This window comes from Streptomyces sp. NPDC048270, assembly GCF_040652335.1.
Taxonomy (GTDB): domain Bacteria; phylum Actinomycetota; class Actinomycetes; order Streptomycetales; family Streptomycetaceae; genus Streptomyces.
Window position 1 is genome coordinate 1 of record NZ_JBEZLV010000033.1, and the last position, 44,675, is coordinate 44,675.

Here is a 44,675-nt window from a genome sequence, read left to right on the forward strand (position 1 = left end):
GGCGCGGTGGGTTTGGTGCCTTTTTTGTAACTCGGGGGGCCCCCCCTCACCCGGTTTTTTTTTTTTTCGATCCCCCCCCCCGGCCCCCCCCCCCCCCCCGCCCAAAGCCGCCGCCGACCCCCACCCCGACCCCGACCCCGACGAAGTCGGCGACCCCCACCGAGAAGCCCACGGCGCCGGCCGACGGCCCGCAGAAGATCCTCAGCGCCAAGCTGACGTGGGGCGTGAAGGAGTCCTTCCGCAGGTACGTCCTCGGCGCGGGCTCGATCACCCCCGCAGGCGGCGCCGCCAAGAACGGCGACCTCTTCGACTTCGCCCTCGGCAAGGGCGAGCTCGACGCGAAGAAGCAGACGCTGAACGCCTCCTTCGAGGGCAGCCTCCGCTTCCAGTACGCGGCCCACGGCATCGACATGACCTTCGCCAACCCCCGCGTCACCGCCGCAGGCAAGAGCGGCACCCTCTACGTGGACGTCAAGAACGCCTCCGGCAGCAAGACGGCCGTCCCCTTCGCCACGCTCGACCTGTCGAAGACGGACTACAAGACCAAGGACGGGGTCCTGGCCCTGAACGCGGTCCCGGCGGCTTTCACCGCCGAGGGCGCCGCCTCCTTCGCCAACGACACCACCGGCTCCATGTACAAGGCCGGGGACGCCATCGACCCGCTCGCCCTCTCCGTGGCGGTGGACAAGGACGCCACCCTCCCGAGCGGCGCCACCGGCGCCACCGGCACCACCGGGGGCACCGGCGGCACCGGCGGTACGGGAGCCGCCGCGGCCACCGTCGGCGGCAGCCTCGCCGCCACCGGCGCCGAGATCCCCGCCGGGGCCCTGCTCGCCACCTCCGGCGCCGTGATCGCGGCCGGTGCGGGCGCGGTCTTCCTCGCCCGCAGGCGGCGCGCGGCCGAGCGCTGAGCCGTGTTTGAATGCCCGCGTGAACGATCAACTCGACGTGTTGAAGGTCTTCTGCGCGGGCGACGGCCGGCACGGCAACCTGCTCGGTGTCGTACGTGACGGCCGGGCCTGCCCCGACGACGCGTCGCGGCAGGCCCTGGCCGCCGAACTCGGCTACAGCGAGACGGTGTTCGTCGACGACCCCGAGCGCGGGGTCGTCGACATCCGCACCCCCGGCACACGGATGTCCTTCGCCGGGCACCCGCTGGTCGGGCTCGCCTGGCTGCTGGACATCGAGGAGCTCCAGCCGCCGGCCGGCCCCGTATGGGCCCGTGACGACGGTGAGTTCACCTGGATCTCGGCCCGCCCCGAGTGGGTCGAGGGCAAGCGCACCGAGCAGTACGGATCGGTCGCCGAGGTCGAGGCGCTGCCCGCCCCGCCGCCGGGCGAGGGCTGGCTGTACGCGTGGGCCTGGGAGGACGAGGCCGCCGGACGGGTGCGCGCTCGGGGCTTCCCGCGGCGTGCCGACGGAGTCATCGCCGAGGACGAGGCCACCGGCTCGGCCGCGATCCTGCTGACGGCCCAGCTGAACCGCGCGCTGAACATCACTCAGGGCGAGGGCTCCCAGATCCTCACCGCCCCCCATCCCGACGGCAGCGTCGAGATCGGCGGGCGCGTCCGCTTCGCCCGCACCGCACCGTCGGCCCCGTCCCGCGGCTGACCGCGGGTCGGGGGCGTGCGAAGAGGGCCGGACCGGTGCGCTCGCACCGGTCCGGCCCTCTTCACGCCGCGCTCCCCGCGGGGACGGCTACGCGCTGAGCCGGAACTGCTCGCCCAGCTCGCGGAAGACCGCGCCGTTGAAGTCGAAGGCGCGCTTGCACTCGTCGACGATGCGCTGCTTCTCCAGGTCGTCCGCCGCTATGGCGTCCAGCAGTTCGCGGTAGGTCCGCTTGAAGGCGGCCGGGTTGGAGATGTCCGCGAAGACGTAGAAGCGGACCCCGTCGCCCTTGCGCTCGAAGCCCCAGGTGCGCTCCGCCTTGTCGCGGATGATCTGGCCGCCGGAGAGGTCGCCCAGGTAGCGGGTGTAGTGGTGGGCGACGTAGCCGCCGGGCCACTCGGCCGCGCACTGGGCCACCCGGGCGGCGTAGGCCTCGGTCGCCGGCAGCGCCACCACGCTCTCGCGCCAGTCCGGGCCCAGCAGGTGAGCGAGATCGCGCTCGATCTCGGCCACGCGCATCAGCTCGGGCTGGATGAACGGACCGGCGACCGGGTCCTCCTCGAGAGACTCGGCGGCGTCCTCCAGGGCCCGGTACACGAACCACAGCTGCTCGGTGTAGCGCGTGTACGCGTCCACGCCGAGGCGCCCGCCGAGCAGGTCGCTCATGAAGGTAGACGTCTCTGCTTCGGTGTGCTGCTCGTGCGAGGCGACGCGGATGACCGTAGAGAAGGCGTCCAAGACGGACCTCCAGGAAGAGGAAGAAGACGTGGCGGCATGCCCGCCACGTCCGATCTTCCTACTTAGGTATGCCTAAGTCAATGTGTTCCCGACGTCTTGTCGGTAAAAAAAGAACCGGCTACGGGAGCGTCAGGATCTCCGCCCCGCTGTCCGTCACGACCAGCGTGTGCTCGAACTGTGCCGTCCGCTTGCGGTCCTTGGTGACGACCGTCCAGCCGTCCGCCCACATGTCGTACTCGTGGGTGCCCAGGGTCAGCATCGGCTCGATGGTGAACGTCATCCCGGGCTCGATGACGGTGGTGGCGTGCGGGCTGTCGTAGTGGGGGATGATCAGGCCGGAGTGGAACGACGAGTTGATGCCGTGGCCGGTGAAGTCCCGGACCACGCCGTAGCCGAAGCGCTTCGCGTAGGACTCGATGACCCGGCCGATGATGTTGATCTGGCGGCCCGGCTTGACGGACTTGATCGCCCGGTTCAGGGCCTCCCGGGTGCGCTCCACCAGCAGCCGCGACTCCTCGTCCACCTCGCCGCACAGGTACGTGGCGTTGTTGTCGCCGTGGACCCCGCCGATGTACGCGGTCACGTCGAGGTTCACGATGTCGCCGTCGCGCAGCACGGTGGAGTCCGGGATCCCGTGGCAGATGACCTCGTTCACCGAGGAGCACAGCGACTTGGGGAACCCCCGGTAGCCCAGCGTCGACGGGTAGGCGCCGTGGTCGCACATGTACGCGTGCGCGACCCGGTCCAGCTCGTCGGTGGTCACCCCCGGCGCGATCAGCTTGGCGGCCTCCTCCATCGCCTGGGCGGCGATCCGGCCGGCGATGCGCATGGCCTCGATGGTCTCGGCCGACTGCACCTCCGGTCCGGTGTACGGGGTGGGTGCGGGCTTGCCCACGTACTCGGGACGGCGGATGTTTCCGGGAACGGAACGGACGGGAGAGAGCTCGCCTGGAACGAGCAGCGACTGGCCAGACATGCAAGCGAGTGTATCCAGCGGTGATGGGGCAGAGTGGCGGCAGAGAGCGCTAGCGGCGGTATCGAGAGGAGCCCGACAGCGATGGCCCTGTTCAAGAAGCGCCAGGTGGGCAAACCGGGCGAATGGTACTACTGCCTGGTCCACCACAAGGTCGAGGAAGGCCCCGAGTGCCCCGCCAAGGACCGCTTCGGTCCGTACGGGACCCCGGAGGAGGCGACCCACGCCATGGAGACGGCGCAGGAACGCAACCTCGAATGGCAGAACGACCCCAAGTGGAACGACAAGTCCCGGGAGGAGGGCGGCGGCAGCGAGGGCACGGCGACCTGAGGACGGGCCGCTACCAGCGGCTGGGCGGCGGCGCGGTCAGCTGATCGGCCAGCCGCGCCAGCCGGTCCCGGAACCGGCGCGGCCCGCGCTGCGCCGGCAGGCTGTTCTCCCCGGCCGCCGCGCTGACCAGGTGCTGCACGGTGTCCAGATCCATGCCCGGCTCCGCGGCGGGCGCCCCGGCCGCGGAGCCCCCGGGCGCCGGGGGCCTGCCGGGCGCCGAGGGCCTGCCCGGCGCCGAGAGCTCGCCGGGCGCCGAGGGCCCGCCCGGCGCCGAGAGCGCGTCGGGCATCGAGAGCCTGCCCGGCACCGAGAGCGCGTCGTGCGCCAGCGCGGCCAGCTCCGGATCCCCGCCGTCCAGGGACAGTACGGTCGCCCCCGCGCGCCGGGCGTCGTGGACGCGCTCCAGCAGCCCCTCGCCCGGCTCCCCGGGAGCCACCACCAGCAGCGTGTGCCCGCGCCGGGCCGCCGCCAGCCTGCCCAGCCCCACCGACAGGTGCGGCGGCTCCCCGGGCCGCACCCGGTGGCGCACGAGGGTGGGCGCCAGCTCCGGCAGCCCCGACCAGGCGGCCTCGTCCACCAGGTGCGCCGCCAGGTGCCAGGGCTCGTACCGCTCGGTCCCCACGAGCAGCAGGTTCCCACCGGCCGGCACGACCGAGCGCCGCAGCGAGGCCGCGAAGCGGCGCGCGGCGCCGGGCCACTGCGTACCGGCGAGGACCTCGCGCAGCAGCGCGACTCTCACGGCATCCATAGCGGCATCCTGCACCATGAACCGGACAAGCGTGACCACTTCCCCGCTCCTCCCCGCCGCCGTCCTCCCTCCCCTCCTCCTCTGGGGTACTCGGCAGTACCCTCGCCCCCATGACCTCCACAGACAGCACGCAGCAGCCCCCGGCCAAGGCGCCCGCCAAGGACCCGTGGGACCTTCCGGACGTCTCCGGCCTCGTCGTCGGCGTCCTCGGCGGCACCGGCGACCAGGGCCGCGGCCTGGCCTACCGGCTCGCCCGGGCCGGCCAGAAGGTGATCATCGGCTCCCGGGCCGCCGACCGCGCGCACACCGCCGCCGAAGAGCTGGGCCTCGGCGTGGAGGGCGCGGACAACGCCGAGTGCGCGCGCCGCAGCGACATCGTGATCATCGCCGTGCCGTGGGAGGGCCACGCCAAGACCCTCGAAGCGCTCCGCGAGGACCTCGCGGGCAAGCTCGTCGTGGACTGCGTCAACCCGCTCGGCTTCGACAAGCAGGGCGCCTACGCCCTGCGGGTCGAGGAGGGCAGCGCCGCCCAGCAGGCCGCCGCCCTGCTCCCGGACTCCCGTGTCACCGCGGCCTTCCACCACCTCTCGGCGGTCCTCCTCCAGGACGAGTCGATCGACGAGATCGACACCGACGTGATGGTGCTGGGCGAGTCCCGCGCGGACACCGACCTGGTCCAGGCCCTCGCCGGCCGCATCCCGGGCATGCGCGGCGTCTTCGCCGGCCGGCTGCGCAACGCCCACCAGGTGGAGTCCCTGGTGGCGAACCTCATCTCGACCAACCGCCGCTACAAGGCCCACGCGGGCCTGCGCATCACGGACGTCTGACGGCGCCGGGGTCTGCCCCGCGATTCGGCGGTGGTGCCGGGTCGCGGGGCAGACAAGCGGGCCTCAGCCCCGGCGGCCGGGGCGGGCTGCCTCCATGGCGCCCAGGTGGGCCACCACGCCGAGGTAGAAGCGGCCGACGGCGTCGTCGACGCTGCGGATGAAGCCGGACTCCGTGTTGCCTCGGCTGTTGCCCATCCCCTTGATCAGCGACAGTCGGAACCCCATGAGCGGGGCGCCGTCCCTGGGCAGCAGGTCGCCCGGCTCGGGCCGCAGCCGTTCCAGGGTGCCGCGCGGCCCGTTCTGGCCCTCCACGAGGCTCTGCACGTGCAGGTCGGCCGGTGCCTCGGCGAGCAGCCGCACCAGCCGCTTCGCGGTGGTCAGCGGGGACGCACCCGCCGGGGCCGGGACGTCGACGGACGTGCGCACCTTGCCCGTACGGAGATCCGCGACGACCGCGATGACGGAGCTGGTTCCGTCGATGCGCAGTTCCGCGGAGAGCCTGCCGTCCGCGCACAGCTTGTCGGCTGCGGCGATCCGCCGGGCCTGAGGGTCACTGGCGCGCCGGGCTCGTTGTACGGGCAGCGCCTTCTGCCCGAGCTCCCCGCCGAGGCGCAGGCAGACCTGGCGGATCAGCCGCTCCCAGCTCCCCACCACGTCGACGGCGCGGGCATCTCCGAGGCTGATGGTCTCGTCCTCGATGCCGTTGCGCACCGGAACCCACGCGGGTCCCATGTTCTGGAATCCGTGGCATCCCGAGTTGTCGTGCTGGAGGTACTCCAGGAGCTCTTGGAGGAGCCAGGCGTGCGCGGCGTTGTCCACACCCTCGTGATGGATCAGCATCTGCGCCTGGTGCGTCACCTCGGCCCACGAGAGGTGCCACAGGCTGACCTTGTGCTTGCGCCGGCCGTCGATCTTGACGTCGACCATGGCGGCGCCTTCGAGGGCGACGTCGTTGGAGAGCGTGATCACGGCCTCGTACCCGCGGCGGGCCGCGATGTCCATGTACTGCTGGACCTGCTCGGCTTTGAGCGGATTGCCGTTCGTCTTCGTCTCGACGAGTGCCGTCCACAGTTTGCCCGCGCGTTCCACCCGGATGACGCCGTCGGGTCGCTTCGGCGCGTCGCCGTGGGGCAGGGGCACCTCGGTGAAGGTCTGCATGCGGCCGGCCGGGGCGCCGAACGCCGCGGTGAGGCGGCGGCCCAGCTCAGGGACCTGGGCCATGACGGAGAGCAGGACCGATGTCGCCCGCACCTCGCGTTCTTTGTCGTTCTTCAGGGACGGAACCGGGAACAGCCGCGCTGTCCGCCAGGTGTCGTTCTCGGCGAGCGACTTCTTGGCCACCTTGGGCAGGGTGACCTTCTTCCGCGTCGTGCGGGGGCTGCGGCCGCGCGATTGGGCGGGCACGGCAGCGGCGGTCGGCTCCGCGGGCGCCGGTGCGGTCGGCTCGGGCTGGGGCTTGTCACCGAGGAGAGCCGGCACGGTAGGGGCTTCGGTGCCGGGCGCGGGCGGTTCTGCGGCCTCGGATGCCGGGGGTTCGTCGGCATCCTCGAGGACGTCGATGCCGAAGTCCGTGGCCAGTCCGGCCAGGCCGGTCTCGTACCCCTGTCCGACCGCTCGGAACTTCCACTCATCGCCACGCCGGTACAGCTCGCCGAAGATGAAGGCAGTCTCCATGCCCGCGTCCTCGATGGAGAATTGGACGAGCGGTTCGCCCGACCGGTCGGCGACGGTCATCCGCAGGTCGTCCAGGTCCCCGAACCGGGCGCCGCCGTATTGGCTGGCGGCCACCACGATCCGCTCGACGTCCTCGGGGACGGCGGTCAGGTCCACGCTGATGCGGTCTTCGTCACCACTGTCGGTCGGTGTCTTGCCGAGCAGCTGCACGCTTCCGTCGGCGGCTGCCGGGTTGTTGTAGAAGTAGAAGTCGTTCTCGCTGCGGATCTTGCCGTTGCCGTCCAACAGCATTACGGAGACGTCGGCATCGCCGGCTCCGGATGCGCTGGTCCAGCCCAGGCTCACGACGACCGAACCGGCGTCCTCGCTGAGAGCGGTCAGGCTGACGTTCGCGCCCTTTGGGATCTCCTGCATGTCTTCCCCCCACCTGCCCGGCGTCGTCCTTCGCGGGCCGAGCAGGCCGGGCTGTTCGTTCTCTCGCGCGCCAGACAAGGCGCGTACCCGGCGAACCGTAGCGCCGCCCGGCACAGCGGATCAGGTAGACGAAGAAACTCGGCGGGATGGGATCCCGGCCCTCCTTACGGGAACACTGCGGGGCATGGGGGACACTGGTGGGGCTCGGCCCCGTTCAGTGTTTTTCGAGGAGCTCTTTCCATGCCCCGCCTTGCCGTCTTCGCCGTTGTCGTCTGCGTCCTTGCCGTGGCCGCGGCCGTCGTCGCCTTCGTGGAGGGCAGCTTCATAGGGATCGTCTGGGTGCTGCTGGCCGGTCTCACGTCCAACATGGCCTGGTACTACATCCGCAAGGCGAAGGCCGAGAAGGCGGCGCGCGCCTCCTAGGACCGCGGCCGCTAGTCCCGCGGGACCTCGCAGAGGCCGTTGCCCTCCTGCCAGAAGCGGTAGAGGTCGCGGCCGCAGTAGGTCTCCAGGTCCGACACGCCCAGGCCGGACAGGATGCCGCGCACCACGTCGAAGAAGAACGCGTTGACCTCCGGGATCCACAGCAGCGCGAACACCGCGATCAGGCCGAACGGCGCCAGCGGCGCCACCTCGCGGCGGATCCGGTGCGAGAGCCACGGCTCGATCACCCCGTAGCCGTCGAGGCCCGGCACCGGCAGGAAGTTCAAGATCGCCGCCGAGACCTGGAGCAGGGCCAGGAAGGCCAGCGCGTAGCGGAAGGCGGGCGGGACCCCGTCCAGGGCGTCCAGCCAGAACGGGGCCGTGCACACCACGGCGAAGGCGACGTTGGCCAGCGGGCCCGCCGCCGAGATCAGGCTGTGCTTCCAGCGGCCCCGGATGCGGTCGCGCTCGATGTACACCGCTCCGCCGGGCAGGCCCAGGCCGCCCAGGATCACGAAGAGCACCGGCAGGACGATGCTGAGCAGCGCGTGCGTGTACTTGAGCGGGTTCAGCGTCAGATAGCCCTTGGCGCCCACCGAGAGGTCCCCGCCGTGCAGGGCGGTGCGGGCGTGCGCGTACTCGTGCAGGCACAGGGAGACCACCCACGCCGAGGTCACGAACAGGAACACGGCGAGCCCGGTGCTCGTCGAGTAGCCGGTCCACACGGCCCAGCCGGTGACCGCCATGACGGCCGCGATGCCGAGGAATACGGAACTGATCCGCCGCTCGCCGCGGCTGCCCTGATGACCCATGCCGCGAAACCTATCCCGGTTGCCGCACGGAAATAAGGTCGGGGCCGGGCGCCGGTCCGGGGACAATGGGCCGGTGCGTTACGCGATTCTCGGTACGACCCAGGCCATGCGCGACGACGGGACCCCCGTCGCCGTCGGCGGAGCGCGCCTGCGGGCGCTGCTGACCGCGCTCGCGCTGCGGCCCGGCCGGGCGGTGCCGGTGCACCTGCTCGTCGCCGAGGTGTGGGACGGCGACCGGCCGGCCGACGCGCCGGCCGCCCTCCAGGCGCTGGTCGCCCGGCTGCGGCGGGCGCTGGGCCACGAGGCGGTGCGCTCCGCCGAGGGCGGCTACCTGCTGGCCGCCGCCCGCGAGGACGTCGACCTGTACCGCTTCGAGCAGCTGGCCCGGTCCGGCGCCGAGGCCCTGGAGTACGGGGACCCGGCCAAGGCCGGCGCCCTGTACGAGGAGGCGCTCGCCCTGTGGCGCGGCCCCGCCCTGGCCGACCTCCCCGACCCGGCCGCGGAGTCCGCGCGCTGGGACGCCGTACGGAGGGACGCGCACCGGGGCCGGCTCGCCGCGGCCCTCGCCCTGGGCGGGGCGGAGCAGGTGCTGCCGGAGCTGACCGCGCTGTGCGCGCAGCAGCCGCTGGACGAGTCCCTGCAGGTGCTGCGGATCCGGGCGCTGCGCGACGCGCACCGCCCGGCGGAGGCCCTGGAGGCGTACGACTCCGTCCGCCGGGACCTGGCCGCCCGCCTGGGCACGGACCCGGGCCCCGCCCTGCGCGCCCTGCACGCCGAGCTCCTGAACCCCGCACCGGGCCCCGGCCCCGCCCCCCGGCCGGGTGCGCGCCCCCAGCCCCGGGCCCCGGAACAGACCGGCCGGCCCCCGGCGCAGCCCGACCGGCAGCCCGCGCAGGGCAACCTGCGGGCCCGGCTGACCACCTTCGTCGGACGCGAGGAGGACATCCGCGTCATCGGCGAGGACCTCGCCCGCGCCCGGCTCGTCACCCTGCTCGGGCCCGGCGGGGCGGGCAAGACCCGGCTCTCCCAGGAGGCCGCCGAGGCCCAGGACCCGGACGGCTGGCCCGACGGGGTGTGGCTCGTGGAGCTCGCCCCCGTGGACGACCCCGAGGATGTCGCCGAGGCCGTGCTCGCCGCGCTCGGGGCGCGGGAGACCAAGCTGCGCGGCGCCGCCGCCGAGGAGCTGCGGGCGCTGACCGACCGCAGCGGGGACGACCCCCTCGACCGGCTCGCCGAGCACTGCGCACGGCGGCGGCTCCTGCTGCTGCTCGACAATTGCGAGCACGTCGTCGAGGCGGCCGCCGAACTCGCCGAGCGGCTGCTCGTGCACTGCCCCGGCATCCGGATCCTGGCCACCAGCCGCGAACCCCTCGGCGTGCCCGGGGAGACGCTGCGCCCGGTGGAGCCGCTGCCCGACCCGGTCGCGCTGCGGCTCCTCGCCGACCGCGGCGCCGCCGCCCGGGCCGGATTCACCGTGTCCCAGGACCCGGCCGCCTGCGCCGAGATCTGCCGCCGCCTCGACGGGCTGCCGCTGGCCATCGAACTGGCCGCGGCCCGCCTGCGGCTGCTCACCCCGCGCCAGATCGCCGACCGCCTCGACGACCGGTTCCGGCTCCTGACCAGCGGCAGCCGGACCCTGCTGCCCCGGCAGCAGACCCTGCGCGCCGTCGTCGACTGGTCCTGGGACCTGCTGGAGGAGCCCGAGCGCACCGTCCTGCGCCGGCTGTCCGTCTTCGCGGGCGGCTGCGACCTCGCCGCCGCCGAGACCGTGTGCGCCGGGGGCGCCCTCGACGTCGCCGGGACGCTCGGCTCCCTCGTCGACAAGTCCCTCGTCGTGGCCGCCCCCGGCCCCGACGGCTCCGGCATGCGCTACCGCCTGCTGGAGACGGTCGGCGAGTACGCCGCCGAGCGCCTGGCCGCGGCCGGCCGCGACCGGGAGGAGACCGAGCGCCGCCACCTGGTCCACTACCGCGAGCTGGCCCGCACCAGCGAGCCGCTGCTGCGCGGCCACGGCCAGCGGGCGGCCGCCGACCGGCTCGCCACCGAGTACGAGAACGTCCGTACCGCCCTGCGCCGGGCCGTCGCGGCCCACGACGCCGACGAAGTGCTCTGCCTCATCCACGCGCTGGGCTGGTACTGGCACATGCACGACCTGCGCGCCGAGTCCCGGCACTGGTCAGACGCGGCCGCCGCCCTCGGCCCCGACCCCTTCGCCGCTCCCGTGGCAGCGGCGCAGCCCGTGTACGAACGGCTCGTCGACACGCCCCCGCCCTACTCCGGCGAGGTCCTCGACGAGGCCTGGCGCGCCCTCCACCTGGTCCGGCTGGCCTCCCGAGACCAGAGCAAGACCGGCTGGAACAGCCCGGAGGTCCGTGCCCAGGTCGACGGGATCATCGCCGCCTACCGTCCCGGACTCCCGCAGACCTGCCGGACCCCCGCCTCCCTCTGGATCTACGCCGTCATGATCGCGGGCGACGCCGGAAGGCTCCAGCTGGTCATCGACGCGACCGTCGACACCGCCCGCGAGCTCGGCTACCGCTGGGAGCTGGCCTCCGCCCTCCAGCTGCGGGCCAACATCCTCGCCAACCGGGCCGACTGGGCCGGCGACGCCTCCCGCGACGCCGACGAGAGCCTGGCCCTGTTCCGCGGGCTCGGCGACGCCTGGGGCTGCGCCGAGGCGCTCTCCGCCCGCGCCGAGTCCCTGGAGAAGCGCGGCGAGTACGCCCTGGCCGCCCGGGACTTCCGAGAGGCCATCGCGTACGCCGAACGCCTGGGCGCCAAGGCGCAGGTGACGGTGCTGCGCGTGCGGATGGCCGGGACCCTCAGCGAGACCGGCCGGATGGAGGAGGCCGAGGAGATCCTCACCGAGGTCACCGCCACGGCACGGCAGTACGGCAACGAGGCCATGCCCGCCGCCCGGATGTTCCTGGCGGGCATCATGGGCCGCACCGGCCGGATCCCGGAGGCCCGCGCCCAGCTCCAGACGCTGCGGGAGGAGTTCGCCTTCGGCGCGTTCGCCGTCTTCGACGGCTTCCTGCTCGGCACGGAGGCGTGGCTGGCGAACCGGGAGGGCGCCCACGAGGAGGCGCTCGGCCTGCTGCGCCGGGCGATGGAGAGCGTGCGGGACCCGCTCGCCCGGATGGTCGCCCCGCAGCTTCCGGCGGTCTACCTGGTGACCGCGGCGCTCTCCCTGGTCTCGCTCGGCGACCCGCGCCGGGAGTACGACGGCGCCCGGCTGCTCGGCGCCTACCGGTCGCTGCTGCCGCCCGGGCACTTCCCCGTCACCACGGAACGCGAGGATCGCGCCCGCGCGCAGGAGCTGGCGCGGGCGGCGCTCGGCGAGGCCGCGTACGAGGCGGCGTACGCCGAGGGCGGCGGCCTCACCCTGGAGGAGGCCACCGCCCTCATCTGACCCGGCCCCCGGCCGGAGCCCGCCCGGGACGCGATCCGGAACGGACCGGTCCGCGGATCAGGTCTTCTGCCGGAACTTGCGCACCGCGAGCGGCATGGTGACGGCCGTGATGGCGACCGACCACGCCAGGGTCATCCACACCGAGTCGCCGACCGGAGTCCCGTTGATCAGGGCGCGGGCCGCGTCGGCCAGGTTGGACAGCGGGTTGTAGTCCGTGAAGGACTGCAGCCAGCCCGGCATGGTGGACGGCGGGGCGAAGATCGAGCTGCCGAACTGCAGCGGCATCAGGACCAGCATCGCCATGCCCTGGACGGCCTGCGCGGTCTTCATGGTGAGACCGAGCAGGATGAAGATCCACATCAGCGAGGCGCCGAAGACGGCCGACAGCCCGATGGCGAGGAACAGGTCCAGCACCGAGGTCTTGATCGACAGACCGAGGATGAAGCCCACGCCGAGCAGGATGGTGATGGCCACCATCATCCGGCCGAGCTCGACGACGATCTTGGCGAGGAGTACGGAGGACCGGGCGATCGGCATGGACCGGAAGCGGTCCATCACACCCTTCTTGAAGTCGTCGTTCACCCCGGTGCCCACCGCCATGGCGATGTTCATGCCCATCATGGCCATCAGGCCCGGGACCACGTAGTTCACGTAGCCCGCCTGGTTGCCCTTGCCGGAGATCGCGCCGCCGAAGACGAACACGAACAGCAGCGTGAAGATGATCGGCATGAACAGGACGTCGAACATCGACTCGGGGTCCTGCTTGATCTGCAGGGCGTTGCGGCGCACCAGGGCGCCGATGTGCCGCAGGTTGGCCCGCAGGCCGATCCGGCCCTCGCCGGTGGGAGGGGCCGCGGCGGGCCGGACGGGCGTGCTCCCGGCGGGCTGCTTCGTCGTGGTTACGGTGCTCATGCCGCGACTTCCTCGGTCATCTCGGTGGTGGGCTTCTGGCCGGTGATCGACAGGAACACCTCGTCCAGGCTGGGCAGGTAGGTGCCGAGGTCGGCGATCGCGTACCCCCGGGCGGCCAGCAGGCCGACCACGGCGGTCAGCTGCTCGTCGCTGAGGATCGGCACCAGCAGGACGCCCTCGTCCGGAACGGCCTGGGAGCCGGCCACGCCGTCGAGCCCGGCCTCGGCCAGCGAGCGGGCCATGCCCGGCAGGTCGGCGGAGTCCACGGGGCGCAGCCGCAGGGTGCGGCCGCCGACCCGGGCCTTCAGCTCGTCCACCTTGCCGTTGGCGATGACCTTTCCGCGGTCGATGACCGTCAGCTCGCTGGCCAGCTGCTCGGCCTCCTCCATGTACTGGGTGGTGAGCAGGACGGTGGCGCCCTCGGCGACCAGCCGCTGCACCTCGTCCCAGACCTCGTTGCGGGTGCGGGGGTCCAGACCGGTGGTCGGCTCGTCCAGGTAGAGGACGGCCGGGTTGCCGATCAGGGACGCCGCCAGGTCCAGGCGGCGGCGCATGCCGCCCGAGTAGTTCATGGCGGCCTTCTTCGCGGCCTCGGTCAGGGAGAACCGCTCCAGCATCTCGTCCGCGCGGGACCGGGCGTCCTTGCGGGACAGGTCGAGCAGCCGCCCGATCATGTAGAGGTTCTCCCAGCCGGAGAGCTTCTCGTCGACCGAGGCGTACTGCCCGGTGAGGCCGATGGTGCGGCGCAGCTGCCGCGGCTGGCGGACCACGTCGAAGCCGGCGACGGTGGCGGTCCCGGCGTCCGGGACGATCAGGGTGGACAGGCAGCGCACCAGGGTGGTCTTGCCCGCGCCGTTGGGTCCCAGGACCCCGAGGACCGTGCCCTCGCGGACGTCCAGGTCGACCCCGTCCAGGGCCTTGGTCTCGCCGTAGTGCTTGACCAGCCCCCGTACTTCCACGGCGTTGGGGCTCTTGTCGTTTCGCGTCATGCCCACCATGGGACCAGGTGCCACTGACAAAGCACCGACAGCCGACCGACAGCCACCCGACGCGCGGCCGACGGCCCGCCGACATCGCGTCGGCGGGCCGTCGGGTGAGACGCGCTGAACGATCAGTGGAAAGCGTGCTCCGGCTGCGGGAACGCTCCGCCCACCACGTCCTCGGCGAAGGCCTTCGCCGCGTCGTTCATGGTCTGGCGCAGGTTCGCGTACTGCTTCACGAACTTCGGCATCTTCCCGCCGGTCAGACCCATCATGTCGGTCCACACCAGCACCTGCGCGTCGCACTCCGCGCCCGCGCCGATGCCGACCGTCGGGATGTGCAGGGAGCGGGTGACCTCGGCGGCCAGCTCGGCCGGAACCAGCTCCAGCACCACGGCGAAGGCGCCCGCGTCCTGCGCCGCCTTGGCGTCGCGCAGCAGCTGGTGCGCGGCCTCGTCGCTGCGGCCCTGCACCCGGTAGCCCATGGCGTTGACCGACTGCGGGGTCAGGCCCAGGTGGGACATGACCGGGATGCCGGCCTGCACGATCAGCTCGGTCTGGGGCAGCGAGCGCTCGCCGCCCTCCAGCTTCACCGCTCCCACGCCGGCCTCCTTGACCAGGCGGGTGGCGCTGCGCAGCGCCTGCACGGCGCCTTCCTGGTAGGAGCCGAACGGCATGTCGCCGATGACCAGGGCGCGGCTCGTGCCCCGCACCACGGCGGCCGACAGCATGGTCATCTGGTCCATCGTGACCGGGACGGTGGTGTCGTAGCCCAGGTGGCAGTTGCCCATGGAGTCGCCGACGAGGATCACCGGGATGCCGGCCTCGTCGAACACGGACGCGGTCATCGCGTCGTAGGCGGTGAGCATGGGCCACTTCTCGCCGCGTTCCTTGGCGAGGTTCAGGTCGCGGATGGTGATGCGGCGGGTGCCCGAGCCTCCGTACAGGGTGGGGGAGGCCGTCGATGCGGGTTCGCGGGCAGGCGAAACGGCATGCGTCATTGCAACTGCTCCTTGTGTCATCTCGAGGCGCCCTCACGGCGTCCCCGGACTCACCCCCCATGGTCGCACCCGGGTGGCCCGCGGCGGAAGTGGCCGGGGCGGCGGGCCGGTCCCGCCCCACTCCCGCTCAAGCCAATGTGAGCGTTTCGTGACAACCGGAACCCTTGGCGCACGGGCGTTCGTCCTCCGGAACGTACGGCCGCGACAGGCGGTCGTGAGGTAGCGCACGGAAGGCTCCGTACATCGCCTAGGGTCAAGGGGCGGGGACGGAGCGCGAGCACGGCAGTGAGGGCAGCGGCATGGCACAGGCGTACATGACGGAAAAGGGGAACGGCGGCTCGGAGCCCGAGCCCTCCGCATCCCGCTTCCGACGCCGGCTGGCCGACCTGCGGGGCGACCGGGGGATCTGGCGGCGCGGGCTGGTGCTGGCCGCGTTCTCCGTACTGATCTCGCTGGTCATGATCTTCCACGCGCAGCTGCCCAACGACGTGGGCAACCTCGGCAGCCTCACCGAGACCTTCCTGCCCTGGCTGGGCCTGGCCGTCCCGGTGCTGCTGGCCGCCGCCCTGTTCCGCCGGTCCGCGACCGCGCTGATCGCGATACTGCTGACGGCCGTGGTCTGGGTGAACCTGTTCGGCGGCCTGGTCACCGACAAGTCCGGCTCCGGCGGCGACCTGACCGTCGCCACGCACAACGTGGACGCCGACAACGCCGACCCGCGCGGGACCGCCGAGTCCGTGGCGAAGTCCGGAGCCGACGTACTGGCCCTGACCGAGCTCAAGGGGAGCGCCGTCCCGGTCTACGAGAAGGCCCTGGCGGACACGTACAAGTACCACTCGGTCGAGGGCACGGTCGGCGTCTGGAGCAAGTACCCGCTGACCGCCAGCAGCCCCGTGGACATCAAGATGGGCTGGACCCGGGCCATGCGCGCCACGGTGGACACCGCGCACGGGCAGGTCGCCGTGTTCGTCGCCCACCTGCCCTCGGTACGGGTCAAGCTGAACGCGGGCTTCACCGCCAACCAGCGCGACAACAGCGCCGACGCGCTGGGCGCCGCGCTCGCCGCCGAACCGCTGAAGAAGGTCGTCCTGCTCGGCGACCTCAACGGCACCATGAACGACCGCGCCCTGTCCGAGGTCACCTCGCAGATGCGCTCCACGCAGGGCGCCGCGGGCGACGGCTTCGGCTTCAGCTGGCCCGCCCAGTTCCCGATGGCCCGGATCGACCAGATCATGGTCCGCGGGATCACCCCGAAGGCCTCCTGGACCCTCCCGCGCACGGGCAGCGACCACCTGCCGATCGCCGCGCGGCTGAAGGTGTAGGGCGGCCGCATACACGGAACGGCCGCACGCACGGAGCGGCCGCACGTGTGGAGCGGCCGCACGCGTGGAAGGGGGCCCGCCGCCGATGCGGCGGGCCCCCTTGCGTGCCGGGGCCGGGCGCGGCGGCTACGCCCGTTCGCGCCAGCCGTTCGTGATGGGCAGGCGGCGGTCCTTGCCGAAGCCCTTCGCGGAGATCTTCGTGCCCGGCGGGTACTGGCGGCGCTTGTACTCCGCCGTGTCCACCATCCGCAGCGTCTTGGCTACCAGCTCCGGTTCGAAGCCGGCCGCGACGATCTCCTCCAGGCCCTTGTCGCGGTCCACGTACAGGGCCAGGATCGCGTCCAGCACCGGATAGTCCGGCAGCGAGTCCGTGTCCACCTGCCCCGGGCGCAGCTCGGCGCTCGGCGGCTTCACGATCGAGTTCTCCGGGATCGGCGGGACCTCGCCGCGCTCGGCCGCGGCCCGGTTGCGGTACCGGGCCAGCCGGAAGACGTCCGACTTGTACACGTCCTTGATCGGGCCGTACGCGCCCACCGAGTCGCCGTACAGGGTGGAGTATCCGACGGCCAGCTCCGACTTGTTGCCCGGGGCCAGCACGATGTGGCCCTCCTGGTTGGAGACCGCCATCAGCATCGTGCCGCGCAGCCGGGACTGGAGGTTCTCCTCGGCGAGGCCGGTGAGGCCCAGCGATCCCATGTACGCGTCGAACATCGGCTCGATCGGCACGGTGCGGAAGTTCAGGCCGGTCCGCTCGGCCAGGTCGGCCGCGTCGCCCCGGGAGTGCTCCGAGGAGTACTTCGAGGGCATCGAGATGCCGTGGACGTTCTGCGCGCCGACGGCGTCGCAGGCGACCGCGGCGACCAGCGCGGAGTCGATGCCGCCGGAGAGTCCGATCAGGACCGAGCGGAAGCCGTTCTTCCTGACGTACGCGCGCAGGCCCACGACCAGCGCGTCGTAGACCTCCTCGTCGTCGTCGAGGCGCTCGGCGTACCCGCCGGGCACGACCGGCTCGTACGGCTCGACCGGCTCCTCGGACAGGATCACCCGGTCGATGCGCAGCCCGTCGTCGACGACGCCCTCGGGCGCGGCGGGCTGCGCCGCGGGCAGGTCGAGGTCCACGAGCACGCAGCCCTCGGAGAACTGCGGGGCGCGGGCGATGACCTCGCCGCTGCCGTCGACGACGATCGAGTCCCCGTCGAAGACCAGGTCGTCCTGGCCGCCGATCATCGCCACGTAGGCGAGGGTGCAGCCGGCCTCCTTGGCGCGCTTGCGGACCAGCTCCAGGCGCAGGTCGTCCTTGTTGCGCTCGTAGGGGGAGGCGTTGATCGAGATCAGCAGCCCGGCCCCGGCGGACCGGGTGGCCGGGACGCGGCCGCCCTCCTGCCACAGGTCCTCGCAGATCGCCAGGGCCACGTCGACGCCGTGGACCCGGACGACCGGCTGGGTGTCTCCCGGCACGAAGTACCGGAACTCGTCGAACACGCCGTAGTTGGGGAGGTGGTGCTTGGCGAACCGGAGCACGACCTCGCCGCGGTGCAGCACCGCGGCCGCGTTCTGCGGGGAGCCGGCCGGGCGGCCGAGCCGGGGGGCCGCGGAGTCGCTGCGGTCGAGGTAGCCGACGACGACCGGCAGATCGCCGAGCCCCTCGTCCGCCAGCCGCCGTGCGAGCGCGCGCAGGCCGGTGCGGGAGGCCTCGACGAAGGACTCGCGCAGGGCGAGGTCCTCGACGGGGTACCCGGTCAGCACCATCTCAGGGAACGCCACCAGGTGGGCGCCCTGCTCGGCGGAGTGCCGGGTCCAGTGGACGACCGAGTCGGCGTTGGCCGCGATGTTGCCGACGTGCGAATCGATCTGATTCAGAGCGAGGCGTAGTTGAGGCACGGGGCCCAGTCTAATCGTCTTTCTGACGCGATGTCCTGGGCGCCGCCCGTTTCCCCGCTCCGGACCGCCGGTCAGGTGACGGGGCCGGCGTACTTCACGTCGTCCAGCAGGGTGCCCGCGGAGATGTCCGCAGCGATGCTCGCCGTGCCCTCGGGCACCTCGTACGCCACGACCCCGCTGGCGGACTCGCCGGGCAGGATCGAACCCCGGACCATCTTCGGGACGCCGCCGCCGGAGCCGCCGCTGTCGAAGACCAGCTCGGCGGTCATGCCCTTGTCGTCGCGGACGTTGGGGACGGCGTAGATCACCTCGTGCGGCTCCGTCGAGCCGTTGGTGATGGTCACCGTGATCTGGATCGCGTTCTTCACCTGCTCACGGGCGAGGATCCCCTTCGGCTCGTACTTCTTGGGCGCCGAGAGGCTCACCTTGACGCCGTTGTCGTACGTGAAGGTCTCGCCGAACGCCAGCGCGCTGGTCAGGCCGGGCACCTGGGAGGGCGAGGGCGGGGTCATGGGCTTGGGCGAGGAGTCGGGGTAGGGGATCAGCTCGCGGTCCCGCCGGTCGAGATTGCGCCCGGCCCGGTCGGCGGCCTCCTCCACGACGTAGGCGGAGAGGAAGACGCCGGCGACGGAGGCACCGAGGCCGACCACGCCGAGGACGGTTCCGGTGACGGCCATGGCCTTGCGCGGGGCGCCCTTGGAGGCGCGGACCACGGCGCCGATGCCGAGGCCGAGGGCGGTCGCGGCGAGGATGGCGCCGGCCCAGAAGAAGAAGGGGACGAGGGCGACCAGGATCCCGACGATGCCGACGACGAGGGCGGCCACGGCCAGCCCGTTCGAGGCCGGGGGGACCTGCGGGTACCCGGGGAACGAGCCCCCGCCGAAGCCGGGCCCGGGCTGGGCCCAGGGGTGGTGGGCGGGGCCGTGGGGGCCGGGGTGGCCTTGGGGACCGCCGGGGCCGAACCCGCCGGGGCCTTGGGGACCGCCGGGGGCGCCCGCGCCGAACCCGCCGGGGCCCTGGGGGCCGCCGGGGGCGGTGAACCCGCCTCCGGCCGTGGGGTCCGTGTGACCCGCGGGGGGAGTGGAGGCGCCGGGCGGGGCGAACGGGTTGGGCGCGGGCGCCGGGGGCGCGGCCTGCGCGGGCGCCGCGGGCGGGGCCTGCCCGGCCACCGGGGAGCCCGCCGAGACCGGCGCCTGCCCGGCCACCGGGGAGCCCGCCGGCACCGGCGCCTGCCCGGCCACCGGGGAGCCCGCCGGCACCGGCGCCTGCTCGGGCGGTGCGGCCTGCTCCGGCGCCGGGGGATCGGCGGCGGGACGGGGCTTTTCGAGCGACAGGGGCTCGGGGGTCGGCGGCTGCTCGGGCGTCCGGGGCTGCGGGAGCGGCTCCGGGCCGGGGGCCGCCTCGGGTATGGGGGTGCCCGCCGGTTCCGTCGGGGGACCGGTCGGAGGGCTGGGCGGGTTCGGCGGGGTGCTCATACCGGCGGAGGCGTCCTTTTTTCGCAGCTGTCCTGATCACCGCAAGGGTGCCACGCCGCGGCCCCGCCCCCGCCTGGTTTTTCCGCGGACTAGAGCTGGTAGCCCAGCACCGTCATCATCCCGGACTCCGAGTGGTAGACGTTGTGGCAGTGCGTCATCCACAGCCCCGGATTGTCGGCGTCGAAGTCGGCCGTCAGCCGCCCGCCCGGCAGCAGGACCGCGGTGTCCTTGCGGGCCCCGCCCGCCCCGCCGGCCAGCGCGAAGGTGTGCCCGTGCAGGTGCACCGGATGCCACATCGGCGTCGCGTTGCGGAACACCAGGCGGACCCGCTCGCCCGCCTTCACCGGATGCCGCTGGTCCGGCGTGTACGGCTTGCCGTCGAAGGCCCAGTTGTACCGCGACATCGACCCGGTCAGCCTGATCTGCACCGTCCGGTCCGGCTCGCGCGGTGCCAGCGCCGCGGACGGCGCCGGCCTCAGCACGTCGGCCATCAGCGGGCGCCCGTCCAGCTCGGCCGGCCGGGTCGCGGCCGTGGGAGCCGTCCCCGCACCCGTACGCAGCACCGCGAGCGCCGACCGGTCCTTGCCCTCGGCCAGCGCGGTCAGCGGGAACACCCCGTCCTTCGCGGTGACCAGTACGTCGTACCGCTCGCCCATCGCCAGCAGCAGCGACCCCGTCTTCGCGTGCTCCACCGGGAAGCCGTCCGCGTGGGTGACCGTCAGCTCGTGGCCGCCGAGCGCGACCCGGAAGGCGGTGTCCCCGCCCGCGTTGACCAGGCGCAGCCGGATCCGGTCGCCGGGCCGGGCGGTGAAGACCGACGGGTCCTCCGCGACCCTGCCGTTGACCAGGTAGTGGGGGTACGCGACATCGCCCGCCTCCTTGCCCAGGACGTCGCTGTCCGCGCCCACCAGCAGCCGTGAGGGCCCGCCGGTGGGCGCCGGCGCGCCGTGCGCGGCGTGGGCGGAGCCGCTCTGGCCCTTGCGGAGCTCGGCGAGGACGGCGTCCGGGGTCGCGCCGTCGACCCCGTCGATCCAGTCGTCCAGCACCACCACCCACTCCTTGTCGTAGGAGAGGGGCTCCTTCGGGTCCTCGACGATGAGGGGGGCGTACAGGCCCCGGTCCTGCTGGACACCGGTGTGCGGGTGGAACCAGTACGTGCCCGGCTCGGTCACGGCGAACCGGTACGCGAACGAGCCGCCCGGGGCGATGTCCCGCTGGGTCAGCCCCGGCACCCCGTCCATGTCGTTGCGCAGCGCGAGGCCGTGCCAGTGCAGGGAGGTGGGTTCGGGCAGGTTGTTGGCCAGGGTGAGGGCGAGGGTGCCGCCGGCGGTGACCCGTACCTCCTGGCCCGGCAGCCGGTCCCCGTACGCCCAGGAGCGGACGGTGTGCCCGCCGCCGAGGTCGAGCGGGGTGGCCGTCGCGGTGAGCCTGACCTCGGTGAGCGGCCCGGTGGCCTTGCGGGCGGCCTCGGCGGCCTTGACCTCCGGGCCGGCCGGGTCGACGTACCCCTCGGGCCCGTCGGCGGCGGAGCCGTGGTGCATGGACCCGTGGCGGCCCTGCCCCGACTCCGGTGCCGGCGGGCGGGCGCAGGCGGTGAGCAGCCCCGGACCGGCGCCCGCCACGGCGGCGGCTGCGCAGGCGCCGAGGACGGCGCGACGGGTGGGAAGGGAGCGCATCGAAGCACCTCGCGGGTCGGGGGCGCCGCGCCCCCGAGCGGCGCGGCGGCTCGCCGGGAACTGCACGTCAGGCCCGGACGTTACCGGGGGCGGGTATCCGATCCGGGGACCGACGCCAGGTTTGCATAGGATTAGTCACACTATGTCCACTCATGGCCTCTCTCCGCGCTCCCCTGGGACCGCGCTGCCCGTTGCCGCGCTCATAGGTCTGGGCGCCGCCGCCTACACCGCGTGGGTGCTCGAAGTCGTCCTCTCCACGGGCCTCAACCCCATCGAAACGTACGTGAGCGAACTGGCCGCCCAGGACCAGCCGCTCGGCGGCCTGTTCCGGGCCACCGACTTCACCGCCGGGATGCTGGTCTTCCTCGGCGGGCTGCTGGCGCTGCTCCGGCTGGCGCGGCACCCGGAGTCCCGCCGCTCCTGGACGGTGGCGGGCTGGGCCGGGGTCACCCTGTTCGGCGCGGCCACCGCCGCCGACGCCTGGCTGCCGCTCAGCTGCGCGCCCACCGTGGATCCCGAGTGCGCCGCACGGGAGACCGCCGGGCTGGTCCCCGCCACCCACCAGGCCCATGCCGTCAGCAGCAGTCTGGCCATGACCGGCGCCCTCGTCGGGATCGTGGCGCTCACCATCGCCGCGCGCCGCTACGGCTGCTTCGCCCCGCTCGCCCGCTACGGGCCCGTGCTCGTCGTCCTCGAACTGCTCGCCACCGCCTGGACCCTGTCCGCCATCGCGCTGTTCACGGCCGGGCGCGGAACCTGGGCCCTGGGCGCCGGGCAGCGCCTCCAGGTGATGCTCGTGGCACTCTGGCTGGGCCTGCTCGCGTACTCCGTCCACCGGGAGCGCCGTACATGAACTCGGGATACGAGGCTGCCGGGCACGAGGCCGCCGGGCACGAGGCCGCGGAGTGCGGGGAGGCGGGGTGGGGCGACGCGCCGTACGCGCCCCCGCCGTACGGCACCGGCACCGGCGCCCGTGCCCGCGGCCGGTTCGTGCGCGTGGACGTGGACGGGGTCCGGCTGCACGTCGTGGCCGAAGGCCGGGGGCCGGTGACCGTGCTCAGCGCCGGGCTCGCGATGGCCTGGTTCGACTGGGACGAGGTCGCCGCGCTGCTCGTGGCCCGCGGCCGCACCGTCGTCCGCTTCGACCGCCCCGGGCACGGCCTCAGCGGCCCGGCGACCGCACCGGCCACCGCGGCCGGGGAGGCCCGCCGGATCGCCGGGCTGCTGGACGCGCTGGGCCTGGCCGGACCCGTCACCGCCGTCGGGCACTCGATCGCCGGCTTCCACGCCGAGGCCTTCGCCCGCCTGCACCCCGAGCGCACGGCGGCCCTGGTGCTGGTGGACTCCAGCGTGGAGGAGGCCCCGCGCACGCTGCTGCCCCGGGCGGCGCGCACCGGCGCCGCCCGCGCGCTCGGCCTGGCGGCGACCGCCGCCGGACTGCCCGCCGCGCTGGGACCGGCGGCCCGGCGGGCGACCGTACGGGCCTCCCGCACCGGCGGCGGCGATCCGGCCGCGCGGGACCTCGTACGCCGCTGCTACCGCACCGGCCGCGTCTGGCGCGGGGCCCTGCTGGAGAACGCGGGCTACCCGGACGCGGCCGCCGAGGTCCTGGCGCTGCGCGGCACGCACCCGCTGACCGCGCCGGCCACCGTCCTGGCGGGCCACGACGGCTCCGGGGGCCGCGGCGCCCTGCGCTGGCTGGCCCGGCAGGCCGACCTCGCCGACCGGCTCGGGGCCCGCTTCGAGGTCGCCGAGCCCGCCGGACACCTGGTCATGCTCGACCGCCCGGACCAGGTGGCCCGGGCGGTCCTGTACGCGGCGCCGGATCAGGACCGGGCGTAGACCTTCTCCGCCCAGCCGGCGATCTGGTCCTCCGTGAGGTGCTTGGCGAGATCGGCCTCGCTGATCATGCCGACCAGCTTCTTGTCGCGGATCACCGGCAGCCGCTTGATCTGGTGGCTCTGCATCTCCTCGAGCACTTCGGAGACGTCCGCGCCGGCGTCGATCCAGCGCGGCGTGCCCCGGGCCATGTCCCCGGCGGTCACCTTCGCCGGGTCGTGCCCCTTGGCCACGCAGCCGATCACGATGTCGCGGTCGGTCAGGATGCCGCAGAGGCGTTCCGACTCGTCGCTGATGGGCAGCGCGCCCACGTTGAGGCGGGCCATCAGCTGAGCGGCCCGGTCCAGGGTCTCGGTGGCGGGGATCCACTGGGCCCCGGCGTGCATGATCTCTCCGGCGGTGGTCATCGCATCAACCTCCTGAGCGCCGTCGTGCGGCGGGACGCGGACGCGGCCGCCGCGGCGTCCCCCGGCCGGTACGGGGGAAGGGGGAGTGCAACGGGGGAGTGCACGCCCGTACGGCTGGGAGGCGCCCTCCCACCACCGTACGGGCGTGCCCCGTCACCCGCGCGGCGCAGCCCCGCGCTGTCCGAGCATGTCCGCCATCAGGGTGATCTCCGAGCGCTGGGCGTCGACCATGCCCTGCGCCAGATCCCGCTCGACCGGGGTCCCGCACTGCCGCGCGCAGCCCTCGGCCATCGCGACGCCGCCCTGGTGGTGGTCGGTCATCAGCTGGAGGTAGAGCACCTCGGCGTCCCGGCCGGAGGCCGCGTCCAGCCGGGCGAGCTCCTCCTTCGTGGCCATGCCGGGCATCAGCGCGCCGGGCTTGGCGGCGTGGCCGGAGCCGTGGCCGGTGTGCCCGCCGGCGGGGGCGCCTTCGGAGCCCGGGTCCCCCGACGTGCCCATCCAGGACATGGGCGGCTCGCCCGCCACCACCTTCGGCAGCCCCCACAGGTCCAGCCAGCCGAGCAGCATGCCCCGCTGGTTGGCCTGGGTGTTGGCGATGTCGTAGGCGAGGCTGCGCACCGCTTCGTCCTGGGTGCGGTCCCGCACGATGAACGACATCTCCACCGCCTGCTGGTGGTGCACCGCCATGTCCCGCGCGAAGCCCGCGTCCGGCGAGTGCAGCGCCGGTGTGCGGGCCGGCGTGCCGCCCCCGGTGTCGCCGGTCGCGGCGGTGACGGTGGCCGCCGCCGCGAACAGCAGCGCCAGCAGCACGGCCGTGCCCGCGACCCAGTACGTACGGGGGGTGCGGGCGGCGGCCGGGGCGTCGTCGCCGGACGGCCGGCTCACTGGCCGGCCACCCCGCTGGTGCAGGCCGCGCCCGGCTCCGGGGTCTGCGGGCCCTGCACGTACTTGGTGAAGAACTGCGCCACGCGCGGGTCGTCCGCCTTCTCCACCGTCAGCTGCTTGCCCCAGGCACTGAGCATGATCGCGCCGGCCTGCTCCTTGACCGGGCTCATCAGCGTGTACGGGGTCTTGCCCACCGTCTCGGCGAGCTTGTCCACCTCGCCCTGGGCGGCCTTGTCGTTGTACGTCACCCAGACGGCGCCGTGCTCCAGCGAGTGCACGGCGTTCACCTCGGGCACCGGGCTCTTGTAGACGTCGCCGTTGCAGTTCATCCAGCGGGGGTGGTGGTCGCCGCCGACCGGCGGGTTCATCTCGTACTTGACCGGGGTATCGACGTGGTTGCGGCCGAGGTTCTTCGCGTCCCAGGTCTGCTCGCCGTCGACCGGCGTCTTGCGGGCCAGTTCGACGGCGTCCTTCTTGCGCTGCTCCTCCTGCTTCTGGCCGATCATCACCCAGGCGCCGAAACCGACCAGGCCGACGACGATGACCGTGGAGGTCGTGATCGCGATGGCCTTGTTGCGCCGGTCGCGTGCCTGGTCGGCCCGGCGCATCTGGGCTATGCGCGCCTGGCGGGAGTGCTGGTCTGGGGTCTTTCCGGACTTGCTGGCCATGGTGCCCTGGTTCCTTCTTGAGAGGGGGGTGGATGGACGCGAAACCGGACCCGTCAGGTCCGCAGCACCTGGAGGGCATGCAGGTCGGGAGCGCGCGCGAGCGCGAGGGGAGGCCGGATCCGCCCCGGCCCGCCGGCGGCGGCCACGGGCGGCGGACCGCCGCCGGCCACGACCACGGCGGGGGGCGGCACGGGCAGCAGCCCCGGCGTCACGTGCGCGAGGGCCGAGCAGCCGGGCGGGTCGTACGGGGAGGCGCAGACGGCGTGCGCCGGCCCGTGCCCCTGGACCTGTGCCCGGACCCCGGCCGGGGCCGGGGCCGGGGATTCGCCGGGCCGCGCGCAGAAGAGCAGCACCCCGACGACCACGCACGCGAGCGCGCCGGCGAGCACGCCGACGGCCGGCGGCAGGACGGCGCGCAGAAGGCCGGGGCGTGTGTGACGCCCCCCTCGCGTGTGCTGCCGGCCCCCCATGGGCGCAGATGGTAATGCTCATGACGGGTCCATGGTCAGTGCGGGGGTGCCGCGAGCTGTGCAGGGTGCGTAATGTGGCGGAAACCACCGCTGGCGATACTGGGCCGGCCCGACTGTGCCCACGGCTTGGCGGTGGTGGTGCACAGGCCGTCTGAACTGCGAGGATGAAGGCATGGACAAGCAGCAGGAATTCGTCCTCCGGACGCTTGAGGAGCGCGACATCCGCTTCGTGCGCCTGTGGTTCACCGACGTGCTGGGCTTCCTCAAGTCCGTCGCGGTCGCCCCCGCGGAGCTGGAGCAGGCCTTCGACGAGGGCATCGGCTTCGACGGCTCCGCGATCGAGGGCTTCGCGCGGGTCTACGAGTCCGACATGATCGCCAAGCCGGATCCGAGCACGTTCCAGATACTGCCGTGGCGCGCCGAGGCCCCCGGGACCGCCCGGATGTTCTGCGACATCCTCATGCCGGACGGCTCCCCGTCCTTCGCGGACCCGCGCTACGTCCTCAAGCGCATCCTGGCCAAGACCTCGGACCTGGGCTTCACCTTCTACACCCACCCCGAGATCGAGTTCTTCCTGCTGAAGGACAAGCCGCTGGACGGCACCCGCCCGGTCCCGGCCGACAACTCCGGCTACTTCGACCACACCCCGCAGAACGTGGGCATGGACTTCCGCCGCCAGGCGATCACCATGCTCGAATCGATGGGCATCTCGGTCGAGTTCAGCCACCACGAGGGCGCCCCGGGCCAGCAGGAGATCGACCTCCGCTACGCCGACGCCCTCTCCACGGCCGACAACATCATGACCTTCCGCCTGGTGATGAAGCAGGTGGCCCTCGAGCAGGGCGTGCAGGCCACCTTCATGCCGAAGCCCTTCTCGGAGTACCCGGGTTCGGGCATGCACACCCACCTCTCCCTCTTCGAGGGCGACCGCAACGCCTTCTACGAGTCGGGCGCCGAGTACCAGCTCTCGAAGGTCGGCCGCTCCTTCATCGCGGGCCTGCTGCGGCACGCCGCCGAGACGGCCGCGGTCACCAACCAGTGGGTCAACTCCTACAAGCGCATCTGGGGCGGCTCCTCCCGCAGCGCCGGCGCGGGCGGCGAGGCCCCCTCGTACATCTGCTGGGGCCACAACAACCGCTCGGCCCTGATCCGCGTCCCGATGTACAAGCCGGGCAAGACCGGCTCCTCCCGCGTCGAGGTCCGCTCGATCGACTCGGGCGCCAACCCGTACCTCACGTACGCCGTCCTCCTGGCCGCCGGCCTGAAGGGCATCGAGGAGGGCTACGAACTCCCGGCCGGCGCCGACGACGACGTCTGGGCCCTCTCCGACGCCGAACGCCGCGCCATGGGCATCGAACCCCTCCCCCAGAACCTCGGCGAGGCCATCTCCCTGATGGAGCGCAGCGAACTGGTCGCGGAAACCCTCGGCGAACACGTCTTCGACTTCTTCCTCCGCAACAAGAAGCAGGAGTGGGAGGAATACCGCTCGGAGGTCACCGCCTTCGAACTCCGCAAGAACCTGCCGGTGCTCTAACCACAGGTCGAAGTCCCTGCGGGCCGCGCACGACACTCCGGGCCGGTGGTCATTGACCGCCGGCCCGGAGTGAATCATTCCCCCTGGGCCGTCTGTGGGCCGTCGGATGCAGAATCCGAGCCCTCGCACACCCCGTCCACGGCCTTCCGGGTCCGCCCCTCGCTGCTCGCATGAGGTGCGTGTAGGTCCGGAGCGTGAAGCCGGGGTCGCCGTGCCCGAGGTACGTACTCAGCGCCTTGACGGGCCTCGTCGAGCGCGCACAACCGGGCCGGATCGGCTGCACGGCTTTTTGCCGCGCCAACTGGGTCAGGTATCGGATCGAGCGACCTTCGCGGAGCCACCCGATCCCAGACCCAGCCTGCCCAGCCCACCCCTCTTGGCAGCCTTGCGCCTCGGCCTAGCGGTACGGCCCGGTCAGAACGATGCCTCCGGCGGGGGCGCTCCCGCTCCGGGATGGACGGGGGTCGTCGAGCGGGTGCGGGTTGGTGGTGGTGAGTGGTGGGGTGCTCCCATCCCGTCCGACCCAGGCAAGCCGAGCAGACACGAACCCTGGCGTCCAGGTCGTTCGTACAGTGGCGCGCTCCACCTGGATGCCACGGCCCGCGCCCGCTCCACGTACGTGTGGGTCGACGGCAGACGGGATGGGAGCCAGGCAGCGGGATGCCTGGCTGCACGGGCCGAGCATCCCGTGTCGGTACCCAGCTTGCGCAGCGAGGTGGCTACAGCCACAAGATCAGGATGACGGTCACTATGAGCACCAAGAAGGGGCCCGCAATCGCCTTTCGAAGCTCCCGCTCGCCCTTGCCGGGGAACATCGGGTCATCACCCTCATCGGTAAACAGCGCCGACGGTCCACCCTTCCCGGTCAGAATGTCGCTCGCATCCCGAACCAGCGCAGCGGCCGCCTTCACATCGCCATTTTGCTTCAACATCGCGTCAAGTTTCGACATCATCTCAGGCGATGAGACTGCCAGGCGTCGCACCTGCTGCTTAGTTTCCGCATCGATTGCGGAATTATTTATGATCGTTTGGAAGACTTGTCCGTTGTTGTTTTGAATGTACTGATCAATCGCGGGAAGTCTGGTCACGCACACCTCCCCCGCATGTTGTGTTACTCACCAACGAAGGTGCATTATCCAAGTTCAAGCGAAAGGCCGAAGTGCACTCGCCTTTGGTCTTGGACTGACCGAGCGGTCCGGCCAAAATCAGGGCCACCAGCACAGCAGCCACGGCCGATACTGCCGCTACGCCGATCCTCGCAAAAGGGTTCAGCGCCTGCCCTATAGTCTTGATCAAGGTCGGCCACTTGTGCGTGACCCACAGGAGCAGCGCCACCCCAACTAGTCCCGAGACAAGGACCCTATCTCCCATGAACTCGGCGACATATTCGTCCGAGGAGAGCTGAATCAAGCGACCCAGGAACCATCCAACGGCAGGCAGCGCATCGGGGAATTGGTCACCAATAAGCTGAATACCGAAGAGGACAACCAGGACGGCGAAGGTTAACCCTAAAATACCTTGAGCAATCCCAAGCGGCCCACCGGAATTAAAAAACTTCACCGCTTGCCATCTCGGTAATTGGTCTGGGATACCGTGCCATTGTTTGTGCCGATGATCTGACCGGAGTGAGGGGCGTTGATGGTGACGCCATCCGAGGGTGTGGCACCAGTAGCGCCGGGCGCGGTGTTGGCAGCATTGCCCAGCTGCGCGTCGCTGGCGGGAGGCAATTGGTCGGCAGTAACGCTGTCGGTCGAACGTGAGCGCGCCCACCGTACTGTGACGACAGCAGCGCCGAGTGCGCACACACCACCGATGAGAGCGGCGATAATCTCGGTCATAACGTTCCCCCTGAGAATCCACTACAGGTCATCAGTAAAACTCTGCTGAAGAGGAAGAGGCGAGGGTCGCGCCGATGCCCCGAGGCCAGCGTGGAGCTGCACATGGCTCTGCCAAGGCCGGTATCGGCTAACGCAGTTGCCGCGATTCCGTCCAACTTGCCCCCCTTCAAGTCCTCTGATTTTGACACACTGTTCCAGCGCTGGTCAGAGAATCAGACTAGGTGTTGCGCCGCACTCAGCGTCGGGTTGCGCAACCCCCGAGGCGACGCCGCGTTCAGGGCGCAACACGAGCGCCCTCCCGGGCCGTCTCGGGGCCGTGGGAGGGGGCTCAGTGGTGACCAATGCTGACAACTGGCGACAGCTCAGCCGTTGGTCAGCGGGTTGGTCAGTTGCTCAGCCCCAGGTCAGGGCGGCCCGGCGTCAGTTGTGGCTGATCCGTGCACCGGTCTCAGGCGCCAGAGGTCCGCGGGCTTCCATCCATCCCGGCCCAGGGCGGCTCAGGCTGGCGTTCAGACACGGCAACCGTCACATGGCATGCGTGGCCGGGAGCGCTGCCGACTGCGGCCGGGGACAGGGTGCCAAAAGACGGTCAGAGGCGAGGGAGGGGTGGCCTCTTGCGCACGGCCGACCGACTGCCGGGGCTGAGTCGCGCCGGGCGCCGTACCCCCGCCGTCCGATGACGGGTGCGTGAGGCGAACGCATTACCGGGAATGAGCGGGCGGGGAGCAGCTGCCGCGATGTGGCGCCGGCCGGTGTGGTCGCTGTGCGTCGGTACCGGTCTCGTTGTGACCGAGGAGCGCGTCGTTCACTGGTCCTCGAGCAGCATCTCGAACGGCAACGGCATAGCCGCCGTTGCCACAGCAAGACCAGGGGGGGGCACTAGATCACCTTGCGGTCAGGCAACGTACGGCCTCCCTGATCATGCTCGACCCCAGCCCGGGCAGGATACCGGCCCAGTTCTGCGACGGTGCTAGCCGATAAGCTGCCCGTAGGGGAATCACGAATCTGGCGTTCCTGACGTCCGACAGTTCTTTGCAGGGTTCTATTGCAACCGTAGCCTCGCCGACTGATACCCCGGGGGGTTTAGCGAGCGGCCGGCATGACCGCTGCGGACCGGTTGAACCCGGACTACGGGGCAGAAGGCGCCGTAGTCCTCCGCATGCCCGATGGGGCGGCGACGTCCGGGGAACAGCGGGGAACGACGGCGCAATGGCAAGGAACGTGCAGGTCAGGGTCTTGCCTGGTCAGGCCGGGGCCGGGTGCGCGATCTTCCCAACTAGTGCTCGGACGTTCGCGGCTGGTTCTCGCTCTATCTGCGTGCGGTGGCCAGCCCCACTCTGAGCGTTGGGAAGCATCGCAATCGTAGGGGGCGGGAATGGCCAAGCGACGACGACCGCAACCTAGGGACAACCGAGGGCGGTTCACGACCACCGGCATCCCGCTGTGGCTGGGTGTCCTAGTGGTGGTCGTGCTGGTGTACTCCTTCCTCCGCTAGCGGCCGAGTCCAGAGTGTGTGGGAAGAAGCATGATGTCTGGCATGACCTTCGAACCTAATAGCGCGCCAATCGAGAGCACTCACGTCACGGCCCTGACTGACGGTGTAACGCAGGTCTTCACGTGGGAGGAGGATGCGCGGATCGAGGTACGGAATCTTGGCAGTGAGATCGTCATCGAGGCGAACGCCGCTGGGCTCAGGACGTTGGCCGGCCATCTGCTCGTGTTGGCCAAAGACGGCGTTCCCGATGGAAGCCATCTTCACCTAGAGGACAGCAACGGCCTGGAAGACGGGTCCGTTGGCTTGGTTCTGGAGCGCAGCGACGCCGAGTGATGCGGGGCGCGTGCCCTGGCGTGCTGTGAACGGGAGCTGTCTTGCTCACCTGAGATCCGCCGACGAGGCGGTTGATCCTGGGCCGTCCTCGGGCCGTCGAGAGGCGGCCCGGGGCCACCGCCAACGACCAACAGCGGACAGCTTGAGCCTGGTCCGCGGGGGGCCGGAGGCAGATCCTGCAGGTGGCCAACGAGTCGTATGACTTCCTGCGCAACAAGAAGCAGCAGTGGGAGGACTACCGCTCGGAGGTCACTGCCTTCAAGCTCTACGGGCTGGGTTCGCCGGTCTCCAGGGCGTCGGCGACCGCCGCGAACTCCTCCAGGGCTGCGGTGAGGTCCTCGACGATCTCGCGGGCCAGGAGGTCCGGGGCCGGGAGGTCGTCGAGGTCTTCCAGGGTTTCGTCGCGGAGCCACAGGACGTCCAGCCTGGCCTTGTCGCGGGCGGTGAGCTCGGCGTAGGTGTACGGCCTGAAGCGTTCGGACTCGGCGCGTTCCTCGCGGGGCCGGCCGGGTTTGGCGGACCGGACGAAGTCGTCGAGGTCCGTGCGGGACAGCGGGTTCTTCTTGAGCGTGAAGTGCTTGTTGGTCCGCAGGTCGTACACCCAGGTCCGGGTGGTCCACGGGGTCTCGCCGGCCGGCTTCTTGTCGAAGAACAGCACGTTCGCCTTCACCCCCTGCGCGTGGAACACGCCGGTCGGCAGGCGCAGGATCGTGTGCAGGTCGAAGTCGCGCAGCAGCCTGCGGCGCAGGGTCTCGCCGGCGCCGCCCTCGAACAGCACGTTGTCCGGCAGCACCACCGCGGCCCGGCCGTTGATGTCCAGGATCGTCATGACGTGCTGCAGGAAGTTCAGCTGCTTGTTGCCCGTCGTCACGACGAAGTCGCCGCGCTCGATCTCCCGGTCCTCGCGCGCCTGCCTGCCGTCGGTCCCCACCATCGTGACCGAGGACCTCGTGCCGAACGGCGGATTGGCCAGCACCACCGACCAGCGCTCGCCGGGGTCGGCGGCCAGGGCGTCCCTGACCTCGATCGGCGACCGGCCCTTGGCGTCGCCCATGCCGTGCAGCAGCAGGTTCATCGCGGCCAGGCGCGCCGTGCCGTCCGCGATCTCGACGCCGCGCACGAACGAGGCCTTGAGGTGCCGGCGCTGCTCCGGGTCCATCCGCGCGGCGCCCCGGGAGGCGTACTCCTGCGCGCCCAGCAGGAACCCGCCCGTGCCGCACGCCGGGTCGATCACCGTGTCCTCCACGGTGGGCCGCACGACCTCGACGATCGCGGAGATGATCGAACGCGGTGTGAAGTACTGGCCAGCGCCCGAGCCCTTGTCGCCGGCACCCTTGGCCAGGAGGGCCTCGTACGCGTCTCCCGTGAGGTCGCCGCCGCCCGACCACGTCTCCTGGTCGACCACGTCGTGGACGAGCCGCTTGAGGACCGCCGGGTCCTGCACCCGGTTCTGCGCCTTGCGGAAGAGCGTGCCGAGCATGCCGGGCTGGTGGCCCAGGCCCTGCAGGATCGACGTGTACTCCGTTTCGAGGGCGGCGCCGTCGGCGTCCAGCAGGCGCTGCCAGGAGTACTCCTGCGGAACGATCCGCTCCGGCCTGAGCCGCCGGTTGGCGCGCTCGTGGGCCATCTTCAGGAACAGCAGGTAGGTCAGCTGCTCCGTGTACTCCAGCACGCCCACCCCGGCGTCCCGCAGCACACCCGCGTGCGACCAGAGCTTCTCGACCAGTCGGCGCGTGTCCGACACGTTGTTCCCCTCCCTGCCGGGACCTGCACCCCGCAAGACCGATGTGACCGATGTGTTCGAGGCCGGACGCGCGGTCCCGCGTCAGGCGTACGGTTCGCTCCGGAACCCCTACCGGCCGGGGGCCGGGCCCGTCAGCCGGCCGGAGAACGCGGCGGTCAGCAGCGAGCGGCGCAGCCGGCCCGCGCGCTCGAGGCCCTTCTCGACCTCCCCGACGAGGCGTCGGCTCCGGCTGACGGCCTCGTGGATCCGGGACAGCCGCTCGTCCTGCTCCGGCAGGGGCGGAACCGGGATCGGCATGGTCTTGATGACCTTGAGGCTGATCGAGGCGAGGTTGACGCTCTGCTTGCCGTGCCGCTGGGCCCAGCGCGCACCGTAGGTGTTGGCGCACCAGGCCAGCCATTCCGGCCGCACGTCTTCGCGCGGCCGCGCGCGGAAGACGTGGTTCTGGTGGACGCACCCCTCGATCTGCCCGTCCCAGACCCACCCTCGGGCGAGCTTGTCCCGGTCCCCGCCCTCGTTCATCAGGACGTCGCCCTTCACCAGGCGCAGTGCTTCCGCCTTGGCGGGCGGTACGCGCAGCGTCGCCATGTCCCCGAGGTCCAGCCGGGCGCGCTGGACGTTGGCCACCCGCAGGTACGGGACCTCGACGAAGGAGGGGTCCGACTGCTTCTTCGCGTCCTTCGTGACCCCGCCGACGACCTGCGCGACCTCGCCGAGCGTCTGCCAGGACCATCCCGCGGGCAGGGCGGGCAGGTGCCCGTCGAGGATCTGCCCGACACCGTCCCGGCGGCTCTCCGTGCCGCCCAGGGCCCGCATGATCGCGGCGTCCTCGTACCGGGCGCAGCGGCGGCGCGCGGCATCGAGGTAGTCGACGCCCGCGTCGAGGCGGGAGAGGTGGTCTTCCAGCAGCTCGACGATTCGCGCCTCACGGACCGCACCGAAGCGCGGCACGCTGAACTCCCTGATGCTCGCCAGGCTCACGTGCGGCAGCTGGGTGCCGGTCGCGGAGCCCCCGAGGTGCTGCTGGAACGCGGAACTGCCGAGCCAGTGGTAGAGGTACGCGCCGTCGACCGCGTGGGGGCGGATGCGGGCGACCCGCTGGACGAGCAGGGCGGGGAGGTCGCCGGGGCGGGCCCGGGCGAGCTTGAGGCCCGAGGAGACCAGCGGGCGGTCCATCCCGAGGATGAGGTCGCCGTCCCGGACCGCGAGGTGCTCGTGGCCCGGGAGCATCGACTGCGGCCAGGTCTTCGTCCGCTTCCAGCGCAGGGCCCCGGGTTCGATGTTGTCACCGCGCAGCAGCCGGACTCCCTCGCCCGGCCCGCCGAAATGGGCGCTCTTGAAGGCGGGTCCGGAACTGACCGCCGCGATCTCGCCGACGGTCTGGAAGGCGGGCGTCACGAGGTCAGCTCCCGGTTCAGGGCCTCCAGTAGGAGCCCGGCCCGGTCGCCCAGGTCACGCAGGGCGCCGTCGATGCCGCCGCGCTCGTCGAAGGGCGCGCCGTCGAGCTGGTCGAGGTCGATTCCGGCCGAGGAGGCGATCACGTCGGCCATGGTGTCCAGCCACCACCGCTGCGGACCGGTGAAGCCGCCGGCCGGCTCCTGCCGCAGCAGCCAGCCCTGGTACCGCTCGCGGACCCCCTCCGCGTACGGCACCAGCTCCTCGTCGTGCGCGAGGGCGAAGCGCAGCAGGGGGACGAGGTCCGTGACCCGGGCGTGTGCGTTCGGCCGCACCCGCCCCTTCTCGACCTGTTCGTGCGCTTCCCACAGCCGCTGCGGGGTCCACCGGTGCGGCGGGCGGGCGATCCGGTCGGCCAGCTCCTTGATCTGGGCGAACGCCTCCCCGGCGGACGCCTCCCCGGCGGACGCCGAACCGGACCGCTCGTCCCGCCGCAGGACCCGGAGCGCGGAGATCTCCGCGCGGTGCTCGTCCACGTACGCGCGCCAGTCCGCGACGATCTCGCGGGCCTTGTCCTGCGCGCCCGTGCCGTAGGCCTCGAGCAGGGTGTCGGGGTTGGTGTCGTCGATGACCAGGTAGTGCAGGCGGCGCAGTTCCAGGATGCGCTCACGCAGGTCGGGGTTGGCCGCCAGCGGGGTGACGGCCTGCTCGATCAGGTCCTCCACCACCCGGCCGGGGTCGGCGCCTTCACCGGCCGCGGCGACGGCCTCGGCCTGCCGCTCGGGGTCGCACGCCCCGACCAGCCCCTTGACGATCTGGTTGAGGGGCAGGCCGGCGACCTTGTCGAGCTCGGCCCGCTCGGCCGCGGTGACCTGGAGGCCCAGGGCTGCCAGCCGGGAGGCCAGGGTCGCGGTCTCGTCCTCGGTGATCGTCAGGCTCGCGGCCCTGCCCAGCAGCTTCTCCAGGCCGATGCCCTTCTTGCGCATCAGCGGCGGGTCCACGAAGCCGTGCTCGGTGACGCCGACGGCGTCGACGATGACGAACCTCGTCTTCTCCCGCGCGACCGGGCTCGTCCGGGAGTCGGGGGTGACGGCCTGGAAGTCGGACCGGGGGATGGTGCGCGCCCCGCGACCCTTCATCTGCTCGAAGTACTGGGCGCTGCGCACGTCCCGCATGAAGAACACGCACTCCAGCGGCTTGACGTCGGTGCCGGTGGCGATCATGTCCACGGTGACCGCGATCCGCGGGTTCGGGGAGGTGCGGAAGGCCTGCAGGCTGCCCTCGGGGTCCTTGGCCTGGTAGGTGATCTTCGCGGCGAAGTCGTTGCCCAGGCCGAAGACCTGCCGTACCTGGGTGACGACCTCCTCGGCGTGGGCGTCGTCCTTGCAGAAGACGAGGGTCTTCGGGACCGAGGTGCGGCCGGGGAAGATCTCGGTGTAGAGCCGGTCGCGGAAGGTCTCCAGGACGGTCCGGATCTGGTTGGGGTTCTGCACCGCCCGGTCCAACTGCCCCTTCTTGTAGTCGATTTCCTCGTCGACGGCCTCGATGCGCTGCATGCGGGTGCGGCGGTCGAGCTTCGGCACGAAGGTGCCGGCCTCGATCGTCGAGCCGTTCTGCGAGACCTCCGTCTTGATGCGGTAGACGAGGAAGTCCACGTTCACGCCGTCGGCCACCGACTGGGTGTAGGTGTACTGCGAGACGAGGTTCTGGCGGAAGAACGCGAGCGTCTGCCGGCCGGGTGTGGCCGTCAGGCCGAGGACGTGGGCGTCGAAGTACTCCAGGACGCCCTTCCACACCCCGTAGATCGAGCGGTGCGCCTCATCCACGATCACGAGGTCGAACGACTCCGGTGGCATCAGCGGGTTGTAGGCGATCTCCACCGGAGCGTCCGGCACGAACCCGTCCAGTGCCGGGTCGTCGTCCTCCGGAACGTCCTTGCCGCGCAGTGCGGAGTGGACGCGCTGGATCGTGGAGATCACCACGTCCGACGACTCCGGCACCCCCAGCCCCGCCAGGCGCTGGACCGAGTACAGCTCGGTGAACTTGCGGCCGTCGTCCGGGGTCTCGTAGCTGCCGAACTCCGCCGCGGTCTGCCTTGCCAGGTTGGTGCGGTCGACCAGGAACAGGATCCGCTTGAACCCCGCGTGCTTGAGCAGCCGGTAGGACAGCGTCACCCCGGTGTACGTCTTGCCCGCACCGGTGGCCATCTGGATGAGCGACCGGTCCGCGCGCTGGGCCGCCAGGGATGCCTCGGTCCCGCGGACCGCCTCGATCTGCGCGGGCCGCAGCCCCTCCACGCCGAGCGGCGGCATGCGCCGCACCTTGGCCCGCCAGGTCGGGAAGGCGGGGTCGTCCTGCGCTTCCCGCACGATGCGCGCGAGGGTGGCCGGCTTGGGGAAGTGGTAGACCTTCCGGGCGCGCGGCTCCGGGTCGTAGCCGTTGGTGAAGTGGGTCTCCGAACCGGAGGCCTCGAACACGAACGGGATGCGGTCGCCGACGGTGTGGGCGCGCCCGCGGTGCTCCGGCGGCAAGCCGGCGGCGTACCTCGCCGACTGCCACTCCACGCCCGACAGGGCTGTCCCCCGCGGCTTCGCCTCGATGACCCCGACGACCTTCTTCCCCACGTACAGCAGGTAGTCGACCCGGCCGTGGCCCGGCGCCATGACGACCTCGCGCACGGCGACCCCGTGCACGCCGGGCTCACCCGCGAACAGGTTCATCGCCCTGCGGTCCTGCACCGCCCAGCCGGCCGCCGTCAGCTGCCCGTCGATGACGGCACGAGCGCGGGCCTCCGCGGGGAGACGGGAATCATGCTCGCTGCTGTTCATGTCTCCTCGGCGGGGGTGTCGAGAACGCGGCCAACTGCGCTCCGGGCGGGTCCGGTTGGGGCAGGCCGCGGTACGGCCGGCTTCCGGTCGGGCCGGCATGTCGCACCCGTACCGAACGCCCCGGCCGAGCGTAGTGCAGGGGACTGACACGGGGCCGTGGCGCCGGGGCGGCCGGGGCAGGGGCCGGGGAAGGGCCGGCGGTTACGGGGTGTCGGAGCGGTGCGTGCGGCGGTGGGAGCGGCCCAGGCCGGCCGCCACCAGGAGGGCCGCCGCGAGGAGGATCGCCGTGTCGATCGCCAGGACCGTGCGCACCCCGTCGAGGAGTGCGGTGCGGGTCGTGGCCAGCACGCCCAGCAGCGGGATGCCGATGGTCAGGCCGACCTGCTGGGTGGTGGTGACCAGGCCGGTCGCCAGACCCTGTTCCGCGTCGGGCACGCCGCTCGTCACCACCAGCCCGTACGAGATGATCGCGGCCAGGTGGCACATGCTGGCCAGCGATACGGCCACGGTCGCCAGCAGGGCACCCGACTGCGCGCCCGCGCCGAGCAGCGCGGCGGTGAGCACGCCCTGCCCGGCCAGGGCGGCGACCAGGGTGCGGCGGGCGCCGAAGCGGCCGATGACCCGCGGGGCGTACGCACCGGCCACCACCGAGGCCGCGCCCTGGACGCCGAACACCAGCCCGGTACGGAAGGACGACAGCCCCAGCGTCTCCTGGAGGTAGAGCGTCAGGACGAAGACGACCGTGGACATCATCGAGAACGTGACCAGCCCGCCCACATTGCCCCAGGCGACCGTACGCCGCCTCAGCATCGGCAAGGAGACCAGCGGGGCGGGGGACTTCGACTCCACCACCGCGAACGCGGCGAGCAGGACGAGGCCCACGGTCAGCGTGCCCCACACGTCGACACCGCCGAAGCCGCGCTCGGCCGCCGTCGACAGGGAGTAGATCAGCGCGAGCAGGCCCCCGGTGACCGTGACGGCGCCGGGTACGTCCAGCCGCGGCCGCTCGGGCGTGCGCGACTCCGGCAGCAGCCCGGGGGCGAGGAGCAGCACGACCACCGACGCGGCCGCGAGCAGCCCCATGGTCGAGCGCCAGCCCAGGGTGTCGGTCATGACACCTCCGAGCAGCATGCCGACGGTGAAGCCGAGGGAGAGCAGGGTGCCGGAGATGCCGAGCGCCTTGTCGCGCAGCGGGCCCTCCGGGAAGGTCGTGGTCAGCAGGGACATCCCGGTCGGCACGATGACCGCCGCGCCCAGGCCCTGCAGGGCCCGCCCGGTCAGGAAGGAGGCCGGATCCCAGGCGAGGGTGGCGAGCAGCGAGGCAGCGCCGAAGACCGCGAGGCCGGCCAGGAACAGCTTCTTGCGCCCGAACAGGTCGGCGATCCGCCCGAAGAGCAGCAGGAAGCCGCCGGACGGCAGCGCGAACGCGGTGACCGCCCACTGCAGGCCGGACCGGCTCAGCCCCAGGTCCTCGCCGAGCACCGGCAGGGCCACGTTGAGGACGGAGAAGTCCAGCGCCACCATGAACTGGGCGGCGCAGAGTACGAAGAGGACCAGTCGGGCCCGGCCGGAGAGCCGGTCGGGGACGGGGACGGGGGCGGGGTCGCGGTCGCGGTCGGGTGCCGCGGGGCGGCGCGGGCCGGTGGACGCGGCGCCGGTGGAGGTGGTGCCGGTAGGGCCGGTGGGGCCGGTGGGGCCGCCGTTCGCGTCGGCCGTTTCGGACGTGCCGGCCGTCGGCCGTGTGTTGATCGCCATGGCCCCACCCTCGCGGCCCGGGAATGCCCGTGCAGAGTGGGAACTTATGCTGGTGGCGGTACCACCAGGCAGCTGCACAGGGGGATTTCGTGACCACGTCGGCCGACGCGCACCGCCGGACCGAACTGCGCGAGTTTCTCATGAGCAGACGGGCCCGGATCTCCCCGGCCGAGGCCGGCCTGCCGGACGGCGGGGCCCGCCGGCGCACCCCGGGCCTGCGCCGGGAGGAGGTCGCGGTGCTCGCCGGAGTGGGGGCCTCCTGGTACCAGTGGCTGGAGCAGGGCCGCGACATCACGGTGTCCTCGCAGGTGCTGGACGCGGTGGGCCGGGTGCTGAAGCTCACCAGCGCCGAACGCCGGCACCTCTACGTACTCGCCGGGCTCAACCCGCCCGCCCTCGAAGTCGCCCCCGCGCACCGGGACATGTGCAACGGCCTGCGGCGGCTGATCGACGCCTGGATGCCGTTCCCCGCGCACATCATGGACCGGTACTGGAACACGGTGCTGTACAACGACGCGGCCTCGCTGGTCTTCGGCATGCGCCCGGAGATCGTGCAGAACTGCCTGATCGCCTTCTTCACCGACCCCATCTACCGGGCCCGCTCCACCCGCTGGGAGGAGGTTGCCTGCCAGGTCGTGGCCCAGTTCCGGGCGGCCTGCTCGGAACACCCGAACGACGAGGGCTTCCGGGCCGTCGTGGAGGAGGCGCGCGAGCTCAGCCCGGAGTTCGCCGGGCTGTGGGAGCGGCGGGACGTCGAGCCCGGCGGCCAGCTGGAGAAGCAGATGGACCACCCGGCCGTCGGCAGGCTGCACGTGGAGTCGACCCAGCTGCGCGTCCCGGCCCGCCCCGACCTGGTGATCGTGCTGCACACCCCGCTCCCGGACACCGGGACGGCCGAGAAGCTGGAGTGGCTGACCTCGCCGGAGGGCCGGCGCGGCTCGATGTACCCCGTCGCCGGCTAGCAGCGCGTCAGCGGACCGCGCGCCGCCAGGTGGGCCGGCCGGGGCCCGCGGCCGTGGCGGTCGTGTGGAGCTGTGCGTCCAGGCCCACCACCGCCATGGTCGGGCCCGCCGGTTCGACGACGGCCGCCGGTGCGCCCGCGTACAGCATCCCGGACTCCGTCCAGGCGGGCGGGCCGCCCAGGCCCGTCGTCCCGACGGTGCCGTTGTCCGCGCGGCCCGAGATGTGCCGGCCGGCGACGCCGACCGCGCCGTAGCCCGCCCGGCCGCCCGCCTCCGAGACGCTGGAGACCTGGAGCTTGCCCGGGCCCGTCGTGACCAGGGCGGAGCGGACGACGCCCGAGTCGGGGCGGCGGAAGTACAGGCGGACGCCCGCGCCCTCCGATGCCGCCGAGAGGGGAACCGTGGTGGCGGGCAGGCCCGTCGGCTGAGGTCCGGCCAGGGGGGCGCCGGGCGCGGGCTGGGTCCACGCCAGGACCGACTTCGCGGTGGTCGCGTACACGTGGCGGCGCCCGGCGGAGTCGACCGCCGTCACCGGGTCGCTCTGCAGGTCCTCGCCGCCCAGCCGCCCCCAAGCGGAGAACCTGCCGTCCGGCTGCTGGGCGGTGGCGCGCAGCGTGCGGCGGGAGTCGCGGAGGTAGACGGTCAGCCGGCCCGCCGTGTCCACGGCCGCGGCCGGTGCGCTGATCGCCGAGGTGCCTTCGTCGTCGCCGCGCTCGGGGGTGCCGAGCGACTGCCACGGCCCGAACGGCCCGTCGGGCGCGGACTGGACGGCGTACACGACCTCGCGCCGGTAGTCCTCGGGCCGCGCCGTGCCGAAGGCGGTGCGGGTGGCGAGGACGGCGACCCGCCCGTCCGGCAGGCGGGCCGTGGTCGCGCCGGGGTCGATGCCCGTGCCGGGGAGGAGGGTGGGGCCCGTCCAGTCGCCGCCGGGGCCGCGCGTCCAGTACGCGGTCTGCCCGTCCAGGGTGGCGAAGGCCCAGAGGCGGCCGGGAGTGCCCTCGACCAGCCAGGAGCTGTGGTCGGCGCGCGTGTAGCGCATCGACTGGGCCCAGTTGCGCCCGGTGGGGTTGCCCGCGACCTTGCGGTCGCCGCAGCCCGAGGGGGAGCCGCAGTAGTCCTGGTGGTCCTGCCAGGCGTACGTCCGCAGGTAGCCGGTCTTCGTCTCGGCCGTCTGCGGGTCCAGCGCGTGCGGGAGGCTGCTGTTGTGGTAGCCGAGGTAGCTCTGGACCGAGAACCGGGGGCGGTCGGTGTACTGCGCGGCGTAGGCGGCCGATGCGGCCTGTACGAACCGGGCCCCGTACATGTGGTCCTGGTGGTCGGTGAACCGGCCGGTCTCGCTGAAGCGGCCCGGCGTCGGGTCCTGCATCCGTATCGTCGTCGGCCGGTAGCGCGCCAGCACCCCGGCTATCGACTGTATGAGCTGGTCCTTCGTGTACGCGAACTGCTTCTTGACCGGGGTGCCGGAGGTCAGCTGGGAGCCCAGCGCCGGTATCCGCCCGTTCCACAGGCCGCGCAGGCTGTCGGGGGTGTCGGCGCCGGTGCTGCGGGCCTCGCGGAGCTGGAACCAGACCAGGTTGACGTGCGGCTTGGCGATGAGGACGTCGAGCTCGGCCTGGCCGCCGCCCGCGGTGGGTATGACGGTGCGCTTCCAGGCGCTGGTCCGGTCCCCGGTGGCCATCTGAGCGTAGGCGGAGCGTATGCCGTTCTGCCGGGCCTCCGCGTAGTGGGTGCGGTCGGCGGGCTGCTCGGGGTCCCGGATGGTCGCGCCGCGCGCCTCGTTGCGGCCGTCGGCCTCGCCGGAGGTGAGGAAGGCGGTGGTGACGGGGACGCCGGACAGCAGCGAGCGGCTGAGGTCCGGGTTCATGAAGAACAGGTCGTCATCGGGGTGCGCGACGACCTGGACGACCGAGCCGGCGGTGGTGCTCGCGGGCAGCGCGGCGACGGCGGTCTTCTCCTGGGTGGCCTCGGCCGAGGTCTGCTGGCCGGAGGCGAAGGCGAGCACACCGGTGGAACCGGCGGTGAGCACGCCGAGCAGAGCCGCGAAGCGGCGGCGGGTCAAGGGCATCGGGCACGCCTAGGGTTCGATCGTCCGGGCGGAAAACCGCTGAGCAGTCAGAGAGAGGCCATTCCGGCGAACTTGGTTCACCGGTTCCGGCTATGACTCCTGCTTTCCGGAAACGACCGGACGTGATTGTGCCCTGTGAAGATTTTGATCCGGATATGTGACCGAGATGTGGACGCTGTTCGTCCGCACTTTGGAGCAATCGGCGTACCGGTGTGGGGTGTTAGTGCAGTGAATCGACAATTTTACGAAGCTTGCACCTTATGTCCGTATGGTCGCGGGTGTGCCTGCCGTGCACGGACCCGCCGCGGGCCTGCTACGGGGCCGTGTTGCGCGGGCCGACCGGCTGCCACGGCGCCAGGTACGCGTCCGGGGCGTCCGCCGACGAGGTCACATACAGCCGCGCGTCGAGCCCCACCACAGCCAGGCTGACCAGGTTCTTTCCGGTCGTCGTCGAGGACGGGGCGCCGACGAACATCAGCGGCGACCGCCCCCACGGCCGGCCCTGCCCGACCTCCGAGCCCAGCTGTCCGCCCGCCGCCCGGCCCGCCAGCACGTGCCCGCTCGCCGTCACCGAGCCGAAGCCCTTGAGGCCGCCGAGGTCGGTGAGATTGTTCACCTTGAGTCCGTCGTCACCCGTCATGAGGGCGGTACGGACGTCGCCGGAGCCCGGCTTGCGGAACCACAGGCGTACCCCGCCCTCGCGGCCCTGTGCGGTCAGCGGGAGCGTGGTGTCCGGCAGTCCGGTGGCGGTGGCCGGGCCCAGCGGTGCGCCCGGCTTCGGCTGCAGCCAGCCCACCACCGTCTTGGACGTGGCCGAGAACACCATCCGCCGCCCGGCGCCGTCGGTTCCGGTGGCCGGGGTGCCGTGCAGGTCGGCGCCGCCGTACCTCTCCCACGGGCCCCAGCTGCCGTCCGCCTGCTGCACCCTGCCGCGCAGGGTGTACGCGCCGTCGCGGACGTACGCCGCCAGCTGCCCGGTGCCGTCGACCGAGACGGCCGGGGCGCTGATGTCGGAGGTCCAGTTCTCGTCGGCGGTCTCGGGGGTGCCCAGCGACTGCCACTCCCCGAACTCCTCGGAGCCGGGGGCCTTCTGGACGGCGTAGACGATCTCGCGCCGGTAGTCCGCGGGCTTCGCACCGAAGGAGGTGCGGGTGCCGAAGGCGGCTATCCGGCCGTCCTGGAGGGTGACGGTGGACACACCCGGGTCCATGCCGGTGCCGGGCAGCAGTTTCGGGCCGCTCCAGCGGCCGATCAGGCCCGGCCGGTGCCAGACGGCGACCTGGCCGTCGAGCACCTTGAAGGCCCACAGCCCGTGCTCCCGGTCGGAGGCCAGCCAGGAGGTGCTGGTGCCGCGGGCGTAGTTGATGGAGTCCGACCAGCGGTTGCCCGCCGGGTGGTCGGCGACCTTGAGGTCGCCGCAGCCGGCGTCGCTGCCGCAGTGGTTCTGCTGGTCGAGCCAGGCGTAGGTGTCCAGGATGTCCAGCTTCTCCTTGGCCTCGTCCGGGTCCAGGGCGCTGGGCAGGGAGCCGTTGAAGTAGCCGAGGTAGTTCTGCACCGCGAAGTGCGGGCGGTCCTTGACGTCCTTGGCGTACGCGGCGGTGGCCAGCTGGACGAAGCGGGCGCCGTAGAAGTGGTCCTGGTGGTCGGTGTACCGCTTGGTGTCGGGGTGCCGGCCCGGGGTCGGGTCCTGGGAGCGGACGGTGGTCGGCTTGTACTGCTCCAGGATGCCGACCAGGGTCTGCACGACCTGGTCCTTGGTGTACGCGAACTTCTGCTTGACCGGGGTTCCGGAGGCGAGCATCGACTCCAGGCGGGGGACCTTGCCGTCCCACAGGCCGTGCAGGCTCTCGGGGACGTCGGCGTAGACGTTGCCGGCTTCGCGCAGCTGCAGCCAGACCAGGTTGACCTGGGGCTTGGCGACGAGGACGTCGACCTCGGCGTGGCCGCCGCCCTTGGTCGGGACGACCGTGCGCTTCCAGGCGCTGCCGCGGTCGCCGGTGGCCATCTTGGCGTAGGCGGCGCGGATGCCGTTCTGCCGGGCTTCGGCGTAGGCGGGCTTGTTGGGCTTGGTGGTGGCCTGCTTGGCGGAGCCGGCGTTGACTCCGTCGGCTTCGCCGGAGGTCAGGTAGACCGAGGTCACGGGGAGGCCGGCGGATATGGAATACCGCAGGTCCGGATTCATGAAGTAGAGGTCGTCATCGGGATGCGCGATGATCTGGAGCACCCGGCCCGGGTCGGGCGCGTCCCCGGCTGCCGCGGGGACGGTGGCCCTGCTGTCGGGGGGCACGGGGGAGGCCAGCCGGTCGAGGGCCTCGTTGCCGCGCAGCAGGAGCATGCTGCCGGCGGCGGTGGCCGCGCAGAAGGCGACCACCTTGACGAGCCGGGCCCGGCGGCGGTGGCCTGCCGGCGGGTTGGCGGTTTCGGTGGTGGCGGGGGTCACGTGGGCGGGTGCGCCGGGGGTGGGGGTTTTGCTGCGGCGGCGGTTGCCTTGCGGCGGGTTGGCGGTTTCGGTGGTGGCGGGGGTCACGTGGGCGGGTGCGCCGGGGGTCGGGGTTCCGCTGCGTCGGCGGCCGCGTGTGGTCTCCGGTGCGGACGGCGCCTTCGTGCGCCTGCCGCGGCCGCCGGTGCGCTCGGCTTCGCGGGCCAGGCGCGCGGCCTTGCGGCCGCCGGGCGCGTCGTCCGGCGCGGGGGCTTCGGCCTCGGGCCGCGCCGCCGGGTTGCCGCGTTGCCGGGGGAGCACGGGCGGAGCCTGGGTGCCGCGGCCGGGCTGCCGGGCCGCCGCGGGCGGACCCGCCGGGGCCCCGTGCTCGCGGCCCGGCTGCGAGGCTCCGTCGGGCGGGGTCGGCCGGGCTTCGGTCCGGTGGCCGGACTGCCAGGCTGCGGTGGGCTGCGTCGGCTGGGCTCCGGCCCGGTGGTCGCGCTGCTGGGGCAGCACGGGCGGGGCCTGCGTCGGGTGGCCGGGCCGGCGCCCCGCCGCCTGCGGCGAGGCGTCGGCCGGGTGGGCGGGCTGCTGAGCCGTGGCCGGGTGGGCGCCGACCGGGTGGCCGGGGTGCCAGGCCGCCTGCGGCGAGGCGTCGGCCGGGTGGCCGGGGTGCCAAGCTGCCGGGAGCGAGGGTTCGGTGTGGTGGCCGGGGTGCCAGGCTGCGGCAGCCTGAGGCTCGGTCTGGTGGCCGGGCCGGGCTGCCGCCGGTGCGGCTTCGGCCGGGTGGCCGTGCCAGGTCCCTGTGGTGTGGGTCTCGTGCGGGTGGCCG

The 44,675-nt window shown here is 72.4% G+C and carries 36 protein-coding genes and 1 pseudogene; 12 read left to right on the forward strand and 25 right to left on the reverse strand.

Annotated elements, in window-relative coordinates:
* Positions 1-212 precede the first annotated feature (212 nt).
* Positions 213-911 carry an HtaA domain-containing protein gene (locus AB0D66_RS25510; RefSeq protein WP_362308037.1) on the forward strand — a complete coding sequence of 233 codons (699 nt, stop codon included), beginning with the start codon at positions 213-215 and terminating at the stop codon, positions 909-911.
* Between the two features lie 19 nt (positions 912-930).
* Positions 931-1,611, forward strand: a complete 681-nt coding sequence (locus tag AB0D66_RS25515; RefSeq protein WP_362307863.1) for a PhzF family phenazine biosynthesis protein — start codon at positions 931-933, stop codon at positions 1,609-1,611.
* 87 nt (positions 1,612-1,698) lie between these two features.
* On the opposite strand, the gene AB0D66_RS25520 is transcribed toward AB0D66_RS25515, so the two are convergent.
* Entirely contained in the window at positions 1,699-2,346 is a 648-nt protein-coding gene (locus tag AB0D66_RS25520) for a biliverdin-producing heme oxygenase (RefSeq protein WP_362307866.1), read from the reverse strand.
* Between the two features lie 118 nt (positions 2,347-2,464).
* On the reverse strand, positions 2,465-3,322 hold the full coding sequence (map, locus tag AB0D66_RS25525) for a type I methionyl aminopeptidase (protein ID WP_362307869.1): 858 nt from the start codon (positions 3,320-3,322) through the stop codon (positions 2,465-2,467).
* An 81-nt stretch (positions 3,323-3,403) separates the two neighbouring features.
* Between map and AB0D66_RS25530 the strand changes: the two genes are divergently transcribed.
* Complete coding sequence (locus AB0D66_RS25530; protein ID WP_362307872.1) at positions 3,404-3,649, forward strand: hypothetical protein; 246 nt, start codon at positions 3,404-3,406, stop codon at positions 3,647-3,649.
* A gap of 10 nt (positions 3,650-3,659) precedes the next feature.
* Here AB0D66_RS25530 and AB0D66_RS25535 read toward each other — a convergent pair whose 3' ends face one another.
* Positions 3,660-4,397, reverse strand: a complete 738-nt coding sequence (locus AB0D66_RS25535; protein ID WP_362307875.1) for a hypothetical protein — start codon at positions 4,395-4,397, stop codon at positions 3,660-3,662.
* 110 nt (positions 4,398-4,507) lie between these two features.
* On the opposite strand from AB0D66_RS25535, the gene npdG reads away from it, so the two are divergent.
* On the forward strand, positions 4,508-5,224 hold the full coding sequence (gene npdG / locus AB0D66_RS25540; protein ID WP_362307878.1) for an NADPH-dependent F420 reductase: 717 nt from the start codon (positions 4,508-4,510) through the stop codon (positions 5,222-5,224).
* A 63-nt stretch (positions 5,225-5,287) separates the two neighbouring features.
* On the opposite strand, the gene AB0D66_RS25545 is transcribed toward npdG, so the two are convergent.
* Entirely contained in the window at positions 5,288-7,312 is a 2,025-nt protein-coding gene (locus AB0D66_RS25545) for a TerD family protein (protein ID WP_362307881.1), read from the reverse strand.
* Between the two features lie 240 nt (positions 7,313-7,552).
* On the opposite strand from AB0D66_RS25545, the gene AB0D66_RS25550 reads away from it, so the two are divergent.
* Entirely contained in the window at positions 7,553-7,735 is a 183-nt protein-coding gene (locus AB0D66_RS25550) for a hypothetical protein (RefSeq protein WP_069920079.1), read from the forward strand.
* An 11-nt stretch (positions 7,736-7,746) separates the two neighbouring features.
* On the opposite strand, the gene AB0D66_RS25555 is transcribed toward AB0D66_RS25550, so the two are convergent.
* Positions 7,747-8,547 carry a site-2 protease family protein gene (locus AB0D66_RS25555; protein ID WP_362307885.1) on the reverse strand — a complete coding sequence of 267 codons (801 nt, stop codon included), beginning with the start codon at positions 8,545-8,547 and terminating at the stop codon, positions 7,747-7,749.
* Between the two features lie 73 nt (positions 8,548-8,620).
* Between AB0D66_RS25555 and AB0D66_RS25560 the strand changes: the two genes are divergently transcribed.
* Positions 8,621-11,959 (forward strand): BTAD domain-containing putative transcriptional regulator, encoded by a 3,339-nt coding sequence (locus tag AB0D66_RS25560; protein ID WP_362307888.1) that lies wholly within the window; start codon positions 8,621-8,623, stop codon positions 11,957-11,959.
* 57 nt (positions 11,960-12,016) lie between these two features.
* Here AB0D66_RS25560 and AB0D66_RS25565 read toward each other — a convergent pair whose 3' ends face one another.
* The 3 genes from AB0D66_RS25565 to panB all read right to left on the reverse strand — a co-directional run bounded on the left by AB0D66_RS25565 (position 12,017) and on the right by panB (position 14,852).
* Positions 12,017-12,871 carry an ABC transporter permease gene (locus tag AB0D66_RS25565; RefSeq protein WP_362307891.1) on the reverse strand — a complete coding sequence of 285 codons (855 nt, stop codon included), beginning with the start codon at positions 12,869-12,871 and terminating at the stop codon, positions 12,017-12,019.
* Entirely contained in the window at positions 12,868-13,860 is a 993-nt protein-coding gene (locus tag AB0D66_RS25570; protein WP_362307894.1) for an ATP-binding cassette domain-containing protein, read from the reverse strand. Before AB0D66_RS25570 ends, AB0D66_RS25565 begins: the two co-directional genes overlap by 4 nt.
* 122 nt (positions 13,861-13,982) lie before the next feature.
* Positions 13,983-14,852 carry a 3-methyl-2-oxobutanoate hydroxymethyltransferase gene (panB, locus tag AB0D66_RS25575; protein WP_362307897.1) on the reverse strand — a complete coding sequence of 290 codons (870 nt, stop codon included), beginning with the start codon at positions 14,850-14,852 and terminating at the stop codon, positions 13,983-13,985.
* Positions 14,853-15,151: 299 nt separating this feature from the next.
* Here panB and AB0D66_RS25580 point away from each other — a divergent pair, with 299 nt between their 5' ends.
* On the forward strand, positions 15,152-16,174 hold the full coding sequence (locus AB0D66_RS25580; protein WP_362307900.1) for an endonuclease/exonuclease/phosphatase family protein: 1,023 nt from the start codon (positions 15,152-15,154) through the stop codon (positions 16,172-16,174).
* Between the two features lie 126 nt (positions 16,175-16,300).
* On the opposite strand, the gene AB0D66_RS25585 is transcribed toward AB0D66_RS25580, so the two are convergent.
* The 3 genes from AB0D66_RS25585 to AB0D66_RS25595 all read right to left on the reverse strand — a co-directional run bounded on the left by AB0D66_RS25585 (position 16,301) and on the right by AB0D66_RS25595 (position 21,206).
* The gene (locus AB0D66_RS25585) at positions 16,301-18,055 is read right to left on the reverse strand and encodes an NAD+ synthase (protein WP_362307903.1); all 1,755 of its coding nucleotides are present in this window, start codon (positions 18,053-18,055) and stop codon (positions 16,301-16,303) included.
* 71 nt (positions 18,056-18,126) lie between these two features.
* On the reverse strand, positions 18,127-19,530 hold the full coding sequence (locus tag AB0D66_RS25590) for a DUF4190 domain-containing protein (protein ID WP_362307906.1): 1,404 nt from the start codon (positions 19,528-19,530) through the stop codon (positions 18,127-18,129).
* A gap of 89 nt (positions 19,531-19,619) precedes the next feature.
* Positions 19,620-21,206, reverse strand: a complete 1,587-nt coding sequence (locus AB0D66_RS25595) for a multicopper oxidase family protein (RefSeq protein ID WP_362307909.1) — start codon at positions 21,204-21,206, stop codon at positions 19,620-19,622.
* A gap of 142 nt (positions 21,207-21,348) precedes the next feature.
* Between AB0D66_RS25595 and AB0D66_RS25600 the strand changes: the two genes are divergently transcribed.
* Both AB0D66_RS25600 and AB0D66_RS25605 read left to right on the forward strand, forming a co-directional pair.
* On the forward strand, positions 21,349-22,059 hold the full coding sequence (locus AB0D66_RS25600) for a DUF998 domain-containing protein (RefSeq protein ID WP_362307912.1): 711 nt from the start codon (positions 21,349-21,351) through the stop codon (positions 22,057-22,059).
* Positions 22,056-23,048: an alpha/beta hydrolase gene (locus AB0D66_RS25605; RefSeq protein WP_362307915.1), complete on the forward strand. Its 993-nt coding sequence runs from the start codon at positions 22,056-22,058 to the stop codon at positions 23,046-23,048. Before AB0D66_RS25600 ends, AB0D66_RS25605 begins: the two co-directional genes overlap by 4 nt.
* On the opposite strand, the gene AB0D66_RS25610 is transcribed toward AB0D66_RS25605, so the two are convergent.
* The 4 genes from AB0D66_RS25610 to AB0D66_RS25625 form a co-directional block, all read right to left on the reverse strand.
* Positions 23,033-23,452, reverse strand: a complete 420-nt coding sequence (locus AB0D66_RS25610; protein ID WP_362307917.1) for a CBS domain-containing protein — start codon at positions 23,450-23,452, stop codon at positions 23,033-23,035. The genes AB0D66_RS25605 and AB0D66_RS25610 overlap by 16 nt on opposite strands.
* Positions 23,453-23,605: 153 nt before the next feature.
* Entirely contained in the window at positions 23,606-24,337 is a 732-nt protein-coding gene (locus tag AB0D66_RS25615; protein WP_362307920.1) for a DUF305 domain-containing protein, read from the reverse strand.
* Complete coding sequence (locus AB0D66_RS25620; protein ID WP_362307923.1) at positions 24,334-25,005, reverse strand: DUF3105 domain-containing protein; 672 nt, start codon at positions 25,003-25,005, stop codon at positions 24,334-24,336. The genes AB0D66_RS25615 and AB0D66_RS25620 overlap by 4 nt, the downstream gene beginning before the upstream one ends.
* Before the next feature lie 53 nt (positions 25,006-25,058).
* Positions 25,059-25,475: a hypothetical protein gene (locus AB0D66_RS25625; RefSeq protein ID WP_362307926.1), complete on the reverse strand. Its 417-nt coding sequence runs from the start codon at positions 25,473-25,475 to the stop codon at positions 25,059-25,061.
* Between the two features lie 172 nt (positions 25,476-25,647).
* On the opposite strand from AB0D66_RS25625, the gene AB0D66_RS25630 reads away from it, so the two are divergent.
* Positions 25,648-27,009 (forward strand): glutamine synthetase family protein, encoded by a 1,362-nt coding sequence (locus AB0D66_RS25630; RefSeq protein WP_030772013.1) that lies wholly within the window; start codon positions 25,648-25,650, stop codon positions 27,007-27,009.
* Positions 27,010-27,083: 74 nt separating this feature from the next.
* Here the strand turns inward: AB0D66_RS25630 and AB0D66_RS25635 are convergent.
* The 4 genes and pseudogenes from AB0D66_RS25635 to AB0D66_RS25650 form a co-directional block, all read right to left on the reverse strand.
* Positions 27,084-27,250, reverse strand: a pseudogene (locus tag AB0D66_RS25635) (integrase); the annotation flags it as partial.
* Between the two features lie 478 nt (positions 27,251-27,728).
* Positions 27,729-28,097: a hypothetical protein gene (locus AB0D66_RS25640; protein ID WP_362307930.1), complete on the reverse strand. Its 369-nt coding sequence runs from the start codon at positions 28,095-28,097 to the stop codon at positions 27,729-27,731.
* Entirely contained in the window at positions 28,075-28,569 is a 495-nt protein-coding gene (locus tag AB0D66_RS25645; protein WP_362307933.1) for a hypothetical protein, read from the reverse strand. The genes AB0D66_RS25640 and AB0D66_RS25645 overlap by 23 nt, the downstream gene beginning before the upstream one ends.
* Positions 28,566-28,847, reverse strand: a complete 282-nt coding sequence (locus tag AB0D66_RS25650) for a hypothetical protein (RefSeq protein ID WP_362307936.1) — start codon at positions 28,845-28,847, stop codon at positions 28,566-28,568. Before AB0D66_RS25650 ends, AB0D66_RS25645 begins: the two co-directional genes overlap by 4 nt.
* 1,537 nt (positions 28,848-30,384) lie before the next feature.
* On the opposite strand from AB0D66_RS25650, the gene AB0D66_RS25655 reads away from it, so the two are divergent.
* Positions 30,385-30,675 carry a hypothetical protein gene (locus tag AB0D66_RS25655; protein ID WP_362307939.1) on the forward strand — a complete coding sequence of 97 codons (291 nt, stop codon included), beginning with the start codon at positions 30,385-30,387 and terminating at the stop codon, positions 30,673-30,675.
* A gap of 265 nt (positions 30,676-30,940) precedes the next feature.
* On the opposite strand, the gene AB0D66_RS25660 is transcribed toward AB0D66_RS25655, so the two are convergent.
* From AB0D66_RS25660 to AB0D66_RS25675, 4 genes are all read right to left on the reverse strand, one after another.
* A complete protein-coding gene (locus AB0D66_RS25660; RefSeq protein WP_362307942.1) occupies positions 30,941-32,419 on the reverse strand; it encodes a class I SAM-dependent DNA methyltransferase in 1,479 nt (492 codons plus the stop codon).
* Positions 32,420-32,527: 108 nt separating this feature from the next.
* Positions 32,528-33,817 carry a restriction endonuclease subunit S gene (locus AB0D66_RS25665; protein WP_362307945.1) on the reverse strand — a complete coding sequence of 430 codons (1,290 nt, stop codon included), beginning with the start codon at positions 33,815-33,817 and terminating at the stop codon, positions 32,528-32,530.
* Positions 33,814-36,642, reverse strand: coding sequence for a DEAD/DEAH box helicase family protein (locus AB0D66_RS25670; protein WP_362307948.1), 2,829 nt, complete (start codon positions 36,640-36,642; stop codon positions 33,814-33,816). Before AB0D66_RS25670 ends, AB0D66_RS25665 begins: the two co-directional genes overlap by 4 nt.
* A gap of 201 nt (positions 36,643-36,843) precedes the next feature.
* A complete protein-coding gene (locus AB0D66_RS25675) occupies positions 36,844-38,397 on the reverse strand; it encodes an MFS transporter (RefSeq protein ID WP_362307951.1) in 1,554 nt (517 codons plus the stop codon).
* Positions 38,398-38,537: 140 nt separating this feature from the next.
* Here AB0D66_RS25675 and AB0D66_RS25680 point away from each other — a divergent pair, with 140 nt between their 5' ends.
* Positions 38,538-39,359, forward strand: coding sequence for a helix-turn-helix transcriptional regulator (locus AB0D66_RS25680; RefSeq protein WP_362308040.1), 822 nt, complete (start codon positions 38,538-38,540; stop codon positions 39,357-39,359).
* Positions 39,360-39,366: 7 nt separating this feature from the next.
* Here the strand turns inward: AB0D66_RS25680 and AB0D66_RS25685 are convergent, their stop codons facing one another.
* Positions 39,367-41,424: a PIG-L family deacetylase gene (locus AB0D66_RS25685; RefSeq protein ID WP_362307954.1), complete on the reverse strand. Its 2,058-nt coding sequence runs from the start codon at positions 41,422-41,424 to the stop codon at positions 39,367-39,369.
* A gap of 313 nt (positions 41,425-41,737) precedes the next feature.
* Positions 41,738-44,675, reverse strand: a 2,938-nt coding sequence (locus tag AB0D66_RS25690; protein WP_362307957.1) for a PIG-L family deacetylase, incomplete at its 5' end; no start/stop codon positions are given.

Coding starts and splice junctions, on each gene's coding strand:
- map (WP_362307869.1), bottom strand. CDS start 3,322: ATGTCTGGCCAGTCGCTGCTCGTTCCAGGCGAGCTCTCTCCCGTCCGT.
- AB0D66_RS25530 (WP_362307872.1), top strand. CDS start 3,404: ATGGCCCTGTTCAAGAAGCGCCAGGTGGGCAAACCGGGCGAATGGTAC.
- AB0D66_RS25535 (WP_362307875.1), bottom strand. CDS start 4,397: ATGGATGCCGTGAGAGTCGCGCTGCTGCGCGAGGTCCTCGCCGGTACG.
- npdG (WP_362307878.1), top strand. CDS start 4,508: ATGACCTCCACAGACAGCACGCAGCAGCCCCCGGCCAAGGCGCCCGCC.
- AB0D66_RS25545 (WP_362307881.1), bottom strand. CDS start 7,312: ATGCAGGAGATCCCAAAGGGCGCGAACGTCAGCCTGACCGCTCTCAGC.
- AB0D66_RS25550 (WP_069920079.1), top strand. CDS start 7,553: ATGCCCCGCCTTGCCGTCTTCGCCGTTGTCGTCTGCGTCCTTGCCGTG.
- AB0D66_RS25555 (WP_362307885.1), bottom strand. CDS start 8,547: ATGGGTCATCAGGGCAGCCGCGGCGAGCGGCGGATCAGTTCCGTATTC.
- AB0D66_RS25565 (WP_362307891.1), bottom strand. CDS start 12,871: ATGAGCACCGTAACCACGACGAAGCAGCCCGCCGGGAGCACGCCCGTC.
- AB0D66_RS25570 (WP_362307894.1), bottom strand. CDS start 13,860: ATGACGCGAAACGACAAGAGCCCCAACGCCGTGGAAGTACGGGGGCTG.
- panB (WP_362307897.1), bottom strand. CDS start 14,852: ATGACGCATGCCGTTTCGCCTGCCCGCGAACCCGCATCGACGGCCTCC.
- AB0D66_RS25580 (WP_362307900.1), top strand. CDS start 15,152: ATGGCACAGGCGTACATGACGGAAAAGGGGAACGGCGGCTCGGAGCCC.
- AB0D66_RS25590 (WP_362307906.1), bottom strand. CDS start 19,530: ATGAGCACCCCGCCGAACCCGCCCAGCCCTCCGACCGGTCCCCCGACG.
- AB0D66_RS25595 (WP_362307909.1), bottom strand. CDS start 21,206: ATGCGCTCCCTTCCCACCCGTCGCGCCGTCCTCGGCGCCTGCGCAGCC.
- AB0D66_RS25600 (WP_362307912.1), top strand. CDS start 21,349: ATGTCCACTCATGGCCTCTCTCCGCGCTCCCCTGGGACCGCGCTGCCC.
- AB0D66_RS25605 (WP_362307915.1), top strand. CDS start 22,056: ATGAACTCGGGATACGAGGCTGCCGGGCACGAGGCCGCCGGGCACGAG.
- AB0D66_RS25610 (WP_362307917.1), bottom strand. CDS start 23,452: ATGACCACCGCCGGAGAGATCATGCACGCCGGGGCCCAGTGGATCCCC.
- AB0D66_RS25620 (WP_362307923.1), bottom strand. CDS start 25,005: ATGGCCAGCAAGTCCGGAAAGACCCCAGACCAGCACTCCCGCCAGGCG.
- AB0D66_RS25625 (WP_362307926.1), bottom strand. CDS start 25,475: ATGGGGGGCCGGCAGCACACGCGAGGGGGGCGTCACACACGCCCCGGC.
- AB0D66_RS25630 (WP_030772013.1), top strand. CDS start 25,648: ATGGACAAGCAGCAGGAATTCGTCCTCCGGACGCTTGAGGAGCGCGAC.
- AB0D66_RS25650 (WP_362307936.1), bottom strand. CDS start 28,847: ATGACCGAGATTATCGCCGCTCTCATCGGTGGTGTGTGCGCACTCGGC.
- AB0D66_RS25655 (WP_362307939.1), top strand. CDS start 30,385: ATGACCTTCGAACCTAATAGCGCGCCAATCGAGAGCACTCACGTCACG.
- AB0D66_RS25670 (WP_362307948.1), bottom strand. CDS start 36,642: ATGAACAGCAGCGAGCATGATTCCCGTCTCCCCGCGGAGGCCCGCGCT.
- AB0D66_RS25675 (WP_362307951.1), bottom strand. CDS start 38,397: ATGGCGATCAACACACGGCCGACGGCCGGCACGTCCGAAACGGCCGAC.
- AB0D66_RS25680 (WP_362308040.1), top strand. CDS start 38,538: ATGAGCAGACGGGCCCGGATCTCCCCGGCCGAGGCCGGCCTGCCGGAC.
- AB0D66_RS25685 (WP_362307954.1), bottom strand. CDS start 41,424: ATGCCCTTGACCCGCCGCCGCTTCGCGGCTCTGCTCGGCGTGCTCACC.